The following is a 57,553-nucleotide window of genomic DNA, read 5'->3' as shown; positions in this document are numbered from 1 at the left end:
ATCGGCCCTGCCGCTACGGCAGCCCCTGTGGTCACAGCCAAGATCGGGGGCAACATCAATACGATGACGGCCTATGTGGTCATCTCGGCCTTTGCCTCTGCATTGATGATCCCTGCTGTGTTTCCCCTGCTGGAGCGAGGAGCCAGCCTGGGATTCTGGCAGGTGTTCCTTATCATATTACAAAAGTTGTCGTTAGTACTTGTGCTACCGTTGGTGTTGGGGTGGGGCGTTCAGCACTATGCCAAGCGTCTCTGTGCCTGGATTGTTGGCATCCCCGACCTCTCGTTCTATCTCTGGGCCGTGCAGCTCAGCGTCACCTCGGGTGTCACCGTTCGTAATATCGTCCACAGCGACGCTGCTCTGCGCACGCTGCTGCTCATTGCTGTGCTCAGCCTCATCCTCTGTTTCGTGCTCTTCCTTGTGGGGCGCAGCATCGGGCGCCATCTTGGCGACGAGATCGATGGTGGTCAGGCCTCATTCCAAAAGAATACGGCTCTCTCCATCTGGGTGGCCTACACCTATCTTAATCCCGTAGCCTCCGTTGGTGCAGGCTGTTATGTGCTTTGGCAGAACATTGTCAACAGCGTTGAGCTCTGGGAGTACCGAAAGAAACATCCATAATCATACCCTTAACAGGCAGCAAACACAGAGTAGAATAATAAGCCCTTTCAAAAAAAAGTGTAGGAATTCTTTGGTGTTTTGGGAAAAAGATGTATCTTTGCGGTGAAATAATCTTTTTAACAATCAACAAGATGGAAACAACATTAGTATTATTGAAGCCCAGCTGTGTACAGCGTCAGCTGATTGGTGAGATTGTGAATCGTTTTGAGCGTCGTGGACTCCGTATTTCTGGCATGAAGATGATGCAGTTGAGCGACGAGATTCTGCGTGAGCACTATGCCCACCTCGTAGACAAGCCTTTCTTCCCTGGACTTTGTGCTTCAATGCAGGCTTCGCCAGTGGTGGCTATGGCTATCTCTGGTGTGGAGGCTGTACAGGTCGTCCGTACAATGGCAGGTGTGACCAACGGACGTCAGGCTGCCCCAGGTACCATTCGTGGCGACTACTCTGTGAGCAATCAGCAGAACATTGTCCATGCCTCCGATTCGGTGGAAAATGCTGCCATAGAGGTAGCCCGTTTCTTCCGTCCAGAGGAGGTGTTCGACTATGAAAGCGGTGCCTTTGCCTATATCTATGGTGCAGGCGAATGTAAGTGACATGTACAGGAATTAGCCTATCTTGAGGCAAAGGATGGTCAGGTCGTCGCTCTGATCAGCACTACCCACATGGTCGGCAACATCATCGAGTATCATGTTGACGGTGGATTCAGCATTGACAAACTTGTCATTGCGCATTAACTCCAACAGGCGCTCCTCGCCGTGCTGCTCCTGTTCTTCGTTTTCTGCCTCCGTCAGGCCGTCGGAATAGATGACCAGCGTATAGCCCTTGATGTTGTCGATATGCTCGCCTACATACTCCAGCTCTGGCCAGAGTCCGACGGGGGCATTCGGCTCCATGTCGATGTAGTAGGCGCGATCGGGATCTTGTGGCTGCAGCTGGTTGTTGACGAAGACGGGCGAGTTATGCCCTGCATTACAGAATTCCATCCGACCTGTCTCGATGTCTATCTCGGCGATGAACATGGTGACAAAGATGCACTTCTCGTTATCGGCAGAGAGTGCATCGTTGATGTGTGTGGCAATCTGAGCAGGCGTAAAGCCCTCCTTGGCTGTGCTGCGGAACAGATTGACGGCAACGGCCATCGTCATCGAGGCTGGCACGCCCTTGCCTGAGACGTCACCCACGCAGATGTAGAGATTCTTGTCTTTCAGGAAGAAGTCGTAGAGGTCACCGCCCACTTCTTTGGCAGGAGTCATCGAGGCATAGAGGTCGATGCCCGACTCCTCTGGGAAGGCATTGAAGACGTGCGGCACCATGCCCATCTGTATTTCGCGGGCAATGCGGAGCTCGCTTTCAATGCGCTCCTTGGCGGTGGTCGTTGCTTCCAGCTGGTTGTAGGCATCCTCCAGTTTGCCGTAGGCTGCCTCGATTTCCTTCGAGTGCTTGTTGCGGCGATGCAGGATAAAGGCCAGCGAGGCAATGACGAGGAGGGCGATAAGGGTGAGCATGATGATAAACACGCGATGGGCGTGCTCCGTCTGCTTCTGGGCTTCCATCTTAGATGCCCACTCGCTTAATTGCAGGTCTTTGTTATGACGGTCAAGGCTATCGTTTTCCAGTTTTACGGCGATGTTCTGTAGTTCTATCCCCCGGTTCAGGAGTTCTATGCTCTGGTTTTCCAGAGAGAGGTTCAGCGCTTTTTCCTCCAGGCGTCGTTGCTCCAGTTCGTCGGTGATGTGTTCCAACTCCAGCTGTTGGTTCTTCAGCTTCAGGTCTTTGGCTTCGTTCTCAGCTCGTGCTGCGTCGAGGGCCAGCGACTGACTGAGCGCAAGATTCCTTGACTCTGCCGAATTGATGGAGTCGCAATATTTCTTGTAAGCTACCTGTATGTGATAGGCTTCTTCCCATCGCCCTAACAAGGTGTAAGCCCGTGCAGTCATCGTCATTCGGTCCATCTTGCTTTTCAAGCCCTGGGCCAACGCCAGCATTTTCTCGTAGTCCCCGTTTAGTTCTGCATGATAGACATCCAGTCTCTTGCTTAGGTTCATGGATATCCCAGTCTTTTGCCTTGCCTTATCAAGTTCTGCGTAATAGCGGTTAAACGCTTCCTTGTCATCACGGCCAAGTGTGGTAGCTATACACCTATACCCCAAAGCCTGTACAAGATGTTCTGGAAGAAGGTCTGGCTCATGGAGTGTCTTTTCTGCCATTTCAAGAACTTTACCCTTTTTCCCCTTGTTATAGTAGATTTTTGCCAGACCAAGGTAAATGGGGGCAATGTTGAGATGGGGTAGGTATTGCTCTTTGTAATTGATGCATCGAAGGTACAGCTCCTCCGCCTGATCCTCCATCCGAAGGCCGCTCGCTATATGGGCATTGGTCTGTGTGGATGTGAAAAGGCCGTATTTGCTGTCGTTGTTACGGGCATAATCCGACATGACCTTGATAATATCCAGTGCCTGTTGCCGTTTGCCAATCTGAGAGAGCATGATGGCTTGGTTTGCCCAAGCCTTATAAAGCAGTTCTTCATTGTTTTTTTGCTTTGATACCTCTATCAGCTGGTCGGTGACCTGCATGAACTTATCTAAGGAATCTGGCTTGTTAAACAAGCGGTACATGTCTTTTCTGAGCTGCTCGATGGCGGCAGTCTTCTCCTGGGCGGTAACTGACACAGATGCCGCCAGGAGGCAAAGACATGCTATCCACTTGTTATATTTAAGCCATACGGTCATATCGGTGTTACTTCACCTTGTAGATGCGGAAGGTCTTGGCAGGGATGTCGTCGAGGAGCAGTGAGCTCTTCTTGCCTGCATCTACCTGGCAGGTACCTTCAACGGGGATGATCTTCTCGGGATTGTCGAGCGTGTTCTCATCATCGTCGCCATCGTGGGTGAGGGTGATGATCTGGGCGCTGCGGGCACCCTTCATGCCCTGCAGCTGGATGCTCAAGGGCTGGGGCTGGGCACTGGTGTTGACCACCTTGATGATGACCTCACCAGTCTGCTTGTCGAATACGGCAGAGGCGAAGAGACCGTCCTGGCCTTCCTGACCTGCCACGGGCTTGCCCTGCATGGTGAGCGAGAGCACATTGGTGCCCTTGTTCATGGCATAGAGCTGCTGGACATAGTAGCTGACAGACTTGAACATGCGGAGGTTGTCGAACCAGATGGCATCGGGACGCCACTGCCAGCCCTCGACATGAGCGAAGAGAGGGGCGTAGGTGGCCATGTGGACGATGTCGGCATTACGCTCAATACCCGTCATGTGGGCAGCCTCTAATAAAGAGGTATAATAGTGGTTCCACTTGTGCTGTTTGCTGCCATGGCAGGCATATTCGCCAGCAAACACCTTCGGGCCCTTGCGGTCGTAAGAGTCGTAGCGCAGGCCGTGGCTGAGGAACCACTCCTCGTTACGATAGTAGTGCTCGTCATAGAGGTCGACCTTCAGCTCCTTCATGCGGGGCTGCAAAAGGTCGAAGTCCCAGCCTTCGGAGTTGGGACCAGTGGTGCCGATGAGCTTCAGGTTGGGATATTTCTTGCGCAAGGCATCGCTGAACTTCTTAAGTCGCTCGGTAAAGACGGGGCCATAGCCGCCATGGGCTTCATCATAGTCCCACTGCTCATTGCCCACGCCGAGGTACTTCAGGTTGAAGGGCTCAGGATGGCCCATCTCTGCGCGCACCTTACCCCACTTGGAATCGACGGGGCCGTTGGCAAACTCCACGAGGTCGAGGGCATCCTGGATATAGGGCTCGAGCTCATCAAGTGCAGCGTGTACGCCAGGCTTCGTAGGATCGGGGTTCTGGAACTGGCAAGAGAGACCGCACGAGATGACGGGCAGAGGCTCTGAACCGAAGTCCTCACAAAGCTGGAAGAACTCGAAGAAGCCGAGGCCGTAGCTCTGGAAATAGTCGGGATAGAAGCGGTGGGGGAAGGTGTAGTGCCAGCGGTTCTCGTTGAGCTTGCGGTTCTCAACGGGGCCTACGCTGTTTTTCCACTGGTAGCGGCTCTCCAGGTTGACACCCTCGACGATGCAGCCTCCGGGGAAGCGGAACACGCCGGGATGCATGTCGAAGAGGGCCTGAGCCAGATCCTTGCGCATGCCATTCTCACGACCCTTCCAGGTGTCTTTCGGGAAGAGGGAGATATGCTCCACGTCGGTAGTGGCGATGGGCTTCTTGTTGTCGGAGAGCAGGAAGATACGCAGGGCACCCTTGGCCTCTGTACGGGGCGAGGTGATCTCTGCGGTGTACTTCTTCCATTCCTTGCCGCTGACGGTGATATTGGTCTTAACGAAGCGCTGATCCTCGCCCATCGTGTCATTATCGACGAAGCTCACCTCGAGAACAGACGATCCGCCCTCTGGACAGCGTGCCCAGACAGAGAAGCGGTAGGCTGCTCCCTCCTTGACGGCAATGCCGAAGAAACCTTCATTCTCAAGACCTGTATACTTGTCGCTGTGACCGGAATAGCCGAGGCGGATGTAGTGGGGGTTCTGGTCAAAGGGACCATCGTTGCGCAGCTCAAAGTTGCCATAGACTCGCCAGCCCATCAGGTGCTGCGGAAACTCGAACGAACGGTTTTTCACCATCTCGGCATAGAGACCGCCGTCGGCAGCGTAGTTGATGTCTTCAAAGAAGATGCCGTACATCGTAGGCTGTACGGGAGCCCCCAGTTTCTTGGTGTTCACGTCGAGAACGTGGGTCTGCGCTGTCGCCATGAGGCTGAAGCTAAGCAAAGAGAGGGTAATCAGTTTTCTCATTTTTTTAGTAGTTTTAGTAATGATTTCGGGACAAAAGTACTCATTTTTTTCGATATAGAGAAATATTCTTGCCAAAATTAACTTAATAGTCGATAAAATGTTTGGTGATTCGGTTAAAAACCACTATCTTTGCAAAGAATTTTCTAAGAACCCAAATATATGGCTATCAACCATCGTGCAATAATGTTGTTTGTCTTGGCAGCGTTCTTGTCGGTATTGCGGATATCGGCACAGGGGGCGAAGTGCAAGGATACGGCAGAGCACAAGCGGTTGCAGGAGGCCATGTGGGTGGCTACGGGGCAGGACTCGGCGCGACTGGTTTACGATGCCTGTGTCGCTTTTCTGCACCATGCCCGTGAGGATAATGATATCAGGGCTGCTAATAACTCTTGGGTGTGCGGTATCATGTACAACCTGGGGCATATGAACATTCACGATGCCTACCACATCGTTCAGGTGATGAAGGAAGACATCATGAATAGCCAGGATCCGGATGCTGGACAATATTATATAGCGAACATGATGGGCCATGTGTATAATACGTGTGGCAATATCGCAGGAGCCGAAGCCGAGTTCCTGAAGGCAGTAGAGGTCGTCAAGGGAGGCCGTTTCGAGATGGATGGATTGCTATTCACCTATCTTGCGCTGGCACATGTACATCTTAATAATGACTTGAATCGTACGTTGTACTGGCTCGACGAAGCAGAGAAAGTGCTGGTCCAACAGAAAGACTCGCGTAACTACTATCGAGTAATGGCCGACGTATTGGCCGTCAAGGCCATCGTTAGGTTTAAGCAGAAGAACTACAGCGCCTTCCGCAAGTATCTGGCTCAGATGGATGAGGCCGACCGCAAGAACCAGGTGCCGTCGGGCGACATGTTCGTTCCTTATGCCCGTGTGTATGAGACGCTGCTCAACGGCGACACGGAGCGGGCTCTGGCCAGCGTGGACCAGCTACAGAACCTGAAGGAACAGTATCTGCTGAAATGCGATATCTATCGTTATATCGGCGATAACGATAAAGCCTTCCTGACCCAGCGCGAGCTGATGCACAAACGCGACTCGATCACTGGTGTGATGATAGCAGAGAACATCCAGCAGCAGGAGCATGAGATGGAACTGATGAGGAAAAGTCAGAAGATGGGACGCGTGATGAATTATATCCTGTTCGGAGGCGTTGCACTGGCCATCCTCGTCATCGTGCTGATGGCCCGTAACATCCGGATGCGCCGGAAGTTCTCGAAGCGTCTCATGTTGAAAAACGAAGAACTGAGGAATGCTTACAAGAAGGTGGCAGCTGCCGACGAGATGAAGACCGAGTTCATGAGAAATGTGAGTCACGAGATACGTACACCGCTGAATATCATCAACGGCTTTACGCAAGTGTTGACGGGTGATGAGGAATCATTTACTCCCGATGAGCAACAGAAGATTGCTACGACCATTGGTAACAGCACCCGACAGATCACTTCGCTGGTGAATAAGATGCTGGCCCTGGCCAATGAGAGCACGAAGGACTTGTTGGAAGAAGCGGAAAATACCGACGGGGTAGAGATCTGTCGCCGGGCCATTGCTGATATGCCGGATGTGAATCATGAGAAGATCAAGGTGGAGTTTGTTGATCAAACGGAAGGAAAAAGCATGCTCTATACCAACGGCGACAGCCTGTTGCAGATGTTGGGTAACATTCTGGAGAATGCGGTAAAGTTCACCGAACAGGGACATATTATATTAAAGGTACGCACGGAGAAGGTGAAAGGCACGAAGATGATGTTCTTCACCGTAGAAGATACGGGCTGTGGCATCCCCTCCGACAAAATCGCGACCATCTTCCAACGTTGGGTGAAGGTCGACGAGTTTAAGGAAGGTCTCGGTCTTGGTCTGGCGTACTGTTGGGAGACCACACAGAAATTGGGCGGAACGCTGAGGCTTGTGGATACCTCACCGCAGGGAACGACATTTGAACTGGGTCTGCCAATAGAGAAAAGATGAGATAATAAAATGATGATCAAACAATAATATTCAATAACAACAAAAACAGAACTTTTAAAGATGAATCAACCAACAGAGCAGGGTAGCAAAGCCTACCTGATTTCAATCGTGATGGTCGCTGTATTGGGCGGCTTGTTGTTCGGTTATGATACCGCAGTCATCTCCGGCGCAGAGAAGGGATTACAGGCATTCTTCATGGAAGCCAAGGATTTCGCCTATACCGACGGATGGCATGGCTTCACATCAGCCTCGGCACTCATCGGCTGTATTATCGGCTCCGCCCTTTCAGGCTATCTGGCTACGAACCTGGGCCGAAAGAAGTCGCTGATCATCGCCGGTTTGCTGTTCTTTATCTCAGCCCTCGGCTCAATGGATCCTGAGTTCATGTTCTTTGAGTATGGTACACCTACCTACTCACTGCTGATCATGTTCAACATCTACCGTGTGATAGGTGGTGTCGGCGTGGGTCTTGCCTCCGCTATCTGCCCGATGTACATCGGTGAGGTGGCTCCCTCAAACATCCGAGGCATGCTCGTCAGCTGGAACCAGTTTGCTATTATCTTCGGTCAGCTGGTGGTGTACTTCGTGAACTTCTTCATCCTGGGCGACCATATCCAGCCGCTCGTGGAGGAGATGGGTAAGGGCTTGGCAGCCATCAACCCCGCCGCACAGTGGACCGTGACCACAGGATGGCGCTATATGTTTGGTAGTGAGGCTGTGCCCGCAGGACTCTTTGCCCTGCTCATCTGCTTCGTGCCTGAGACACCGCGTTACCTCGTGAGCATCGGACAGGACAAGAAAGCGGAGAGTATTCTCGCCAAGATCAACGGCCAGTTGAAGGCTTCACAGATCCTGCAGGATATCAAGGACACGATGGTGGTGAAGACCGAGAAGCTGATGACCTACGGTGCGCTCTGCATCTTCGTGGGAATCATGCTTTCAGTGTTCCAGCAGGCAGTGGGTATCAATGCCGTGCTCTATTATGCCCCGCGAATCTTCGGTGACATGGGTATGGACGATCCGATGATGTTGACAGTCTTCATGGGTATCATCAATATCTCGTTCACGCTCGTCGCTGTGTTCACAGTGGAGAAACTGGGACGTAAGCCTCTGCTCATCAGTGGCTCACTGGGTATGGCACTGGGTGCCTTCGGTGTAGCCGTGACTTTCGGTAACGAGAGTCTCGCATTGGTGACAGCTGCTTCGCTGCTCGTCTACTCGGCCTCGTTTATGTTCTCATGGGGTCCCATCACCTGGGTGCTCATTGCCGAGATTTTCCCCAACACTATCCGTGGCGGTGCCGTTGCTATCGCTGTGGCCTTCCAGTGGATATCGAACTTCATCGTCAGTTCGTCGTTTGTGCCTATGTTCAACATGCATCTCACAGAGGGTGATGACTTCGGCCACTGGTTCACTTATGGCCTTTATGGTATTATCTGTGTGATCGCAGCCCTGTTCGTTTGGCGCCTTGTCCCTGAGACCAAGGGTAAGACACTGGAGGATATGAGTAAGCTTTGGAAAAAGAACTAATAAATATGTAAGTTATGAAAAAAATATTGATTGCAGAAGACAATGACAGCAACTACATCCTGATGTCATACATCTTGAAGAAGTATTTTGAGTATGAACGTGCCAAGAATGGCCAGGAAGCGGTCGAGAAGGCGAAAGCCAACCAGTTTGATGCCATTCTGATGGATATCAAGATGCCAATCATGGATGGTCTGGAAGCTACGAAGGCTATCCGTGAGTTTAATTCCGAAGTACCCATTGTGGCTTTGACGGCGAATGCGTTCGATAGCGACCGTCAGGCAGCGATGGAAGCAGGTTGCAACGACTTCCTTGCCAAACCTGTCAGCAGTGACGTCTGTCTGGCAACCCTTGAAAAGATTTTTGGAAAGTTAGGATAGGGGTGTAAGGCCTCAAGCCAGTTCTAAATCGAAAGCCTGCCGTAGAGATTCTATGGCAGGATTTTCTTTTATCATCAATTCAAACTGCTCACGACGGGTGAGGACTTTTGCTCGTTCCTGCTGCTCTGCTACACGGATATCTAGCGTGATGGCATTATTGTGGAGGCCATTCTTCAGGGTGGTGATGATACGTCCCTTGAAGTCTTCCATCTCCTGCTTGACGAGGGCATTGTCGACGACAACTTCCAAATGAGGGAAGTCAAGGATGGTGGGATTCATGTTCTTCATGCGGGTGGCGATGCCACTCAACTCTTGGGGCATGCGGTTACACATCGACATCCATTGGAGATCGAGGTCTTCTTGCTTGAAAACGGTCTCCGTCTCTTTTTTGTTAAGGGCAGAACCGCTGTCTGGGAGATTGATTTTTGAGGGCTTGCCTTGATTGCGAAGCTTGTTCCAGGAGAAGCCGATGCCACCGAGTTTGACACCTGGCTTGGGTGTCGTGGCGGTGGCTGTATTAGGCATCGCGGCTGGAACTGGTTTCTCGGGAGCTACTATGGCAGCTGTGGATACGACAGGCTTAGCCGCGGCTACCTGCGGGGCCGCTGTCTGGGGCTGAGACTGGCGTATCAGTTTCTTAAACAGGGATTTTAATCTCTTGGGGCGGCGCCCCGCGCTGGCATCGTCGTCAGGTTGCGTAATCTGCGCAATCTCAATCAGTGTGAGTTCCACGAGCAGACGCTTGTTCGACGACTGCCGGTAGTTGATATCGCACTGGTTCATGAGACGTAGAGCCTGATAGAGGAAGCGGGTTTCACAGGTCTTGGCCTGCTCTGCATAGCGCTGGCGTTGCTGGTCGCTGACCTCAAGGAGAGGCAGCGTCTGCGGATCCTTGGCCATCAGCACGTTGCGTACGTGCTTGGCAAGACCTTGGATGAGCAATCCGCCATCGAAACCTTTGTTGATGATATTGTTGAGCAGCACCATGATGTCGCTCACTTTATTCTGATTGGATAAGTTGATGATCTGGAAATAGTTTTCAGAGTCGAGCACGTTCAGATCCTCAATGACTTTATCATAGGTGATGTTACCTTGGCAGAACGAGGCGGCCTGGTCAAAGATGGAGAGTGCGTCGCGCATACCGCCGTCGGCCTTCTCGGCAATCACGGCAAGTGCCTGTTCCTCGTAGGTGATACCCTCCTGCTCGGCCACATGCTTCAGGTGGTCTACAGTATTACGGATGGTCATCCGCTCGAAGTCGTAAATCTGACAACGGCTGAGGATGGTAGGCAGGATTTTGTGCTTCTCCGTTGTGGCGAGGATGAAGATGACGTGTGCGGGCGGCTCCTCAAGGGTCTTGAGGAAAGCGTTGAAGGCAGCGGTGGAGAGCATGTGCACCTCGTCGATGATAAATACTTTATAACGTCCGAGCTGCGGTGGAATGCGCGTCTGCTCCATGAGCGTCTTGATGTGCTCCACGGAGTTGTTGGAGGCGGCATCGAGCTCAAAAATGTTGAGAGAACGCTGTTCGTTGAACGACTGACAACTCTCACAGGCATTGCAAGCCTCACCATCTGCCGTCGGATTCTGGCAGTTGATGGCCTTGGCAAAGATGCGTGCGCAAGTGGTCTTTCCCACGCCTCTGGGACCGCAGAAGAGGTAGGCATGTGCCAGCTTTCCGCTCTTCACGGCATTCTTCAGCGTCGTGGTTAGGGCAGCCTGTCCCACGACGGTGTCGAAGGTCAATGGCCTGTATTTCCTGGCTGAAACAATGTATTCCATACTCAAAACTGAAATTTTTCTGCAAAGATACAAAAAAAAGAAGAATTAAGAATGAAGAATTAAGAGAAATTTGTATCTTTGCAACCAAATTAAATAAAAATGAAAGTATTAGGTACAATCAAGACTTATGTGCTTCGGGTGTGGCACTCCGTCATTTTCAAGTATGCGGTAGTGAGCATTGTTGGTGTGCTACTCGTAGGATTCCTCGATGACAACAGCATGTGGAGTCATATCAAGAACCTCCAGCGCATTGATGAACTGATGGCGGAGAAGGAAAGATATAATGCTGAGTTTCGTCGTGATCAGGCTCAGATAAAGGAGCTCGACAGAAATCCGAAAGCTATCGAGAAGATTGCCCGTGAACGTTATTTCATGAAGGCCGACAATGAGGATATTTTCATCCTCAGTGATGATGACCGTGCTCCCAAACCCATTGTGAGTCATGAGGCAGCTGAATAAGGTGCAGACCATCATCTATCTCCTGGGCGCAGTCTGTATGACCATCGGTGCCGGAACCTCGCTGCTTGCATGGGTAGGTGCTCCCTATGTCTACTGTGTAGGAGCGCTGGGCTTTGCCTCCATGCAGATGCTGCAGCGCTATGAGGGCGACAATTTCACCATTCGCCGTCTGCGAAGGATGATGCTCCTCAGTGATGTGCTCTTCCTCGTGGCAGGTGTCTTGATGTTTGCCAATGGTGGCAATTTCCTTGGACTCAACCACCTTATATATATAGAATATGTATACAACAAGTGGGTCATTGTATTGCTCGTGGCAGCTATCTTACAGCTCTATTCTATGCATAGAATCAGTCATGAGCTTGAGAAAGAGGCAAAAAAACTATAAAAGTTTGCGCAATTGTTTTAAAATGCGCAAATTTTTTTTTCTACTTCGATGAATCGTTGTACATTTGCCGTACGAAATGAATGATATATGAACAAGATTCTTTACGCATTTGTAATTATTGCTACGCTTACATCCTGCGCTGAGTCCTATTCGATTCAGGGCTCTTCGTCTGTATCGTCGCTCGATGGAAGCAAACTCTACCTCAAGACCATCAAGGACCAGGAGTTGAAAAACATGGATTCCTGTGATGTGGTTCACGGCAAATTCCGCTTTGCCGGACTCCTTGATACCGTCAAATTGGCAAACCTCTATATGGACGATGAGCCCTTGATGATGCCCGTGGTCGTCGAGAAGGGTGAGATAGAGATACGTATCGACAATACCAGTCGTACTGTCAGTGGTTCGCCCCTGAACGAAAAGTTATATGAATTCATCCACCGTCACGACCAGATCGGTAATGAGATGAATGAGTTGAGTCACCGTCAGAGTCAGATGCTGCTTGAAGGCATCGACGAGGAGACCATCAACCGCCAACTCTCTGTTGAGGCTGCGCGTCTGACACAACAGGAAGACTCTTTGGTAACGAACTTTATCGTGGAAAACTTTGATAATATCCTGGGGCCTGGTGTCTTCATGATGATGACGGGTGGTTACCAGTATCCTGTGCTGACCCCGCAGATTGAGGACATCATGAGTAAGGCCACGAAGAAGTTCAAGGAAGATCCTTATGTGAAGCAGTACTATCAGACGGCACAAGAGATACAAGCCCGTCAGAATGGACTGGTAGATGATAATGTGAAGTATGAGAACACTGATTCAGTCGGGAACGCTCGTTAACGAAGGTCAGACCTTCGAGGGCTCCATCGTCATTGAAGACGGCAAGATTTCTCAGATTATACAACGAAATACCACTCCCGAAGCATCCTATGATGAAGTCATAGACGCTTCGGGATGTTTTGTAATACCTGGTGTCATCGACGACCATGTCCATTTCCGTGAACCAGGCCTCACGGAGAAGGCAGATATGGATAGTGAGAGTCGTGCAGCTGCCGCAGGTGGTGTCACCACCTATTTCGACATGCCCAACACCATACCTCAGACCACCACTCTCGAGGCGTTGGAGGAGAAGTTTGCGCTGGCAGCGAAGAAGAGTCACGTGAACTACTCGTTCTTCTTTGGTGCTACCAATGATAACACAGGTCTTTTCCCACAACTCGACGTCCATCGTATCCCCGGTATAAAGCTCTTCATGGGGAGTAGTACGGGTAATATGCTTGTGGACCGTCGGGAGGCACTGGAGAAGATATTCTCTTCTTCACCACTGCCACTGATGACACATTGTGAGGATACGGATATCATCAATAGAAACATGGCTGAGGCCAAGGAAAAGTATGGTGAGGATCCGAAGGTGACCCATCATCCGGAGATCCGGAGTGAGGAGGCTTGTTATGAGAGTACTAAGTTGGCTGTGGAGTTGGCAACGAAACATCACGCTCGTCTCCACGTTGCCCACCTCACCACCGCCAAAGAACTGGGACTTCTGGGCAAAGAAAAAAATATCACTGCCGAAGCCACCGTGAGTCATCTTTACTTCTGCGACAGAGACTATGCCGCCCTCGGCACTCGTATCAAGTGTAACCCCGCCATCAAGACAGAGTGCGATCGGGAAATGCTCCGCGAGGCGCTCAACGATGGTCGTATCACTGTGATAGGCACCGACCATGCACCTCACCTGCTGACACAGAAGGAAGGTGGCTGTGCCAAAGCCGCCAGTGGTATGCCGATGATTCAGTTCTCTTTGGTCACGATGCTGGAACTCGTGGATCAGGGTGTGCTCTCGCTGGAGCGACTAGTAGAGTTGATGTGTCATAACCCAGCCCGACTCTTTGACGTGCGTCAGCGTGGTTTCCTGCGTGAGGGTTATCAGGCAGATATCGTGTTGGTGCGACCCAATACAGGGTGGACGGTGACGAAGGATATAATCCTGAGCAAATGTGGTTGGAGTCCTATGGAAGGACATATGTTCCTCTGGCGTGTGGAACGGACGCTCTGCAACGGCCATACAGTCTATGGACAGGGAAAAGTAGACACCAACTATATCGGACAGTCTGTGGAATTCAGATGAAGCTAACCTATGAAATCTCCGAACTGGTTCCTTACGTGAACTGGGTGTATTTCTTCTTTGCCTGGCAGGTCAAGGAGGATTCCGAGAAGGTGCGTCTGCGTTCAGAGGCAGAGACCTTGCTGACGCAACTCAATGACCATTATCATGTGTATGGTCTCTTTGGTCTCTTCGATGCCAATGCCGATGGTGATGATATCATTCTAAACGGTAAAAGACTTCCTTTGCTGCGACAGCAGCAAGGAAAACCGCCATATCTATGTCTTTCAGACTTTATCTTGCCGCTTTCGCGTGGTGAAAGCGACAAAATCGGGCTTTTCGCCACCTCCGTGGACATGGGGTTGGAAACCGATTTCGATGCCGATCCTTATCAGAAGATGATGGTACAGCTCTTGGCCGACCGTCTGGCTGAGGCTGCTGCCGAGCGGATGCATGAGCAGGTGAGAAAGGTGTATTGGGGCTATGCCAAGGATGAGGCGCTCTCGATTCCCGAGTTGTTGGTGGAGAAATTTCAGGGCATCCGTCCTGCGGTTGGTTATCCTTCGTTGCCAGATACCAGTCTGAACTTTGTGTTGGATGATTTGCTGGATATGAAACAGATTGGTATCCGTTTGACGGAGAGTGGGGCGATGAAGCCCCACGCCAGCGTGAGCGGCCTGATGTTCTCTCATCCTCAGGCCCGCTATTTCAATCTGGGAAAAATAGGGGAAGACCAGCTGCGAGACTATGCCCGCCGTCGCGGTCTTCCCATAGAAGTGGTTCGTAAGTTCCTCGCTTCGAACCTCTAAATACCTTTGATTATTTCTCCAGGGGCTTGCCTGACATCAGGAGCTCTACCAGCGGACGATCCTTATAGGTGTGACGCTGCTGGTCCCAGAAACCGAAGTCGGCATCGTAACACCAGGTGGTCCAAGCGATGTTGAACTCGTCGAAGACGGTCAGCATATCACGAGTCCAGTTATAGGCCAGCTCACGGTCTACGGGTTCATAGACACCCCACTCGCCGCAGAACAGCTGCAAACCGTATTTCTTCGCTGCCTCGATGGCATCCTTGAACTGCTCACGGATCTTGTTGATGTCCCAATATTGTTCTGTGTAGGGCTTCAGCTGATCCTTGATCTCGTCAGGAGCTGCATCGAAATCTTCCTTAGACACCAGCACGCCAGGATAGTGTACCTTACCTTTATATTTGCCCAGTGGTGTCCACCAAGCACCATAGTGTGTGAGGATCATCGGGTTGTAGTAGTGGAAGGAGAGTACGATGTTCTTGTCGCCCTCGGGCACCTTCAGATACTTCATCGTCTCGTGTCCCTGCCACATGTTTGAGCCAACCACGAGTGTACGCTGAGGCTCCAACTTGCGAAGGGCCTTGTGTACCTTGGCCACCAGCTGGTTCCACTGTTCGTGCTCTGGGGCCACAGGCTCGTTCATAAACTCATAGGCCACCCAGTCGCAGCTGCGGTCCTTCAGAAATGCTGAGAGCTGGCGCCAGAGGTTCAGCAGATCCTCCTGAGACTTCTCAGAGGTGAACAGGGTGTTAGCGGCCTGATCAGCTTCGTTGACAGCATTGAAATAGTGTGAACGGATGATGTGAAGGTCTACAATGGCACGCAGGTTGTGCTTACGGCTCCAGTCGAGGGCGTTCTTCAACAGGTCCCATGCCTCAGGTAACTTGTTGCCCTTTTCGTCCCAGAACTGCACCTCGTCGATGGGGATACGCACGAAGTCAAAGCCCAGGTCCTCCAGACGGTCGAAGTCGTCCTCCTGGATGTGAAGCCTGCGGGCCTCACCACGCTGCTCAGACTGTGAGAGCCAGTGGCTGATGTTTGTACCGCGCTTGATGCGGAAGTTGTTAACCTTTCCTGTCTGAGCGAAGCAGGATAATGAAATGAACAAGGCTGCGATGACTGCAGCAAGCGTAAATACGTTTTTTCTCATATCTCTATAGTTTTAAGTGGTTAGTGAGAGCGGAGGGTGAGCACCACGATTTCGCCCGTGGCACCGAAACGGAAGGGGATGAGACCACCAAGACCGGCTGTGACGAAGAGCTGTTGGCTGCCTTCCTGATACCAACCATTAAACTCCTTGCCTGTCAGAGATAACGGGCACCAGTCGAAGAGCGAGAATTGCATCTTGTGGGTATGCCCGCTGAGTGTCAGTTGACTGCGCCCGTCCTTGACAATCTTGCGCCGCCAGGCTGAAGGATCGTGCTCCAACATCAGGATAAAGTCATGCTCTGCGACATTCTCTAAAGTCTTGTTGATATCACCCTTCTGTGGGAACCTCTTACCATCGCCGTCGTTCTCCATGCCAGCGAGGATGACGTGGTCTTTGTCGCGTTCGATGGTACAGTGCTCATTCAGCAGCACGTTCCATCCCATCTGTCGCTCCAGACTGACGGTCTCTTTGCAGTTGGCAGCCTTGATGGCCTCGTCGCCACCGATATATTCCGCATAGTCGTGGTTACCAAGCACAGAATAGATGCCATCCTTTGCTTTCAACGTGCCTAACACGTCGATATGGGGGTAAAGCTCTTGTGGCTGGATATTCTGCAGGTCGCCGGCAAAGATGATCATATCGGGCTTCTGGGCGTTGATGCTGTCGACGGCGCGTTGCAACAACCAGCTGTTATGCTTCTGGTAACTGCCTACATGGGCATCAGAGAAGAGCACGATGCGATAACCGTCGAATGCCTTGGGCAGGTCTTTGGATATGTAGTCTGTATGATTGACTTCCAACTTGTTGAATCCCACGAACGTACCCCAGAAGAGGATAAACCATACGACAGGAACAGATAATACGCCTAAGAGATTGCCATAGTTCCTTGGTTTGCGCCTGGGTGATTTTTTGCATTTGCGTATTATCCAGGAACATCCTTTCCCAAGGGAAGAGCAGATGAGAAACGTCCACATGGGGATGATGATCAGTCCTAAGAGGAAAAGAAAACCGTAAAGAATAAATATCCGGTCGTTGCCAGGGATAAAGTCGCGCTCCATGGCCAGATATCCGCAGTAGGCCGTCATCGCCACGCAGGGCATCCACCACAACAGCCGCTTCCACCATGCTTTCTTTCCCTTGAACCATCTGAGGTCGATACATAAGAAAGGTAGGATGATCAGCAGCAGGAACAACAGGATATCTCTTGCGATCATTGGTCGGGGTTTTCTACAAATCCTTGGTACTGGGGCTCCATAGCTGACATTACGGAGTCGTAGGCCTGACGCATGGTGGCATCCACATTCTCTGGTCCCTTTCCAATGGGATAGATGGGCTCGTGGATAGTGAGACGGAGGGGATGCCAGTTGACGATGTTTACGAATCCTCGGGTACGTGGCAGGATATCAAACGAGCCGTTGATGGTCAGTGGTACTACTGGCAGCTGCAACTCGTCGGCCAGAGCGAATGCCCCCTTTCTGAACTTGCCCATGTGGCCCGTAAATGAACGGGCTCCCTCAGGGAAGACTGTCACGGAGTAGCCTTCCTGCAGGATCTCACGGGCTGCGTCGTAGGTCCTCTTGACGGCCTTGGGACCGCTCTTGTCTACGAATATCTGATGCGACTTCTTGCAGGCATAGCCTAAGAAAGGAATATGACCTAACTGCTTCTTCATCATCCACTTGAAGTTGCGGCCCAGATGACCGTAGATGAGGAAAATGTCGAAGATGCCCTGATGGTTGGCCACAAACACGTAACTCTGGTTCTTCTCCAGATTCTGACAACCCTCCACCGTAACGGGAATCAGAAACGCCCTGAGGATAACCTTTCCCCACCAACGTCCTGGTACATAACCCCAGTAATGCCCGTTGCCAAGTGTGGTTCCTAAGCCTACCTCCAAAGCAGTAAAAATGGTCCAGATCACCAGCACGGGAAATGCGATGATTATCTGGTAAATCTTATACAATATATTGACTAAGAGTTTCACAGTTTCTCGTTTTGTTTTTCATTCTCACTTCTCACTAATCTTCGGGTATTGTCTCGTCCAACCATCCCATCTGAGCTTCATCACACCGAAGAACGCCTCTCCGAAGATGCCACCCGACATTTTACTGGTACCTTCACGACGGTTGACGAAAATCACGCTCACCTCTTTAATCTTAAAGCCGATCTTGTAGGCTGTATATTTCATCTCTATCTGGAAGGCATAGCCCTTGAAACGAATTTTGTCGAGCTCGATGGTCTGCAGCACGCGACGCTTGTAGCATACGAACCCTGCCGTGGTGTCGTGAACCAGGAATCCCGTGACACAGCGTACATATTTAGAAGCGAAATAACTCATCAGTACACGCCCAACGGGCCAATTGACAACATTAACCCCACTCACGTAACGACTGCCTATGGATAAGTCATATCCATTGTCGTGGCACTCGTGGTAGAGGCGCGGCAAGTCGTTGGGGTCGTGGCTAAAGTCGGCATCCATCTCGAAGATGTACTCGTAGGTGCGCTCCAAGGCCCATTTGAAACCTGCGATGTAGGCGGTACCCAGACCTAACTTGCCACTGCGCTCAAGAATAAACAACCGATCGCAGAACTCCGTCATCATTAGGCCGTGCACGATAGCCGCCGTTCCGTCAGGGGAACCGTCGTCGATGACTAAGATGTGGAAACACTTAGGGAGGGCGAATATCGCACGGATAATCTTCTCGATATTCTCCTTCTCGTTATACGTTGGTATGATGACTATACTGTCACTTTCATGCATAGCTATACGCTTTGATGGTGCAAAGTTAATAAAAAATTGCGATACATGCACGCTATTTGTATATTTTTTAGTAATTTTGCACAAAAATTCTTGGACAAGCCAAGCGGCCAAGCCGAGTGCGTGATGAATATACAGGATTTAGAGAATTTATATGCGCAGTTGCCACAGGTGTCGGCACTGGCTAAAGAGCTGGGAAAAACTTCGTCTACGATGATTTTCCTCGATGGGTTGGTGGGCTCCAGTGCCCCGATGCTGTTTGCGAGCCTCATTAAGAAATGTCGTCCTCAAGTGCTTTTTATCCTTCAGGATGCCGAGGAAGCGGGCTATTTCTATCACGACCTGACACAGTTATTGGGTGATAATGATGTGCTTTTCTTCCCCTCCAGTTATCGCAGGGCCATCAAGTATGCCCAGCGTGATGCCGCTTCGGAGATTCTCCGCACAGAGGTTTTGGCCCGTCTCACGAGTGGGGCAGCGGGCTATATCGTGACTTACCCTGAGGCTCTCGCCGAGATGGTGGTCTCGAAGAAGAGCTTTGATGCCCGCCAGTTGGTGCTTGAGAAAGGTCAGGTCATTGCTGTGGGCGAGATAGAGAAGACGCTCCATGAGTTTGGCTTCCGCGAGGTGGATTATGTCTACGAACCTGGACAGTTTGCCTTGCGTGGTTCCATCCTCGACGTCTATTCCTATAGTTGTGAGTTCCCGTACCGCATCGATTTCTTTGGCGATGAGATTGATTCCATCCGCACCTTCGAGGTGGAGGATCAGCTCTCCAAGGATCAGCGTGATCGGATAGAGGTGGTGCCCCAGCTCTCTATGACAGATGAGAAGGTACCGTTCCTCTCGTTTGTGCCTGACGAGATGTTTCTGGCTACCAAGGATTATCTCTATGTGCGTGATGCCATCGACCGTGCCTATCAGGAAGGTTTTTCTACTCAGGCACGTACAGAACTGATGGAGGGTGCCACCGAGATGCAGCAGCGTGAGATAGAACAACAGCTGCAGCGTGAGTCACAACTCATCAATGGTGTCCAGTTTATGGCCGATGCCAACAGACTTCGCCGTATCGAGTTCGGCCACCGTCCCTCCACTCAAAACTCCAAATTCTCAACACTCCACTTCGATATCTCCGTGCAGCCCCTCTTCCATAAGAACTTCGATCTGTTGGCACAGACCTTTGAGGACTATCTCCTTCAAGGGTATCAGATATATATCCTCGCCGACAGTCAGAAGCAGATTCAGCGTTTGGAGGATATCTTTGCCGAAAAGGCAAAGGTACCGTTCACCGGCGTTGATAAAACGCTCCATGAGGGCTTTGCTGATAACGAACTGCGCATCTGTGTTTTTACCGACCACCAGATCTTCGACCGCTTCCATAAATACAATCTCAAGAGCGACAAGGCCCGTAGTGGTAAGATGGCACTCACGCTTAAGGAGATACAACAGTTTGAGATTGGCGACTTCGTGGTTCATGTAGACCATGGTGTCGGCAAGTTCGGAGGTCTGATTCGTATGCCCCAGGGCGATGGCTATCAGGAGATGATCAAGATCCTCTACCAGCATGGCGACAGCATCTACGTCTCCATACATTCTTTATATAAGGTGTCGAAGTATAAGTCGCAGGATGGGGGAGAGCCGCCTCGTCTGTCTACGCTCGGCACAGGGCAGTGGGAGAGACTCAAGGAGCGCACTAAGAACCATATCAAAGACATCGCCCGCGACCTCATCAAACTCTACGCCAAGCGTCGACGCGAGAAAGGCTTTGCCTTCAGTCACGACACCTATTTGCAGCATGAGCTTGAGGCCAGCTTCCTCTATGAGGATACGCCAGATCAGTTGAAGGCCACGCAGGACGTGAAGGCCGATATGGAACAAGCTAAGCCTATGGACCGTCTCGTATGTGGTGATGTGGGCTTTGGAAAGACAGAGGTGGCTGTGCGTGCTGCCTTCAAGGCGGCTACTGATGGGAAACAGGTGGCGGTACTTGTGCCTACAACGGTCTTGGCCTATCAGCACTTCCGTACCTTCTCCTCCCGTCTGAAGGAGATGCCCGTCCGTGTGGACTATCTCACCCGAGCCCGTACCACGAAGCAGACCACTGCTCTGCTGAAGGACCTGGCTAACGGAAAGATTGATATCATCATCGGCACCCATAAGCTCATTGGCAAGTCGGTGAAGTTCAAGGATCTCGGTCTGCTCATCATCGACGAGGAACAGAAATTTGGTGTGTCCACGAAGGAAAAGCTGCGCCAGCTGAAGTCGAATGTCGATACCTTGACAATGTCGGCAACGCCCATCCCCCGTACGCTGCAGTTTTCATTGGTGGGCGCCCGTGACCTCAGCGTCATCCAGACGCCGCCTCCGAATCGCTATCCCATCCAGACGGAGATCCACACCTTCGGCTCAGAGATTATCGTCGATGCCGTTAACTTCGAGATGTCGCGCAACGGACAGGTCTATTTTGTCAACAACCGCATCAGTCAGTTGCAGGAGATTGCCGATATGATTCATAAGTATATCCCTGATGCCCGTATCGCCATTGGTCATGGACAAATGAAACCGGAGGAACTGGAACAGATTATCCTCGACTTCTCCAACTATGACTACGATGTGTTGCTCTCTACCACCATCGTCGAGAATGGTATTGATATCCCCAATGCCAACACCATCATTATCAATGGCGCCCATAACTTCGGCCTCTCCGACCTCCACCAGATGCGTGGTCGTGTGGGACGTGGCAATCGCAAGGCCTTCTGTTATCTCCTGGCACCGCCTTTGGCAGCCCTTCCTGCTGATGCCCGCCGTCGCCTCGAAGCCCTCGAAAACTTCTCCGACCTCGGCTCTGGCATCAACATCGCCATGCAGGACCTCGACATCCGTGGTGCCGGCAACCTTCTCGGCTCAGAACAGAGTGGCTTCATCTCCGACCTGGGCTATGAGACCTATCAGAAGATTCTCAACCAGGCCATGACGGAACTGCGGAGTGAGGATCCGGAATTTATTAAGGCCGAGAAATCTGATGCTAAAAATGCTCAATCTTCAATCTTCAATCTTCAATGGGTTGACGACTGTGCCATTGAGTCCGATATCGAGATGTACTTCCCTGATCTCTATGTGCCCAGCGACTCCGAACGCATGCTGCTCTATCGTGAGCTCGACAACCTCGCCAACAGTCGCCGTCTGGAGGCAGACCTCGAAGCCTACCGTAAACGACTAAAGGATCGTTTTGGGGCTATTCCACCTGTGGCCGAGGAACTGATCAGCGTGGTGCCTCTCCGCGTACAGGGCAAACAACTTGGCATCGAGAAAATCATGCTCAAGCAGCAGAATATGTACCTCTACTTCGTGAGCAACAACGAGAGTCCCTATTATCAGGGCGAGACTTTCGGCAGGATTCTCGACTACGTGTCGCGCCATCCCCGTCGTTGCAACTTCCGCGAGGCCAAAGGCAAACGTTCCGTCATCATCACTCAAGTCACCTCCGTAGAGGATGCTCTGACAATTTGTCGTGAGATTGCGACAAATTGACAGCAGGAAATCCTCTGGCATTTAACTTGCATGTTAGTGTGTGAAAGCCGAAAGGCAATCACTAAAATAGTTAACATGTATAACAATTAAAAATATAATTAGGAGGTAAAGATTATGATGCCAGTAATGAGAAGTAACAGTTGGATTCCTAGTGTGTTCAATGATTTGTTTGATACGGACTTTATGCCGAAGGCAAATTGCACGGCTCCCGCTATCAATGTGAAAGAAAGCGACAAGGCCTATACCGTAGAGTTGGCCGCACCGGGCATGAAAAAGGAGGATTTCAATGTTCACATCAACGATGAGGGCAACCTGATCATCAAGATGGAGAGCAAGAACGAGAAGAAGGAGGAAGACAAGAACACGCGCTATCTGCGTCGTGAGTTCTCTTACTCAAAGTTCGAGCAGACCCTGATTCTGCCGGACGATGTGAAGAAGGAGGATATCTCTGCCAAGGTTGAGCACGGCGTACTCACCGTCGAACTCCCGAAGGTCATCGAAGAGAAGGTGAAGGTATCACGCCAAATTGATATTGCATAACAAACTAAAGCCCCGCCAATCGGCGGGGCTTTTTGATGCTATTCTCCAAAGATCTTCTGTAGTTTGTTGTGTAGCGCCTTGCCACGAAGGGCGCGGTCGATGACCTTTCCCTTCGGATCGATGAGGATGTTGTCGGGGATGCCATCAATATTATAGATGGGGGCAGCGGCGCACTTCCAGCCCTTCAGGTCGGAAATCTGCAGCCACGGCATCTTGAGCTGGCCGATGGCCTTGATCCATGCCTCCTTCTTCTGGTCGAACGAAACGCCAATCACCTCAAAGCCCTTGGCGTGATACTTGTTGTAGGCCTCCAGCACGTTCGGCATCTCTGCACGGCAGGGACCGCACCATGAGGCCCAGAAATCAACGAGCACATACTTGCCCTCGCCAACGAGTTCACTCAACTTATGCAGATTGCCGTCAGGGTCGGCCATCTCCAGGTCGATGAACTGCTGGCCGATGATGGCTGTCTTCGGACTATCCTTCGGCTTCGTTGCAGCCTCCACATAGTCTCTGGTCTTCTTCAGAAAAGGATGGTTGGCAAACACCACATTCTCCTTCACCAGCTCGTCGTACGCCTCTACGCCGTTGTCTATGAAGTAATAGCTGGAAAATGCCACAGGTATCAGTGAATTACGTTCTTCCTTGAATACCTTGTTGGCAAAGGCTATCATACTGTCAATCATCTTGTTCATGTCACCCATGAGTTCATCCTGATGCGCCCTTATTTCTGCCTCGGTCATGTTGGCGGTCTTCTTGCTCAGCATCTTTTGGGGCAGATCCATTTCAATGTCGAGCTTTGTCAGACGCTCGTTCAGCGGAGAGCCTTTCAACGTACTGTCATTGACGTTGATGATGATAGGCGTGCCGTCGTTGAAGAATGGTGTCGTCCACTGTGCCTGCTCTGCTTTGACGCCCATCAGGGCATCCTTATCGGCTGTGCCGGTGAAAGCAAACTTACCGTCGGCAACAACCACGCTGTCGATAGCTTTTTCTGTCAACTGGTCTATCAGGTAGACCTTCTTGCCGTCTTCTGTATATGTTCCGCTAACGGCATACTTCACTTGTGCCATTGAAGGCACTGCTACCATTCCACTGATGGTGACGATGGCGAGGGCCATCAAAAGTTTTTTCTTCATTGTCTTTATAGTTTAATTTTTATTTGCGGATGAGTGTTGATCCTAATTTCCCAAGTTGGATGGCGTAGACACCCTGTTGGAGACCTGCCAGATTGATGGCGCCATCCTGTACCTTTGTCTGTCTGACGGCCACCCCCTGGAGGTTATAGACCGTTGCGTCGATGCCGTCCTCGGCTCCGTCGGCATACACGATGTCACCATTCACGCGGAAGCTGACGTTCTTAGGCTGTTCCTTGCTGAGGGTGGGGATGCTTGTGTTGATGTCCAGCACGTAGAGCAGTCCCTTATAGGCGTTCATCTTACCAGAGCCGAATCGTTGGGGAGCCCCCTCGGTAAACTTGTCGGTGTCGCTCGTGTTCCTGATGATCTCCTTGATGTCGTCGTTACTCAGTGTCTTGCCCTTGTCGGCAGCCGCCTGTAGCCACAGAGCCACGATGCCGGCTGCTGCGGGTGTAGACATCGAGGTGCCGCTCATGCAGAGATATGGATAGCTGCGTGGAGTATCCTGTCCCTTAAACTGGTTGCTGTATTCCTTCTGCTCTATTATATACCTGTCTGGCACTGTCGTGTCGAAGCTGTTTCCGGCTGCCACCACGTAGTGGCCAGGTGTACAGACGTCGGGGTGTTGATGGCCAGCCAGGTCTGTGCCATAGCTGCTGAAGTAAGCATAATCGCCTACGACGTCATCCGCTATTGTGTATTTGCCGCTATGGCCCTTGTGTTTGTTGTTGGCGCACCAGGCCCCGATGCTCACCGTCTCGCCCGAGGTGTTCCAGTCGCCCACGGAGAGGCTACTGTTGCCAGCTACCCACGGCTCGCTATTCTTCTGTCCATAGAGGAAATATTCGCACCCATTGTCACCCCACGCATGAAGCTCTATGTCCTCCGTAGGAATCATGCTGACCTTAAATACCAGTTGGTCTTCTCCTCTCCCAGTTTCTCCGTTGTAAGGTATTTTCTTGAATTCCAGACCGTTCATTTGCATATTGAGCTCCGTATAGGTGTACTGCTTGCCGTCTTGGTCCAAACCTATGTTCTGGTAACACCACAATTGCACCTGATCGCCCTTCTCAATATATTTCAGCATCTCATTTGCTGCCTTTAGCTCCTCGCCTTTCAGATGACTGTTGTCGGCATTTTCTCCAATATAGAAATAGGTGCCTTGGCCGACGGTTCCTACCTTGGGGTCGGAGTTGTAGGTGAGTGGCGCTTTGTAGTAGACGTGTCCGTCTATTGCGCTGGCGATACTGATTTCGAACTTCACATTCTTCGTTGTCTTCATGCCTCCCCAGACATAGCCGCCATTGCCATTGCCTGCATATACGTTCAGTGTGTCATTGGCTTGGCTCTTCATGTTGAGGTAGCAGGTGCCGTCGTCTGAACCCGAGTTGGAGGCGCAGAGCATGATGGGGATTTTCGCATTTTTTGCACAGATCTCCAAGATTCTGGCCATGTTGCTGGTGCCGTCGTGCCAGCCGTCCATCGAGTTATAGCTGATGCTCGCTACAAGTGGCTTCTTGGCGTTGGTGGCTTCATATAGCATGTAGTACAAAGCCTGATAAAACTCTATGGCAACCCCGTCCAGATTTTTGTCTTTACAGTATTGCCGGAATTCCTTATCTTCCTGTAGCGAACAGATCAGGATATCGGCCTCTGGAGCCATGCCGCCGATGGGCTGTTCTCCTATGCCTTTCACGTCGTTCATCGTGCTACCCGCAGCGATGGTGACACAGTGGGTGCCGTGTGAGCCGCCTAGTTCCTTCACCTTCAGCGTGTCGAGCATGTCTTCTGCCTTGTTGAAGGCCGAGCCCGCCAGCGTATCTGGGCCGATGATGACTAGATCTCCCATGTTTTTCCGGCCTGTTACATAGTATCCCTTTACACGCAGGTTGCCGTCCTTATCTTTCAGCATCGGGTGTGTAAGGTCGAATCCGGCATCGATGACTCCCACCATGACGCCCTTGCCTGTATAGGCCTGAGGCAGTTTCTCACCCGTGCCGTTGATCACGTCACCGGCCTGGGTCACGTTTCGGGTGATGTCCGTCTGTCTGCGGATCCTTGGTCCGAGGTCGATTTTCAGTACGCCCTCCACGGCTGCCATAGCCTCGAGCTTCGAGTAGGGTGCCTCCATCAGTACAATGTCGCCCACGACTCCTCTGATCTTTGCACCGAGCGCCCTGAGTTCTTCAGCCACTTGTCGTGCATTCGTGTTCTCTTTGCAGTTCACGAAGAAACGTCCAAAATACTCGGCATCGCCTCTCGTGCCAGCTTTCTTGGCACTGATGGCCGCCTGTTGCTTGGCCGCCTTGGTCATTGGTGTTACAAGACCCTGCGCTCCAGCTGTGAGCACACCCATGAATAGTGTTACAAGTAATAGTCTTCTCATATATGAATAGTTTTACATTATATTATAGTGAGTCCAGACGGTCGGAATAGAGTTCCGTCGCCTCAGGTCCTCGCTCGTCGTCTGTCATGTCTACCATCGGGTGCCAGTTAGGCTCTGGCTCGAGATTGATGCCAAAACGGTTCAGGTTCTGGTTCGTGTAGGTGAGCTGGGCACCAAACAGACAGATGGTCCACGATATCTGCACCCAGAGCATGAACAGCGGCAGGGCGGCAAACGAACCGTAGATGGCGTTATAGCCCGTCACCCAGATCTGCGAATGGATGTAAACCAACTGCAATAGTTGCATGGAAACGCCTGCTAGGATACTGGGTATGATGGCGCATGAGGGGCGCACCTTCGTGTTCGGCATATAGACATAGAGCGCAAAGAACATCAGGGATATCAGAATATACGATGACAGGTCGAGCAGCATGCGCATCGCCGACCCCAATAACAGCAAGTTGGGAATGGAATTTGCGATGGTCTCCATAAAGACGGAGACACCCGTCAGCACAATCAGCAGAAGAGGGAACAGCAGGAACATGGCCAGATAGTTGGTGAACGACCTGAATATGGGCCTCGAGTTGTTCACCTGCCAGATTTGGTTGAAGGTCTCCTCCACATTGTTCATTAGCATCAGCACGGTGTAGAGCATGAATATCAGGCCCACGCCGAGGAAGACGCCGCTCTTCGTATGTACCAGATAGCCGTTTACGAAGCCGATGATCGCCTCAGCAGCCTGGGGCTGTGACGACAACGCCTCCCGGAACCATATCTCTATGAATTTATTGTATCCGAATCCTCTGGCGATGGCGAACACCACGGCGAGTATCGGCACGATGGCTAACAGCGTAGAATAAGTCAGCGCCGAAGCCTCTGCCATCACCCGCTTCGCCGTAAAGAACCGGACGGAGAGGTACATTATACGGAAAACCTGTTTCAGATACTTCTTCATTATCGGTTGCAAAGGTAAGGATATTTTTTTCTTCTTACAAGATTTTTATCGAAAATATGATAATCATAAATATGATAATCTAAAATGTGATAATTGAGCATGTGCAGCTCTGTCCGTTAGAAGAGTTTTGCGTTATTTGCTGCCACTCTGCCACCACTTGTCGTAAGTTCTTGAATGACAGGTGATGGTAGGTGGCGGCAGTAGGGTGGCAGGTGGCAGTAAAATGGCAGATCAGAGCTTTAGACGACGTACAAGGTACTCTGTATGATGCTTTGTCTCACGCTTTTTCAGTCCGGAGATACCGGAAAGCATGCGTCCGAAAGAAGCAACGTTGACTGGCTTCAGCAGACTGACGCCTACCTTGGCCTTCAGAAACTCGAAGATGGCTGAAGCACTTATCCATTCACCATCCGTCTCGTTGACTGCTGGCTCGAAATAGTCGAAGAAGAAATGATCGGCTGCACTTTTCACCCTGAACTTTCGGTTCCACTCCATAATCTGCAGGGTTTCCTCAGGGCCGAAGTAGTAATGATCGTGCTGATGAAGGGCCTGCATGGCCTGTGCATAGAGCTGCTCATAGTTGGGAGGTGTACTGATGTCGATGGGACCAGTGAGTTCCACGCTCAGGAATCGGCGACTGCCGGAAGGATCGGCCAATACATCGGCCTGATTGGTGGTGGCGATGAACGAGGCCCTGCGAGGAAAGTCTTCCACATGGCGCCCATACGGTCGCTTGATCTTGACTGACGAAAGGGTGATGATGTTCTTCAAAAATCCCTGCTGAGTGTGAGACGGGATCTGGTTGAACTCATCGAGGTTGATGAGCAGCATCTGAGCCATCTGCTGTAGCACCTGCCGCTTATCACCCATCTGCAGGTTGCCCGTATAGCCCCAGCTCAGTTCCGGCGGCAACAGCTGCTCGCAGAAGGTGGTCTTGTTCCAACCCTGTGTGGAGATAAGCAGGGGCACGGCCTGATTGCCGTACTTGGCATGACAGGACACCTGCCACTGGCGCACCATCCCCAGAAACCACGTGTAGAACCAGTCTTCCCAATGCGGATTCTTCGTAGGCACCGTCCTGGCGAGCCTACGGATATGGTCCTTGCCGTCCCACTTGTCATACTGTTCCCAGAGGTAGTCGCCAATGGGATCGTAGGGCCGTATCATGTCTGAATGTACATAGCGACGCACATCATTGTCGCGGGCATCGATGCCACCAAGTCGCACTTTCATGGTCAGCCCCTTCAATACACGGTCGTCTACGGGCTGCCAGTCCATATAGTTGTAACTGTTGTCCTTGTACTCCGTGTAGCCCATTGTGGTATTATAGCGAAACTGGTAACGGGTGTTCAGGAAATCTATTAGCTTTCTGGTTTCGAGGCTGATATCAGCCCCCGTTGCTTCTTCGTTGTCGGGAGGCGTTTCTATCACCACCTGAGGCTGAGGCTCCATGACAGGCAGGGGCTTCTCGCTGACAGGCAGGGCGAGGGCCTTGGCGTTATAGTAGGGGTGAGCATCGAGGGGCATGTGGAAGCAGCTGCGTACAGAAGCAGTTTCCTTGGTGATGGGCTTGGGCAGAATGGCCTGATAAAGGGCCGATGCCAGATGGTAGCCTGCCCGACAGTATGCATCCGCCTCTTCCTCAGTGAGTGATTCGCTATCTGGCGCTGCTACCCTGACGAGGATGATGACTTCGCTACCAGTAGGTCCGACGAAAGCGGCAAGGGTATAGTGCAGTATCTGCGCAGCCTGCTTCACGGCATCTGTTTCTGCCGGACTTCCCAAACCGTCTACTGTAAGAGTCACCACACCGTTGAAGCTCTTCATGCAGAGGTTTTCGTTGCCGTCTTTTACATACTCGGCCGAAGGGTAAATGAGGTGTGAAGGATTCTGACGGTCATAGCTTTCCAGATTGTCGGTCATGCAGAACTGCCTACGCCGACGGGCCACCGTGCCGTCTTTGGTATCGGTCTTAATGCGCTCTATGAAACTCTCGATAGTCTTGTTCGAGAGTCGCAGCGCGTTTTTCTTGTCTCTTAGTACGAGTGTAATTTTCATTTGAATAGTCTTTTAAAGTGTTATACGTATTAGAAGCCAACCTTTTTTCAGTGAGAAAGCGCAGTTTTCCCAATGAGAAAATATCGTTTTCTTAGTAAGAAAATGATAGAAAACACTATCCTTTATTGGTCTGTGGGAGGATTGCCGAAGGAGTATGCTTCATAGTAACGGTCGAAAGGTACGTCCCAGTCGTAGCCGAAACCCCTGACAATCCGTCGGATCATCTCTTGCTGTCCAGGGTTGAGGCCCCGCTCTCCACGCTTAAACTGGTAATACTGCTTGGGTCCAATCAGTAAGGCAGTGAGGCTTTTGCGCATTGGGGTGTAGTCCTTCTTCAGCACGTTGTCGTAAAGATGGGTGAAGCCAGCTGCCATGGTCATCACCTCAATCTTGTCAAACCAACGGCAATGACCGTCCTTCTGAGTGTGAGGCAGTACGCAACGACAGGTTTCCAAAGTTTCTGGAGCATGACTGCCAGCCAAGAATCTCATGCAGTTCCCATGGAGCGGACAGTCTGCATTGAAGCAGAGTGTGTACCAGCCGGGCACTGCAGAATAGTCGAAATCGTCGTTGAGTGAATTGATGTCTGTTGTTTTTTTCATATTATTATTTTTTACCTATTATTTTATGGTTGTTTCTCGGCCTACAAAGGTACAACATGTCATTGCTGCCACCTGCCACCCTTCTGCTACCACCCGCAATCTTCTATTAATCAATAGCTTACAGCGGCTGGTGGCAGAGTGGCAGCAAAGAGGGAGGATTTACTTGTCGAGTTCTGCGAGGTTGGCGGCGATCATCTCGTCGGTGACGGTGTAGTTCTGGAGGTCGCCCTTGATGTAGGACTCGTATGACGGCATGTCGATCAGACCATGACCGGAGAGGTTGAAGAGTATGACCTTCTCCTCGCCAGTCTCCTTGCATTTCTTGGCCTCGCGAATGGTGGCTGCAATGGCGTGGGTGCTCTCAGGAGCAGGGATGATACCCTCTGTGCGGGCGAAGAGCATACCAGCCTCGAAGGTCTCGAGCTGTGGAATGTCGACACCATGCATCAGACCGTCCTTGATGAGCTGGGAGATAATCATGCCAGCACCGTGGTAGCGCAGACCGCCAGCGTGGATGTTGCTGGGCTTGAAGTTGTGGCCCAGGGTGTACATCGGCAGCAGTGGGGTGTAGCCAGCCTCGTCGCCGAAGTCATAACGGAATTGGCCGCGAGTGAGCTTCGGACAACTGTCGGGCTCAGCAGCGATGAACTCTGTGGTCTTACCGTCAAGCAGGTTGTGGCGCATGAAGGGGAACGAGATACCACCGAAGTTACTGCCACCGCCGAAGCAGCCAATCACGATGTCGGGATATTCGCCTGCCATCGCCATCTGCTTCTCTGCCTCCAAACCGATGATGGTCTGGTGCAGACCTACGTGGTTGAGCACGGAGCCCAGCGTATATTTACAATTAGGTGTGGTCGTGGCGAGCTCTACAGCCTCAGAGATGGCCGTTCCCAGAGAACCAGAGTGGGTAGGATCCTTGGTCAGGATGTCCTTACCGGCACGGGTAGACATCGAGGGGGAACCTGTGACCACGGCACCGAAGGTGCGCATGATGCTGGAACGGTAGGGCTTCTGCTGCATGGTGATCTTCACCTGATAGACGGCACAGTCGAGGCCGTAGATCTTGGCAGCATAGCTCAGAGCGGCACCCCACTGGCCAGCACCCGTCTCAGTGGTGACGTTGGTGGTGCCTTCCTGCTTGGCATAGTAGCACTGGGGCAGGGCAGAGTTGATCTTATGTGAACCCAGCGGGTTGGTACTCTCGTTCTTGAAATAGATGTGGGCAGGGGTACCCAAGGCCTCTTCGAGGGCATAGGCACGTACCAATGGGGTAGAACGATAGTATTTATACTTCTCGAGTACATCCTCAGGGATGTCTATCCAGCGATGCTCAGTGTCCAACTCCTGTACACAGCACTCACGGGGAAAGATGTGTGCGAGGTCGTCGACTCCCAGAGGCTGCTTCGTAGCAGGATGGATGGGAGGCATGGGCTTGTTGGGCATGTCAGCCTGAATGTTGTACCACTGTGTTGGAATCTCACTCTCTTGGAGGATGAATTTTTTCTGTTTAGACATAATAATTAAGTTTAGAATTTAGGAATTCCGCGTGCAAAGATACACATTATTATTTATAAATAAGAATGTAGAATTAGGAAAATCACAAAAATGATGTTATTTTTATGATTTTGACAGCAAACTGTCAAGGAATTCCTTGGGTTGTATGCCAAACTGCTTCCTGAAACAGGTGGCAAAATAGCGCGGATCGTGGAAGCCAACGCTATAGGCGAGGTCGCTGACACGGATCTTGGGATTCTGCACTGCCATTTTGTAGGCCTCCTTCAGCCGGACATCTCGTATATAGGTCGAGACGTTCATGCCAGTGATGGTGCGTAACTTGTTGTAGAGGGTCGAGGCACTGGTGCCCAGGTCGGCAGCAAGTTGATTGCGGTCGTACAAATCGTCATCCAGATGGCTCATCACAAGTGCCTGCACACGTTCGAGGAAAATCTCCTCTGGTGAGGCGCTCTTGGCTGCATCAACGCCTTCCTCGTCGGACCTCTGAATGGTTTCTGCCAGCAGGCGCTTGCGGTTTTCGATGATATTGTCGATGCGCAATTTAAGGTCCTTCAGACGGAAGGGTTTTGTGAGGAACTCGTCGGCACCGGCTTCAAGGGCTTCCTGCTCGTCTTCCTCCTGTGTCTTGGCGGTCAGCAGGATGATGGGCAGGTGGTCGTAGTTGGGGTCGCCCTTTAAGGTCCGCGTCAGCTCGTAGCCGTCCATCTCGGGCATCATCACGTCAGAGATAATCAGGTCGATGGCTTTCTTTTTGATAATCTTCATGGCTTCTACGCCATTTTGGGCAATATAGACACGGTAATACGACTTCAACAGCTGCTGCATGAGCATGAGCAACTCCAGGTTGTCCTCAACAATCAGTATCTTACTGGTGCTATCATCGTCGACTTGGTCGTACTCTCCCTCAGCATTGACGTCGGGGGTAATGGCGTGGATGTCCTGAATGACGTGCTTGGGGAGCGTGAACTCAGTAGATGGCCGCTCGAAGATCTCATCAGGGCTAAAGGCTTCCTTGTTGATGGGCAGGGTAACGCTGAAAGTGGTACCGACGCCGACTTCGCTCTTGCACTTGATGTTACCATGGTGTAAATAAACAAGGTCGCGCGTGAGCGACAACCCCAATCCGGTGCCAATAGTGTGGTGCTGACGATACTTACCGTCTTGGAAACGCTTGAAGAGCTGCTTCATCGTCTCTGGTGAGATGCCTTCGCCTGTATCGCTAATCTCTATCAGGATTTTGTCGTAGGTGGCATTCGTCTTGGCCCTGAGGGCGACTTCTCCACCTTCTTTGGCGTATTTGGCTGCATTCGAAAGGAGGTTGTAGATGATTTTGTCGAGTTTATCGGTATCAATCCATCCCATCATACTCTCAGGCTGACAACTGACGGTGAATTTCATTTGTTTTCTGGTGAGTAGGGGCTCTATGCAGATAGCTGTCTCGTGTACATATTTCATAACGTCGCCCTGGGCTACGAGCAACTTCAGTTCTCCAGCCTCCGACTTGCTGGTCTCCAGAATCTGTTGCAACAGCCGTACCATACGTTGGATGTTGAGTTGCATCATGTCGTAGTCGTGTCCGTATTCCGGTTCTTCCTCGCGCAGTTTGTCGACGGAGGCAGAGATCACGGTGAGGGGAGTCAGCAACTCATGGGTGATGTTGGTGAAGATGGCACTCATCTGCAGACTACGTCGCACACGCATATTTCGTAGGTACAAATGTCTTCCTACGAGTACTGAAATGACCACTACGGTCGCTATCAGAAGGCTAAATAGTATGCTATTGTCCATCTTTACGGTTGATGATTCATGTGCAAAAATAGATAATTTTTGTGAAATGGCCATCTTTTTTCGGAAAAAATTGCCTTTTTCGCATTAAAAATGTTGATTTTGCGTGAATTTTAGTCGAAAATGCGTTAATTCACGCATTTTAAACATAATAAAACGCAGATTAAACATCAATTCCAAATTCTTATTGTATCTTTGCACCAGAAAAAGATTTTAATGGTTAAGGTTTATGGTTGATTAATTTAGTTTTTTAAGTATGGAAAAGGCTCGTTGTGATAACGAGCCTTTTCTCATTTTATATAAAACCTTAGCGATTGAGCAGATATCTTTCAGCCTCAATGGCCGCCTGACAGCCAGAGCCTGCAGCAGAGATTGCCTGACGATAGACGGGGTCGGCACAGTCGCCTGCCACAAACACGCCGGGAATCTTGGTCTTGGGTGTACCGTCGATTTTCTTCAGGTAGCCCACCTCATCCATATCGAGCCACTCTTTGAAGATGTCTGTGTTGGGCTTATGGCCAATGGCAAGGAAGAAGCCGTCGATGGCGATATCCACAAGTTCCTCGTCAGGTTCACCCTTACGTTTGACCAGATGGGCGCCTTCTACGCCATTCTCGCCATAGAGACCGATGGTGTTGTGCTCGAAGAGGATCTCGATGTTCTCTGCGGCCTTCACACGCTGCTGCATCACCTGAGAGGCACGGAGGAAGGGCTTGCGCACAATGAGATACACCTTTTTGGCGAGGCCGCTCAGATAGAGGGCATCCTCACAGGCCGTATCTCCACCTCCTACGACGGCTACCGTCTTCTTACGATAGAAGAAGCCATCGCAGGTGGCACAGGCCGAGACACCCTGACCGTTGTACTTGCGTTCGTCGTCGAGTCCCAGGTACTTGGCAGAGGCTCCTGTGGCGATTATCACGGTGTCGGCCTCAATCTCCGTCCCGTCGTCGGCAGTGCAGACGTAGGGGGCCTTTGAGAAGTCTACCTTGACGATAGTGCCCATGCGGATATCGGTTCCAAAGCGCTGGGCCTGTTCGTAAAGGTCCATCATCATCTGGTTGCCGTCCACACCCTGCGGATAACCGGGGAAGTTCTCTACCTCCGTGGTCTGCGTCAGCTGACCGCCGGGTTGCATGCCGCTATACTCAATAGGACTGAGGTTGGCGCGTGAAGCGTAAATGGCAGCGGTATACCCTGCGGGTCCGCTGCCTATAATCAAACATTTAGTTTTTTCCATGATAGAAATCTTCAATTTTCAATGCTCAATCTTCAATTAAAGAAGTTCTTCAATCTGTGTTGCGATATTGTCGATGTTCTCCGTAGGCTCGAAGCGGGCCACCACCTGACCCTTCTTGTTGATAAGGAACTTGGTGAAGTTCCACTTGATGTCGGGTTTCTGCTTGTAGTCGGGATCTGCCTTAGAGAGCATATCGTCGAGGATGGGGGCAATCTTATGGCTCATATCCCAACCAGCAAAACCTTTCTGCTCCTGCAGGAACTTGTAGAGGGGATCGGCGTCATCACCGTTTACCTTGATCTTCTTGAAACGGGGGAACTCTGTGCCGAAGTTCAACTTACAGAACTCATGGATGCTCTCGTCAGTGCCGGGAGCCTGCTGTCCGAACTGGTTGCAGGGGAAGTCGAGAATCTCGAAGCCCTGGCTGTGATACTTCTCATAGAGTTTCTCCAGCTCGTCGTATTGTGGGGTGAATCCACACTTGGTTGCTGTATTGACAATCAGCAACACCTCGTTGGCGTATTCCTTCAGGGATACGTCCTTGCCTTTTCTGTCCTTGACAGTGAAGTCATAAACTGTTTTCATTTCTATTAATTATAGATAAGTAAAGTTCTCGGCTACAAAGATACAAAAAAGAAGTGAAAAGTAAGTCATCGCGATTCACTTTTCACTTCTTTTCACTATTCAACGAAAAAAGACACGTTCCGGGCATATGCAACTACCAAGAACGTGCCTTTATGATTTTGCGGTTTTATCTTACTTCTTCGCAGCCTTACCGTAGCGGCTCATGAACTTATCGACACGACCTGCGGTGTCAACGAGCTTGCTCTTACCAGTGTAGAACGGGTGAGAGGTGCTGGAGATTTCGACTTTTACCACCGGGTAAGTTTCGCCTTCGAATTCTACAGTGTCATTTGTCTTTGCAGTAGACTTCGTAAGGAACATATCGCCGTTGGACATGTCCTTGAACACGACGGGGCGATAGTTTTCTGGATGAATACCTTTTTTCATTTTGAATTTAATATTAATGTTATAAATACTGTTTGCGCATAAAGCGGGCGCAAAGGTACGAACTTTTTTTTGAATTTGCAAACTTTCTGCCCTTATTTTTCTTTTAAGTGACGATTTTTGTGCTTTTTTCTTGGTCGACTCAGATTTTTATGCTATTTTTGCAAGCATAAATATGACTGCTATGCGTAAAATCAGATTAGGAATGTTGTTCCTGCTGTTCCTTCCCGTCTTTGCCATCGCGAAGACACCGAAAAAGCAGGTGGCCTATGCGATAGGCTTCTACAATCTTGAGAACCTGTTTGATACCTGTCACGATGCGGGGAAGAACGACTATGAGTTCCTGCCCGAGGGTTCTTACCATTGGACTGCCGACAAATATGCCCATAAGCTCGTCAACCTGGCGCGTGTGCTCTCTGAGATGGGTACCGATGAACTGCCCGATGTGGGTTGTGCAGCCATCGGTGTGGCTGAGGTGGAGAACGCGAAGTGTCTTACCGACCTCTGTAACGAGCCTCCTCTGAAGGCTCGTGGCATCCAGTTCGTGCATATCGAGGGCCCTGATCAGCGTGGCATTGACTGCGGCCTGCTCTATAACCCCTCACTTTTCAGTGTCAGAAATGTCAAACTCGTACCTTATATATATACAAGGCCAGAAGACGCAGGCCGCGCTACCCGTGGTTTCCTGATTGTCAGTGGTACGCTGGCTGACGAGCATGTGACTATCGTCGTCAACCATCTGCCCTCCCGTGGGGCGCCCTCTATCGCCCGTGAGGATGGCGGACAACAATTGCGGGTTGTCAAAGACTCCCTGTTGAAAGATGATCCGGCCGTGAAACTGTTTATTATGGGTGACATGAACGACGATCCCCAAGATGCCTCGATGGCCGTCTGCTTAGGTGCCAAGCGTGAGGTGAGTGAAGTGGGGAAGGACGACCTCTGGAATCCCTGGTGGAACGAGCTGGCAACAGGTAATGGTACACTGATGTATGAAGGTGCCAGGAACCTCTTTGACCAGATTATCCTCTCGGCCTCTTTGCTTGGTGAGAAAGGATTGAAGTATGCGGGGCATCAGGTGTTCCGCCGTGACTATATGATCCAGGGGCCTGGTCCTTATTGGGGTAGTCCGTTGCGCACCACGGCCGGTGGTCAGTGGCTCAATGGCTTCAGCGACCACCTGCCAACAGTAGTGTACTTGAGATAAAGGTAAAAAAGTAAAAAGGTAAGAAAGTAAAAAGGTAAGAAAGGATATGATCATTATTGGAATCGCGGGCGGATCGGGTTCTGGCAAGACCACCGTCGTCAAACGAATTGCCAAGGCGTTGCCACCTCATTGTGTGGCTGTTGTTCCCCTCGACTCGTATTATAATGATACGACCGAGCTCACTGATGAGGAGCGTAAGCAGATCAACTTCGACCATCCTGACGCATTTGACTGGAAACTGCTTACCGAGCAGATCAAGAAGTTGAAGAATGGTGAAGCCATCGAACAGCCCACATATTCGTATGTCATCTCCAACCGTCTGCCTGAGACCGTTCACGTAGAGCCCAAGCCCGTGATTATCCTTGAAGGCATCATGACGCTACACTATAAGAAGCTGCGCGACATGATGGACCTGAAGATTTTTGTGGATACCGACAGTGACGTGCGACTCATCCGTAACATTCGTCGTGACGTGGTGGAGCGTGGTCGTACGGTTGATATGGTGCTCGATCACTACGAGAACGATGTGAAACCCATGCACGAGCAGTTTATCGAACCCACCAAGAAATTTGCAGACCTCATTATTCCTTGGGGTCGTGAAAACAAACGAGGTATTGACATCCTCAGAACCTATATCCAGGGATTTTCTGAAGAAGTCAAACAGGGCATGAAGGGGTAGACTGCTATTCCTCGACTTTCGGAAGGTTTTCTGTAGAGGTGGTCTCTTCTGTCACCTCTTCTATTGGAACGGCTTCAATCGTCTCTTCCACAACTTCCTCGGCTACAGGAATTTCTTGGGCCTGACGCAGTTTACGTCTGTTGGAGTGGAACTTAATGGAGTTCACCAATTCGGTCACCCCATAGAGCAGCGAGCACCAGCCTAAGATCAGCATCGCCACATTGACAGGTGTCATCGGTTTGATGATGACATATAGGCCCGTGAGCAAGATAAGCGATGGGAACACCCAGTAGCCGAAGCCTATCTTGCCATATCTCCGCCCGTTTACCAGATTCATATACTGATTGATGGCACCTAAGATCAGGATGCCACCGATGATATACATCAGCGCCGTGATAAATACGTTGGGCGTCAGTGCCAACAGGGCACCGAGGATAAGGCTGCCCACGCCCACGATAGGAAAGGTAGGCTGCTCACCAGCCACCACTCGCCCCTCGGCATCGGTAATCTTATACTCCGACACATGCTTACGGGCATTCACATAGACAATCAGGGAAATCAAACCCGACAAAAGGAACAGAATTCCGATAGCCACCGTAATCCATGTTACCGTATTATCCGGATACTTAATCAACAAAATACCTATGGCAATGGCACAGATGGCGCGGAAAATCGAACTCTGGAATAACTTCATAATTTATCAATTTCTAAGTTTTACGCTGCAAAGATACGAATAAGTGAGTACAATACAAAACAAAAAAACATTTTTTTGTTTTTATTGTCGAGCGTGAGTATCTTCAACCGAAGGTTAAATATAAAAAATATAGATGGAATCAGCAAATATTTATGTAATTTTGCAGCAAATTTTAAAAGATAATGACAACTCTTTATTTAGTGCGGCATGGAGAGACGGTGGACAATGCCCGTCAGATTATGCAGGGACAGACGCAGGGAGAACTTAACGAGAACGGTATCCGTCAGGCGGAGGAAGTGAGCCGTGAGTGGGCTTCCAAACCGTTGGATGCCATCATTGCCAGCGACCTTAAACGCTCCATCGATACTGCTAAGATAATTGCCGAACCCCACCAGTTGGAAGTGCTTACTACGCCTCTGTTGCGTGAGCGCGACTGGGGCAGTTTTACCGGACGTTATATACCGGAACTGAAGGGTGAGGTATGGCCCGATGACATCGAAACATTGGAAAACCTTCTTTCCAGGGCTGGCGAATTCATCGCTTATGTCAAGGAGACATTCCCGGGAAAGAAGGTGCTGGCCGTAGGCCATGGCATCATCAACAAAGCCGTTCAGGCTGTATATTATGGTAAATCAATGAGCGAAATTCAGAGGATGACCAATGCCGAAGTGCGCATCCTTGAGTTGTAACTCTCAACTATCTGCGGCCTCCGAAGTGACTTCCGCCAGAGTGACCGCCACCAGAGTGACTTCCGCCAGAGTGACCGCCACCAGAGTGACTTCCGCCAGAGTGACCGCCACCGGAGCGTGTTCCCATGCTGGATGATCCTCCGCCATGGAATCCGCCACCGGAACGTGTTCCGTGTGAGCTGCCTCCGAAGTTAGAGCCTCCAATGCTGCGTGAGGGTGTAGAGCTGCTGCGTGAGGGTGCAGAGTTCCCGCGATATCCTCCAAAATTTCCACTATTCGAACGGCTCTCCGGACGACGCTCTATGCCGCGGTTGTTGTCTTGACGGCGCTCTATGCTGCGGTTGTTGTCATAACGGCGCTCTGTGTCGCGGTAGCTGTCATGACGGCGCTCCATCTGACGGTTGTTAAAGCCAGTGCGGTTGTTAGGACGATGGTCAGAACGGCCGGTTATGCGAGTAGAGCTATGGTGCGACGGTGAGCGGAATTCTCCGCGGTTCCATCGGTCGTGCATGCCGTAGTGAGCCCTGTTGCTAGGACGATAGTGGTCGCGATGCCCGTAATAGTAACCATGTCTGCCATGAGTGTGCCAGGCATGTCCACCGCGGTAGGTGGCGTAGAAATGCGGACGCCCGAAGTAGAAATAGTCACGGTGTGGGTAACGGCGATAGATGCCGAAGTGCCAGTAACCAGCCTCCCAGTAAAGCGGGCGGTAGAAATAGGTGGCTGCCACAAAGGCGTTCCACTGCCAGTCGAAGAGTATATAGCTGAGATCTAGATTACGACGCTCCCAATAGGTGCCGAATACGTCGCTGCGTCCTGTCACGCCCATCAGGTAGTCAAGGTTGATCTCGTAGGCTGCCTCATACTGTGCATCCGTCAAGTTCAGCTCGTAAGCCATCTTGTCGGTGAGGAACAGGGCCTCGTTGCGGGCCTGCTCGTAGCTCATGGCACTTGCTCCCATCGTGGTGGTCAGCATCATTGTCAGTGCGAAAAACAACTTCTTCATAATCGTATCTTATTAAAAGGTGAGACATATAAAATTCTGATTCACGCTGCAAAATTGCGATTTTTTTCGCATCAATGCAAAGGAAATCCCCTAAACGCCGAGGGGAAAAACCCTATAAAGGTATTTTATTAGTGTTTTGTTTTGTCTTTTGCCCGATTATGCTTACCTTTGCCACCAAATATGAGACATTTATTATTCCTTTTATTATGGATTAGCGGGGTGACTGTTGCTTTAGGACAGGAACGGTCGCTCTTTGACAGTCTGCAGTATCGGGCAGAGGTGCAGGCTACAGCTGGTGGTGGGGATCACTCACCTTTGTGGCTGAATGCCAACAGGTATGGACTGAGTTCGCTGAAGACTGCCAATGGCTATGTGCGTGGAGCGGTGGAACGTCAGCTACGTGTTGACGATGGTCGGCGCTGGGGCATTGGTTATGGTGTCGATGTGGCTGTGGCAGCAGGCTTCACGAGAACCTTCGTCGTGCAGCAGGCTTTTATGGAGGCTCGTTGGTTGAAGGGTGTACTTACCGTAGGTGCCAAGGAGCAGCCTATGGAGTTGAAAAACCAAGAGTTGAGTACTGGTTCCCAGACTTTAGGCATTAATGCCCGTCCTGTGCCACAGGTGAGGCTCTCATTGCCTGACTATTGGGCAATTCCCGGGCTTCACAACTGGCTCGCCCTGAAGGGCCATGTCGCCTATGGCCGGACGACCGATGGCCACTGGCAGGATGACTTCGTGGCTCCCCAGTCGCGTTATACGGGTAACTCCTATTATCACAGCAAAGCGGGTTATCTGAAGATTGGCCCTAAGAACATCACCTTCGAGGTAGGTCTGGAGATGGCCAGTCAGTTTGGTGGTGAGTCGCATGTCTGGGAGAATGGTGTGGAGAAGGTGTATAAGAACAGTCAGAACGCCAAGGCATTCTTCAATGCCCTTGTTCCTGGTGGCTCTGATGCCACCGACGGCGATTTCGAGAATACCGAAGGCAATCAATTGGGCTCATGGGTGGCACGACTGAATATCGATCAGCCAGCCTGGCAGCTTGGTATCTATGCCGATCAGTTCTTTGAGGACCATTCTATGCTGTTCCATTTTAATAAGAGTGGTGACAAGAAGTTCCGTTACGACTTCAAGGACTGGATGTTAGGAGCCGAGTTGAAACTGAAAAATAATCCCTGGCTAGAGAATATCGTGGTGGAGTATCTTTACACGAAGTATCAGGCGGGCCCTGTGTATCACGACGAGACTAACAACATTCGCCTGCAGATAAGCGGTCGCGATAATTACTACAACCACCACCTCTATTCCGGTTGGCAGCATTGGGGACAGGTGATGGGCAATCCTCTTTACGTCTCGCCGCTTTATAACGAAGACAACACCATCGAGGTGAAGCACAACCGCTTCGTGGCCTGGCATCTGGGACTGAGCGGCACACCGCTTCCCCGTCTGCATTATCGAGTACTTGCCACTTGGCAGAAGAGCTACGGCTCGTATTACTATCTTCCCACTAACCCCATGGAGGGTGTGAGCTTGTTGGCTGAGGCTGGTTATGGCCTCTCTAGCAGCTGGAGCCTGAAGGGGGCTTTTGCTATGGACGCAGGCAAACTGCGTGGCGATAACTATGGTTTTCAACTCTCAGTCATAAAAACTGGATTATTTAAGAATTGAAGATTGAAAATTGAAGATTGAAAATAGGAATTGACAAATGAAGCGATTCTTTATATATATAATAGGTATAGGGCTGCTGCTGACAGCCTGCGATATGGAGAGTTCGGATAATGGCCATCTTGACGGCTTTTGGCAGATGACGAGCAAAACGGATCAATATGCCAAATGCGGTGCTGTCGACATGCGCGATTCGGGTATCACATGGGCATTTCAGGGAAAACTGCTTGAACTACGTGATGTGAAGAAGGTGCATCAGGACATTCTCGGTAACTTTGAACATCAGGGTGGTACGCTAAGCGTCAGCCATTTTTATCTGGTGGATCGTGACAAGGGCGATATACTAATTGATGATGCCATCTCCTATCTCGTGCCCTATGGTGTAGGACAGTCACAGGAGAAGTTCAAGGTTGTGGAGCTGACCAGCAGTGAGATGATTCTCGAGAGTGAGCGTTTCCTGCTGAAGTTCCGCAAATATTAAATTTTTTTGCCGAACACGATCTTCAGGAATGTCAGACCCAGAATCTTGGCATCGAGCCACCATGAGCGGTGCTCTAGATAGTCAAGGTCCATCTCCAAGCGTTTCAGCATCTTGTCCATCGTGTCGGTATAGCCGTTATAGAGTGTGGCCATGGAAGTGATACCTGGACGTATCTGGTAGAGATAGGTGTAGCGGGGATCATGCTTCATGATCTGATCGATGTAGAACTTCCGTTCAGGGCGTGGCCCAATGAATGCCATGTCGCCCACGAAGATGTTCCAAAGCTGGGGCAGTTCATCGAGATGGTGTGCCCTAAGGAACTGTCCGGCTTTGGTCAGCCGTTTGTCTCCCTTCTGACTATTACTCAGCTGGGGCCCGTTGGCCTCTGCATCGATGGTCATGCTTCGGAACTTGTAGATATAAAACGGTCGGCCGAAGCGTCCGATACGCTCCTGCTTGAAGATGACAGGCCCGTCTTTGCCGCGTTTCACGGTGAAATAACAGATTACGAAAAGAGGGGAGAAGATGATAAGACACACTGTGGCCAAGAGGAAATCGAGCCATCGCTTGACCTCCTTCTCAAAAGCGTTCATACCATCATAAATATACGCGTAGTTTTGCTCCATTCAGTACCTTTTAGTTCTACTTCATTTATTATATAACGCAGTTTCCTGCGAATTATTATCTTCTGAGGAAAAATAAATAACCATATCGCCGGCAGCCCTTTGGCAATAGCCTGAGCAGCGTGCGCAACACAACGTTGAGGCTCATCTGCCAATAGCTGATATGACCCAAAGCCCGCAAGTGGCGCTGGAACCTGATCTCCTGACGGATATAGTGACTGCCACCACGACGACTGAAGAGTTGTGACGTCAGCCGGAAGCTGAGCAACGACTCCTGCAGGTTATGGAACCTCGCTCCCCGGCGCAACATCCGTACCCAGAGGTCATAGTCCTCGAAGAGCGGACAGTGCTGATAGTTGCCAGCCCTTAGAACGGCCTCTTTGCGCATCATCACCGTGGGATGGTTCATAGGGTTGCGGTAACGGCTGAACCTGAGAATCTCCTCATGCGTCTCAGGCAGCCTTCGGGTGGAGATCACCTGTGAGGGATCGCCAGAAAACTCATCCACCCACGAGCCTACAATGTCTGTCTCAGGATGGGCCTCCAGCCACGCCATCTCCTTACTGAAACGCTGAGGATGGGCGATGTCATCGGAGTCCATCCTGGCTACAATGTCGTATCGGCAGTGTTGCAGACCTTCCTGCAAGGCCAGACCTAAGCCTATGTTCTCCGGTAGTCTGACGATGTGTAGTTCCTGATGCTTGTCGGCTGTTTCTGTTACTACCTGCTCCAATGCAGCCGTCAAAGGACCGTCCTCAACGAGCACCACCTCATTGGGCATCAGTTCCTGACGGAAGATGCTCTCAAGGCTTTGCTGCAAGTTCTGGGGCAGCTCCTTGGCATAGACGGCTATGAGGACAGAGAACATGTCTTTTATTTCTATTTTATTTTTACCCACTTCTGGGGGACGGGTGAGCACACGTTGTCGCGATTCATCCAAACCGCAGGGGCCACGACTGTCTTGTTGTTGAGCTGACTGAGCCATGCGCCCCACCACGAGAACGATGAGTTGGCGATGATGTGGTTCTGGCAGAGCGACATCAGGTGCATGTCATGGATGCTGCGCTCACCTTGGTTCCAATTCACGTAGTAGGTCTGACTCTCAGGCAATACGGCCTTCAGACATTCGCGGGTAAGGGGAATATCATCGGAGAACACGAACCAGCAGTCAGGCTTCCGTTCCTCTTTCATCCAGCGGATGGCCTTCAGGGGATACTCGAGTGTGGTGGTGCCCTTACGTAGGGGATCCTTGAGGTAGTCGCCTCTTCGGATATGGATGGCACAGCTGTTGCTATTTATGGCCAACTGAGCTGCCTCCTGACTTTGTACATCATCGAAGTCGGGGAATCGGTAGAGGGCCAGGATGTCCTTTCTGATATCACAGAAATACTCCTCATGTTGCCAATAGCCATCATAGTAGACATCACCCTCACGGGTCAGGGCATCGGGCTCTAGCGTGAAGTCGGGCTTCTCCTGAAGCATGGTCTTCCTCGGAGGTAGCACCCGGCTCAGCCATCGCCACGTCTGATAGTTAGGGTAGGGGTAGGCTATGCTGGCCACCTCGCTCAGGGTTGCTGCCTCATAGCCCACACGGAACACCTTTGGCAGTTCGAACCCCCGATGTTTCCTGTAACCTCTGAATCCATGCAGGTCGATGCGTAGCGGTTCTTCTGGGAATCGCTTGCGCAGGGCAGTATAGAGTGCAAACTGGAACATCTGGTTTCCCAGTCCTCCGGAGAGTCTTACAATCTTCATCGTATCTTTCTTAAATTAGTTAGATAATAAAGTGGCGTTCCTGCCACGATGCTGAGTTGCCGGCCCAGACCACAGCCGATAAGCCGACCTGCTAGCCAACTTACGGCCAAGCCGTTGAGTATGTTGTAGGCCACGAGCAACCAGAGTAGCGTCTCGATGCTGAACTGGACGCCGATGACCAATAATATGACGAGGATGGTGCGCCGGATGATATCGAGGCGCAGTAATAGGTCCGTACGACCTTTCACCAAAAGAATGTCTTGATTGATATCTGAGAAGCAGTAAACGAAGCCGATGACGCAGAAGAAACGCAGATAAACGGCGGCGGGTGCCCACTCTTCAGGGAAGAGCCACGCGATGAAAGGCTCAGCCAGAACGAACATCAGTATCATGATGGGGGCCAGTATCCAGAAGGCTGTACCCACCACCCGTTGGCTGTAGATGGCCAATTGCTCGTTGTCGTTCTGGAAGGTGGACATGATGGAGTAGCTTACACGCTTGATGCTGTAGCTGACGGTGCCCGAGGTGAGGTAGGGTATCTTGTTGGCCATCGTGTAGTGTCCCAAGATGGTGGCATTGTAGGCCTTACCCACAAAGAGGTTGGCCAAGTTGTCGGTGATAGCTGCCAGCATGTTGCTGCCTAATAGATTCATTGAGAACCGCAGGTATTTCCTGACGCATTTGGTAGAGAACATCAGTGTTGGACGCCAACGGCTGTAGATCCAGAAGAATATTGTCTGCAGGATGGCAAATGAGAGATTCTGTACAATCAGTCCCCACACATCACGTCTCACGTAGCTTACGGCGATACCAGCCACTCCTGAGAGCAGTACTGCCCAGAATGAAATCTTAGACACCGCCTTGAAGTTGACACTCTTGAACAACAGCCCCTGCTGGACTACGATGAGCGACTGGAAGATGAGGGCAAGGAATGCCACACGTATCAGCACCGTCAGCTGGGATTCGTTATAGAAATCGGCTATCAGCGGGGCTGCCAGCCAGAAACAGCCATAGATGAGCAGTCCCAGCACAATGTTAAACCAGAAGATGGAACTCTCGTCCTGGCGGGTTACGTTCTGCTCGTGGATGAGGGCTTGCGAGAAGCCGCTGTCGATGAGGATGGTAGAGAAAGCGAGGAAGATGCTCATCATACTCACCAGTCCGAACTCTGATGGTGCCACAAACTGGGCAATGATGAAAGTACAGAGTATCTGTATTCCCATCTTCGCTACACGTTCTGTCATGCTCCACAAGGTGGCACTTGCCACGATGCCGATGCCCTTTTTCATCCGTCCCCACAACGAGTGGTCGCGTCCTTTGTCGAAATAGGGGTCGAGCTTCGTCTTATCAATCAGTATAATTTTCGGCTCAAAGGGCATGTCCTCCCCTTCGATATAGGCATAGGCTGGTGACAACGCCTTGCAGGGATGCTGTCGCAGATAATGGTTCAGGTGGGACTCGTCGTGGTAACAAGCTACGATACCTTTCTCCCAGTCTTCATGTATATGCTGACTACAAGTCTCGGCCAGCGCCAGATAGTCTTCCGTTCTTCCGCCGTTCAGACTGCCCATATAGTAATGGTAGTCCGTCTCATGGGCAGGGATATAGGCCTTCGACTGCTGGTTGCGCTCATAGGGGTAGCGCCATTCGGGTTTGTCGTAATAGCCGGGGTGTAGCACCGCCGTCAGCGGCGCCTCCAACAGCTCTTCTCCCACCGGTGCCACAAAGCGCATATTGGCGTTGAAGAAGAAGGTGTAGTCGTAGTCTTTCAGCTGTTCTTTGATCTCTAAGAAACGGTCGAACCTAAACAACGAGTCCTCAGGGAATCCCTTACAGGGTCTGATCAGCAATTCCACGTTTGCAGCCTTTGTCAGCTGCTCCTGATCGGTAAACACGAAGTAGTGCTTCTCCACACCCTGCAACAGATACTGTTCAGCCGACTCATAGAAGCCGTTGAAGAACTGGGCATAGCGCCCTGTGCAGATATATAGGATGGCAATCTTCTTCATACGTTATTTTCCCAATACATATTAAACCCGTGAAACCTGTCGCTGAAATCATAAAAGGAGTAGGGCACCAAATGATACCACTCGTTTCTGAACATCAGGATCATCGCCATTCTCACTGCCAACAGCCCCATTACCATCATCATCATCTGTCGTCTCAGTGCCTGACATTGGTTCTGCGCCCCATAGTCCGTCATCTGGTCATCGGCATCCACAAACCTGAAAAAGGTTATGTAGATGATGGGCCATACAAAGATGTTCAGTCGGAAAAATGAAAGGAACGATGGGGTGATGATACACACGCAGAGGCCGCAGATACCTATCCAGAAGGTGGTCTTATCATAGCTGGTCATCCCCATTTTCCTGTAGAGCCACAGACAAGTCATCAGCAGGGTAAGCATCAATGTGCCGTCGAGCACGGCACCAATCGGAAACGTATTTCGCTTGATGTTCATCAGGAAATACTTTGTGTCGCCCAGCCCCAGCAGGTTGAAGAGCTCATACACCGTAATGGAAATCAGTACGGCTATGCCTAATACGATGGCCACATTACGTTTCGAGATAGGGATATGCTGCACAATAGGCAGGATGAGCAGCACCAGTGCCGATAGATGGAAGAATGCCGCACAGATGATTAATGCCACATAAGGCTTCCAGCGATCCTGCTTCAGATACGGATAGGCGGCATAGAAGAACATCAGTGCAAATGACTGACGGATGAGGCAGTACTGATCGAACAACACCCCCGACAGCAGTATCATCAGCAGGGCCAAGGCAATATGCCGTGTCTGGCGCGAGATGAACTTCACGTTACCCCAGGTGATCATCAGCGACGAGAAGATGATAATGGTAAATGGCTCCTTCGACACGTATTTGATGAGTGTATGCTGCAGCACCTGATAGCCGTACTCGAAACTCAACAAGATGCGATAGGTGAAGATTGATGACTCCACATAATTCTTCAGATGTGTCAGTTGGTAGTAGGCACCATAGTAGTGGGGCGTATCGTTCAGCACGGTGATGTTCCTGAAGCCGAAGAAACCGAATAGCAACAGGAAGCATGCCACAAGCTGAAACAATCGGGCTGCACCTCGCTTCACGAATTGTCTCGTCAGGAGATGCACCCCTAAGAACAGTGCGAAATATAGGAAAATAATCGCCATGCTTCGCCCCTTCTGTTGTTACTCCTCAGCCAAGATGGTCTTCACGTTCCGACGGGTATAGATCACCAGCATCGGGATGATCATGCCAAACAACAACGAGAGCAGAATGGTGATGCCCTTCTTGGGGAATACAGGCTTCAACTTGCCCAGTGGCGGCGATACCAGTCGGATGTTCTTTGAGTTGAACACCTGGGTGATATTATTCTCCTCGCGCTTCTCCAGCAGGTAGATGTAGAGGGCCTCTATGATTTTCTGCTTGCGCTCGGCAGGCAGAATCTTCGTGATCTTATCTGGTGTCATCGAAATCTCACCCTTCAGTTTCTGGTCTTCGATGTTCACACCCTTCTGCTGAGCCTTCAGCTGAGCCACACCCTGATCCAGTGAGTTGATGATGGCTTCACGCATGCCCTTCAGTCTCACATCGAGGTCTTTGACCAGAGGGTTCTCTTCGTTACTGTTCTCTGCCATCGCGTTGCGTTTGGTCTGCAATTTATTATACTCCGAAATCTCCAGCGCCACGTTGGGGTTGTCGGGCAATAAGTTGGCTGGCAGTACGATGTTCTTGCCATCAATCTTCTTCACCTCATCGCGCATCTGCTCGAGCATATAGAGGTGGTTGCTCACCTTTACCTGTGCCTCATAGGTCAGCGATACGTTCTTCATATACATCTTTGCCGCCTCTTCGTAGTCGGGCAACAAGTTCTTGCCTCTGAACTGGGCAATGTTCGTGTCGAGTCCGCTCAGTTCCTGTTCGATGCCCTGGATGCGCTCATTGATGAAATTCGTCGAGATGGCAGCATCGCTCACCTTGTCCTTCTGCCACTCTTCCTCATACACCGCAATCAGGGTATTCAGGATGGCTTCGGCTCTGTCGCTGTTTTGGTCTTCGTAGGTCAGGCTGATGATGCTTGTCTGGTCGTCGGCCAGGTCAATCACCAGTTGTTTCTGACAGCGCTCCACCTGATCGTATTTTCGCTCTTTGGTGATGCGGATGGTCTGCTCGTTGGCGTCATTAAAACAACGGTCGAAGTATTTGGTCTTGATCACCGACACTTTGCCGAGTGGTGTCTGACAAACCTCACCCACCTTACCGCTGACCTCACCGTCAAGCTTATCCTTGTTCTTGCGGAATTTATACAGTGTAAACGTGCCGTCTTTCCTGAGGTCCATCTTCATATAACCGCCGTCTTTCTCATTCAGCTGTGGGAAAGTGGCTTTTACAGGCAGTGTCTCCTCCCAAAGCTCGCGCTTCATCAGAAAGTCATACGTCTCATATCTCACATCTAGTGCCAGCCTGTCCACCACCCTCATCACCATGGCGGGAGAGCCGATAATTTCCATTTCGTTGCTCACGTTTGATGAGATGTTCAGCATACCCATGCCCAGTCCGGACAGCATGCCCATGTTGGCTGCAATCGATGAGAGCAGTCCGCTTCCACCTGTCTCGTCCTTGATCAGAATCGTGGCTGTGCGTTCATAGCGTGGGGCATATACCAACAAAAACAGGATGCCGATCACCAGTGTGGTGGCCACCGATGCCACAAACCAGCGCCAATGCTCTATGCAGGTTTTGATAAGACTCTTTTCCATCATATATCTTGTCTCCTTTTATTTAAAAATCAATACTCCAAGGGCGGTGAGTACTGATGCCAACGACAGCCAGAACGACAGCGTGCGACTTTCATTGCCAGGCACGTTCGACTGGCGTGCCCTCGTGCCGTTGGCCTTTACATAGATCACATCGTTCTGCTGAATATAGTAGGCCTCCGAGGCAAAGATGTCCTTGCCCGAGTTCATACAGAGGCTATAGACCTTTTTCTCAGGACCCTTCTGACGGATCACGATCACTGAGTCGCGCTTACCATAAACGTTGATGTCGCCAGCTCTGCCCAGGGCCTCGAAGAGCGTCATGGCGTCCTTGTCAATCTTGAAGTTTCCGGGATTGTTTACCTCACCCATCACGGTGTAGGTCAGGTTCATCGTCTCCACCGTCACGTTGGCATCCTTCAACAGTGATTCGCCCCTCAGCTTGTTCTGGATGGCCTCCTGAGCCTCGAAGCGCGTCAGCCCGGCCACCTTGATTTTTCCAGCTGCGGGCATGTCGATACAACCGTCAGGCCCCACGATGTACCCCATCGTGTAGAGACTCTGATCGGCCAGACCAGCCTTCACGTTGGTGATGATACCCTTGTTGAACAAGTTGCCCATCTCCGGGTCCTTGCTCCTGACGAGTATGGTCACCTGGTCGTTGGTCTGCAATCGGATGGTTCCATCTGTGGGTGTGGTAATCTGCTGACCATCGTGCAGGTCTTGCAGATAGTTATAGTTCTTGGGTGTGGCACACGATGCTAAGAGCATCGCCCCCATCGCTTCCAATACGATATGTTTATAGTTCATTTTCAATCTTCAATTATCAATCACAATAATAACGCTTCGCGCGCGTTTTTATTATAAAGCGGCTGCAAAAATACAAAATATTTATTAAAAACCTTGCATATTCAAAAAATATTCGTACTTTTGCACCCGAAAAACGCAGGCGAGCGTCATTTTGCTACTACTTTCGAGACTTGGGGTTGACAGGATTTGACAGCGGGTTGAGATGGTACGTAAGCACGCGGAGGCTTCTTGGTTCCCTCCATAATCTGAGTCAGGGAAAAATTAATTGGCGAAACACGTTACGCTCTCGCTGCCTAATCGAAGTACAGTAGATTACTGGCTTTATTCCGTCACCAGGTGATGGAACGAGACGTCGCTCCGAGGATGTTGTTCCGAATCCAAAGATCCAGCGGCGCAGGTTAAATCGGAAATAGTCCGTGTAGGCTCCGATGCATGGATGAAAATTTAGGAGCTAAGGTGTCAGTTGGTGGTCCAGGTCTTGCTGACGCTCGAAAACCGAAGTCTGGAATAAGCGTGTAGAAAGCGTATGGTTTCCCTGTTTGGACGAGGGTTCGACTCCCTCCAGCTCCACCACCTTTCAAAATGTAAGCCGCTGACTTTTAAATAGTTAGCGGCTTCTTTGTGCCCTGCGTCCCCAGTTTTTTCCGTTTTTGGGACGCTCTCGGGGACGCAAAACGGGTTCTCTTTAACCCAATTTGGTAACTGCTTTCTTATTTCTTGACACAACTTCAAATCATAATATTTAACGTCTACTAAACCTCTACCTTACCTCTACTAAACCTCTACCAAAAGGAAAGGTAATCTCTTATTCGTTAGTGATTCATAATCTCCAATAAGGTTAACATTTATTCCCACGTTGGGAACAAAGTGTTCCCAGCCTGGGAATTAAATGTTCCCACCTTGGGAATAAATGCTGCGCAGTTTATTAACTCGGTTAAATATTGACAGGTCAGAAGATGGATGCTATTAATGAATATAGGTAGCTGCCGAAACTGATGAGTGCCCATATCATCATTGCTATGAGCAGTAGTAGGATAATGAGGACGATGACTGACTGCCAGGCACGTTGGTTCACTTGCCTGATAACTGCTTCATCGCCGTCAACGAATCCCTGTATCATCTGCATATTCTGGATGTTTGCACGGTGGAAGATGTCGATAATGTCACCGACAAAGAAGGGTATCATGCCCAGCAGTATATCGCGTAGGGCATTGTTGATGACAGCCAGCGTCAAGGGAATGCTCTTGATAACCCTCGATGAGAAATAGACGAACGGCACGACGCAGATTAGGGCAATGGCATCACCCCAGCCGGGAATGACGCCGATGAGCGCATCCAAATAGTAGCGATCCATGTAGCGGGATAGTCCCTGCATCGTCTGATAGGCTTTGTTGTCCATCAGCCGCCGGCGCCGTTGCAGTCGTTTCTCATCGTTCATATAGGTTATACAACCTCCTTACCAAAAGGTGAAAGAGCCAGTTTTTCCAGTCGGAAGTGCATCTTTCCAAACGGGATGCCGATGATGGTTATCATCAGTATCAGTCCTGCGATGAAATACTCCAAGGCAATATGCAGGCCTCCGAATATGACCCAGATGATGTTTCCTAACGTCTTCATTAATATGATTTAGATGACAACAGCCGTTCCGCTGGTGGCTACCATGAGCATTGAGCCGTTGGCTCCGACGGTCTCATAGTCGATGTCGATGCCTACGATGGCGTTGGCTCCAAGAGCCTGAGCACGCTGTATCATCTCCTGCATGGAGGTGTCTTTTGCTTCGGAAAGCACCTTCTCGTAAGCGCCTGCACGACCGCCTACGATGTCGCGGATGCCTGCAAAGAGGTCTTTGAACATGTTGGCGCCAATAATGGTTTCACCTGTCACAATACCCTTGTATTCGCGGATGGTGTGACCTTCAATCTGTGGGGTTGTTGAGAGTATCATAATCGTTATCTTTTAAAAGTTTCTATTAATTAGACGTTAGATCGTGGCGAAAAGTTGCAACTTCGATATATTTTCAGTTCATTTCTTCGTATATTTGTCCTTTACTATCTCGTATGAGTTCCGTGTCAGTTTCTTCAGCAAGTCATCTGGCGCAGAATTTGGGTCGATGCCCACCGCATCATACGGTACTCCTGTGCCTGAATAGCACCCATGTAGTTGACCACCTCGACAGGGTCACTACACTGAGGCGCAACCAGCTGTTGGTTGAGAAATCGGATGGCAGCGGGATTCATATCGTTTTAATGGTTCAATGTCATAATTTTTGTAGGGCAAGCCATAGTACACTTGCCACATTTCAGACAGTCTGGATCGAGATAGCCTATTTCCTGTCCGCGGCTGTCGTAGGGTGTGAGTTGCATCGGACAGACGCGGGCACAGCTCTTGCACTTCATCTGACAGGCACTCGATACGTGGATGTTCGTAAATGCCTTGGGCAGCGGTGCCTTCTTAGGAGCCACCCAGCGGGAGATGGTACCCATCGGACAGAACGAGCACCATGTGCGTGGCGCATAGATGAATGAGAGCGTAATACCGACAATGGTTGTCACCACGATAATGGTCCAGAACACACGCCCGATACCACCCCACATTGCCAATCCGCCCTCGTTCCAAGGAACGGTGAATGTAAGCTGGATGCCGAACATGCTGAAGATAAAGAACACCATGAACAGGCGGAAGCCGAACGTACGAACGAATGCCGGTATTGGCTTGTGGGGTGAGTATTTCGACAGCAGACGGTCGTACATGTTACCGCGAGGACATACATGTCCGCACCACCAGCGCCCTTTCCAGATGCTGGTCATCACGGGACCAATCATACAAATGAGTGCCATGAGTCCTACAACGGGGTAGAACCATCCGACGATGATATACGCGATGATGATCCAATAGAGGTTTAATCCTGGTGTTGCAAAGTGATGATGGAAGTTCTTTTTCTGTTGCATAATTCTTATTTTCTTATGTTGTATAAAATACCTTCTATTCCATTTATGCTATAATAGTTCCACATCTAAAAGACTGTAATTGCTCGCCCATCACGTCTTTCATTACCTCAAACACTTTGTCACCTGTGCAATGGCTGGTGTAGAACTGTGTTTCAGAATACTTCGCTTTCAGCCTTTGAGCCAAAGCTTTTATTTCATCATCCGTCTCTTGTCCGTCGAGTAAGTGGAAACCACCTACAACTGAATGAACTGGCCAAGGGCATGCGGACAGAATATTCTCCAGTCCGCTATGAGCACAGCCCGTGAATAGCAGGCCATCAACATATAGGGCCAGTTCGTGGCGGAAGTCATCGTGGATATAATTGCCATCAGCATCCTGAACATAGAGATTCCTGTTTCCCTTGGGCATAGGATTTATCTGTGGGATATGAGCAATTGCATGAAGATCTTCCAAAATCTCGCAGGTCTGGTCTATCAAGACGAGTCTGTCTTCGTCTATCTCAGGCCATTCCGTGGTAATACTATGCAGATTCCCTCGCTTAGAAAAGAACTTTCCGCTCATGGCATCTGGCGAGACGATAACCTGAGCCTTCTGATTATGTTCTAAGAAGTACCGTAAGCCGCCCGCATGGTCGCTGTGTCCGTGAGAAATGAAGACATAGTCCACATCGCTGAGATCTATGCTCAACTGCTCTGCGTTTCTGATAAACACATCGCTTGCTCCAGTATCAAGCAGGATCTTGTGCCGCACTGTTTGACTACGTCGAACTCCTCCTCGCTCGGCAATGTTGATGCAAGCATCATATTGCTCTCGCTCGTTCGTCGTTTGCAGAAAGATTGACAGACCATGCTCTGTAGAGAGACGGCTGTCATCGCTTCGATTATCTGATAATACAGTCCACTTGAGCCAATGGTTTATTATCTTCCTCATTGGATTTCTTCTAAGGCTCCTGTCTCTGAATCAATGATAAACCCACGAACCACGATGTCCTTGGGAACAAGTGGATGGGTCTTGATGGTCTCAACAGTCTTACGGACAGAGGTCGGTGTGTCCCTAAAACCCTCTAACCACTGGTCGAGGTCGATGCCACACTTGCGGATGGTATCGAGTGTCTCATCCGTCACGCCACGGGCAATCATCTCATGATGGAAATGGTCGTAACTCATGTGGCAGGCTCCGCAATGCGAGTGTGCCACCACCATGATTTCCTCCACACCTAATTCATAGATAGCTACGATAAGGCTACGCATGGCAGAGTCGAAAGCAGAAATCACTAAGCCTCCAGCATTCTTGATAATCTTGGCATCACCGTTCTTCAGCCCGAGGGCTGAAGGGAGTAGTTCGGTCAGTCGGGTGTCCATACATGAAAGGACTGCCAGTTTCTTGTCTGGGTACTTGTCAGTGAGATACTTCTCGTAGCCTTTCTGTGCCACAAAACTCTTGTTGAAGTCGATAATCTGATCTATCATATCACAAAACATATTAAAACTAAGGGCAAAGTTACTTAATTTGCCACAAATATGCTATTTTTGCAGCAATTATTAAAATAGTTTAGGAAATTTGACCACAAAGTCGTACCTCATTTTCGGGTTATTTCTTATAAAAACACTTAAATCTGACTACAAATATAATTGTAATCCACTGATTATACCTATCTTTGTAGCAGCATGGTATGATTCAGTATGCAGTACCACCACTGATGGTATTGCCAGATATTCTGTCAGCCGTTAGTAGCAGTGTACCGGTATTCGTGGATTGTGGCATCGAGAGTGGCATGGATGCTTACAAGTGTCTGGCCCTCGGTGCCAAGGCTGTATCGGTGAGCTGTCATCTGAAGGACATTCTGCTGAAGCCCGAATACACCTTCCAACTACAGGAGTGCGCCTGTGGCGAGGGTACTCTGGATATCAATCTCTATGCCCAGTTGGCCACTGCCGAGGATCCCTGCATGCCGATGATCATCGAGCACCTGACCACCGACGAGGCGTATGTGGTGAGTGTGCAGTATGTAAAGGACAGATTGTCCAATCAGTAATTAAAAACAATAAACATTTATGAACATGAAAGCTAACATGATTATTGCAGCCATGCTATTTTGCCTGATGCCGTATGCGGTTGGGGCTCAGAGTACAGAGATTAACAGTCGTGACCTTCGCGGCAAAGTGGTTTATCAGGATGATCATGTGGTATTCCGCCAGATTGACGAGCATACATGGATAGGCAACGGACATCTGGTTTATAATGAATCGCTCTACCTCGTTGAGGGTAATGACCGAGCACTCCTGATTGACGCAGGGACATACATACCTGATTTGGACAAGATCGTGGCAAAGATTACCTCCAAGCCTGTCACGATGATGTTGACCCATGCCCATGGTGACCATGTGGGTGGAGTAGGGGCTTTCCCCGAGGTTTATCTGAATGCAGGTGACATGACTATCGTTCCGAATAATATGCGCAACTATCAGGGACGGATCAAGTATCTCAACGACGGGGAAGTGATCGACCTGGGTGGTCGTGAGATAGAGGTCATCTTTACACCTGGTCATACTGCTGGAAGCACTACGTTCTTCGACAAGGCCGGTCATTACGGATTTAGCGGTGATGCTTTCGGCTCAACCAACCTGCTGGTGTTCATCAACCTATCAACCGAGATGTACACCGCCGAGCGGATTGAGCGGTATATGAAGATGAACGACATCCATTTCCTCTTTCCTGGTCATTACAGTGGTGACAATCTGGAGACGCTTCAGCGTGTTACCGATATCAAGGACATGTGCCGCGAGATACTGGATGGTGAGCGCCAGTCGACTGTCAGCAATGGCAACAACGGAGGCATGGACATGATGGTCGATGACAATGGTGTCCGTATCAACTTCAGTAGCCGATCTGGCATGAAATAATCATCAAAACAAAGGAGCAGCACCCTATGAAAGATGCTGCTCTCTCCTGTTTTATACAAAATGGAGTGCTCTGAGTTCACTTCATCGAAGCCAGAAGTATCTCCGTGATATCCTCGGGCTTCAAATCCATATATCCGGCAGGATAGCAGATGGTACCCTCGGTGATGCCAGGGATCATATCCTCTGTGGCACCAAGCTCGCTGATGGTCAGAGGCAGACCAATCTCCAGCATCCAGTTTTTCAGAGCCTCGAGTCCTGCTTCTGCTATCTGCTCGTCGGTCATTCCCTCGCCCTTGATATCCCAGACGTTCTTGGCAAAGCGCACGAACTTGGCCAGACCGGGCTTCATGGCACGATGATAATAGGCCATAGAGACGGAAGCCAGACAGAAGCCGTGAGGCGCATGTGTCCAGGCACCGATGGAGTGGCCAATCATGTGAACCATCCAGTCCTCATGCTTGCCAAGCCCGATGAGCGTGTTGAGTGCCCAAGTGGCCGTCCACATGATATTCGAGCGGGCTTCGTAGTCCTGTGGATTCTTGACGGCGATACGAGAAGCGGTGATCAGACTGCGCATGAGACCTTCTGAGAGGTAGTCGCTGGTGTTGTCATCGAAGTCGCTGAAATACTGCTCCATGATATGGTTCATGATGTCGTAGATGCCAGCCTTCATCTGATCTTCGGGCACGGTCATCGTGAACTTCGGATTCAGAATAGAGAACTTCGGCATCAGTCGGTTGTCGAACACATGGCCAACCTTGAATGTGTGCTCTGCGTCGGTTATCACCGTGCCGGCATTCATCTCCGAGCCAGTACCTGCCATCGTCAGGATGCAGGCTACAGGCAGCAGACACTGATCGGCTGCGGGCTGTTGCTGCTTCAGCCAGAACTGATCCCAGTAGTCGCCCTCATAATAGACGGATGCTGCCACAGCCTTTGAATAGTCGCAGACACTACCGCCACCGAGAGCCAGAATCAGGTCGATGCTGTTCTCACGGGCTATCTTGACACCCTCGTTCAGCTTCTCCAGCGTGGGATTACTCATTACGCCAGGATTCTCAACGACGGTCTTGCCAGCCTCGCGTAGGATGGCTACCACCTGATCGTAGATGCCGTTATGTTTCACACTTCCGCCGCCGTAGTTCAGCATCACGACGGGGCCATAGTTCTTCAGTTCGTCCTTGAGGAAGTTCAAAGACTCATCACCAAAATACAGCTTGGTGGGATTATAGTATGAAAAGTTGCCTAACATAGTTGTTGATTATTTAACTTCACGTTCCTGAATGGTCTTGCCTGAACCCCAAGCCGTGCCGACCTTCTCACCGACTACGCGGTATTCGTTCTTGGCAGAGTCGAAGATGACGGGCTGAAGCTTGCCGAGGTCAATGTTACCCTCCTCATCGAGGATGCTCTCGTCAGCACTCATGTTGACAATCTCGCCGACGACACGGGCACCACCGTTCTCGTCTTCATCGAAGGTCACGACCTTGCACTCCAGCGTCAGCTTGTACTCGTTGATGATAGGTGCATCGACATTGGGACTTGGTGTGATGGTGAATCCAGCCTTGGCAACCTTATCAGGCACGTCGTTGCCTGACACGATGCCGAAGTAGTCGCTCTGAACGATGTCATTCTTCGTGGCAAAACTGATGGTGAAAGCCTGCTTCAGGCGGATATTGTCCGTGGTCTTGTGCTTCGAGAGTTCGAAGGTGATGTGTTTGGGTCCGCATTGGCCTCCCCAAGCTGCCATCATCACGTCGGGATTCTTGTTTTCGTCCCATGTGGCGATCATGATGGCGGGCAACGGTGTGATAACGGCCTTGTCGCTGAAATTCTTGCGGCCCTCAACGGC

General features: G+C 50.6%; 54 protein-coding genes and 1 other RNA gene (2 of these 55 cut by a window edge). 20 read left to right on the top strand and 35 right to left on the bottom strand.

Translation table 11 applies throughout. The features are described 5' to 3' along the window. Together BMY16_RS10720 and ndk are read left to right on the top strand one after the other, a co-directional pair. Positions 1-621, top strand: partial view of a bile acid:sodium symporter gene (locus tag BMY16_RS10720; protein ID WP_091842335.1) — the 3' portion only. 333 nt of this gene lie to the left of the window's left edge; only the last 621 of its 954 coding nucleotides appear in the window; its start codon lies off the left edge, out of view; it ends in the stop codon at positions 619-621. Positions 622-752: 131 nt separating this feature from the next. Next, a complete protein-coding gene (ndk, locus tag BMY16_RS10715) occupies positions 753-1,217 on the top strand; it encodes a nucleoside-diphosphate kinase (protein WP_091842333.1) in 465 nt (154 codons plus the stop codon). Between the two features lie 12 nt (positions 1,218-1,229). Here the strand turns inward: ndk and BMY16_RS10710 are convergent, their stop codons facing one another. Together BMY16_RS10710 and BMY16_RS10705 are read right to left on the bottom strand one after the other, a co-directional pair. Then, positions 1,230-3,353, bottom strand: a complete 2,124-nt coding sequence (locus BMY16_RS10710) for a PP2C family protein-serine/threonine phosphatase (protein WP_091842332.1) — start codon at positions 3,351-3,353, stop codon at positions 1,230-1,232. A gap of 7 nt (positions 3,354-3,360) precedes the next feature. Further along, positions 3,361-5,382 (bottom strand): alpha-L-arabinofuranosidase C-terminal domain-containing protein, encoded by a 2,022-nt coding sequence (locus BMY16_RS10705; protein WP_091842330.1) that lies wholly within the window; start codon positions 5,380-5,382, stop codon positions 3,361-3,363. Positions 5,383-5,541: 159 nt separating this feature from the next. On the opposite strand from BMY16_RS10705, the gene BMY16_RS10700 reads away from it, so the two are divergent. The 3 genes from BMY16_RS10700 to BMY16_RS10690 are packed head-to-tail and all read left to right on the top strand — an operon-like array spanning position 5,542 to position 9,281. Then, on the top strand, positions 5,542-7,374 hold the full coding sequence (locus BMY16_RS10700) for a sensor histidine kinase (protein ID WP_091842328.1): 1,833 nt from the start codon (positions 5,542-5,544) through the stop codon (positions 7,372-7,374). A gap of 60 nt (positions 7,375-7,434) precedes the next feature. Beyond that, on the top strand, positions 7,435-8,904 hold the full coding sequence (gene xylE / locus BMY16_RS10695; RefSeq protein WP_091842327.1) for a D-xylose transporter XylE: 1,470 nt from the start codon (positions 7,435-7,437) through the stop codon (positions 8,902-8,904). A gap of 14 nt (positions 8,905-8,918) precedes the next feature. Continuing rightward, positions 8,919-9,281: a response regulator gene (locus BMY16_RS10690; protein ID WP_091842325.1), complete on the top strand. Its 363-nt coding sequence runs from the start codon at positions 8,919-8,921 to the stop codon at positions 9,279-9,281. A gap of 12 nt (positions 9,282-9,293) precedes the next feature. Here the strand turns inward: BMY16_RS10690 and BMY16_RS10685 are convergent, their stop codons facing one another. Further along, entirely contained in the window at positions 9,294-11,063 is a 1,770-nt protein-coding gene (locus tag BMY16_RS10685) for a DNA polymerase III subunit gamma/tau (RefSeq protein ID WP_091842324.1), read from the bottom strand. 99 nt (positions 11,064-11,162) lie between these two features. Here BMY16_RS10685 and BMY16_RS10680 point away from each other — a divergent pair, with 99 nt between their 5' ends. From BMY16_RS10680 to BMY16_RS10660, 5 genes are all read left to right on the top strand, one after another. Beyond that, positions 11,163-11,522: an FtsB family cell division protein gene (locus BMY16_RS10680; RefSeq protein WP_091842322.1), complete on the top strand. Its 360-nt coding sequence runs from the start codon at positions 11,163-11,165 to the stop codon at positions 11,520-11,522. Continuing rightward, positions 11,506-11,907 (top strand): hypothetical protein, encoded by a 402-nt coding sequence (locus BMY16_RS10675; RefSeq protein WP_091842321.1) that lies wholly within the window; start codon positions 11,506-11,508, stop codon positions 11,905-11,907. The genes BMY16_RS10680 and BMY16_RS10675 overlap by 17 nt, the downstream gene beginning before the upstream one ends. Positions 11,908-11,994: 87 nt before the next feature. After that, positions 11,995-12,744, top strand: coding sequence for a DUF4369 domain-containing protein (locus BMY16_RS10670; RefSeq protein WP_091842319.1), 750 nt, complete (start codon positions 11,995-11,997; stop codon positions 12,742-12,744). After that, positions 12,710-14,032 (top strand): dihydroorotase, encoded by a 1,323-nt coding sequence (locus BMY16_RS10665; RefSeq protein ID WP_091842317.1) that lies wholly within the window; start codon positions 12,710-12,712, stop codon positions 14,030-14,032. The genes BMY16_RS10670 and BMY16_RS10665 overlap by 35 nt, the downstream gene beginning before the upstream one ends. Then, a complete protein-coding gene (locus BMY16_RS10660) occupies positions 14,029-14,817 on the top strand; it encodes a vitamin B12 dependent-methionine synthase activation domain-containing protein (protein WP_091842315.1) in 789 nt (262 codons plus the stop codon). The genes BMY16_RS10665 and BMY16_RS10660 overlap by 4 nt, the downstream gene beginning before the upstream one ends. A 10-nt stretch (positions 14,818-14,827) precedes the next feature. On the opposite strand, the gene BMY16_RS10655 is transcribed toward BMY16_RS10660, so the two are convergent. Genes BMY16_RS10655 through BMY16_RS10640 form a run of 4 tightly spaced genes read right to left on the bottom strand, consistent with a single transcriptional unit; the run spans position 14,828 to position 18,728 of the window. Next, positions 14,828-15,967, bottom strand: coding sequence for a glycoside hydrolase family 5 protein (locus BMY16_RS10655; RefSeq protein ID WP_091842314.1), 1,140 nt, complete (start codon positions 15,965-15,967; stop codon positions 14,828-14,830). Between the two features lie 20 nt (positions 15,968-15,987). Continuing rightward, positions 15,988-17,181 (bottom strand): metallophosphoesterase, encoded by a 1,194-nt coding sequence (locus BMY16_RS10650; RefSeq protein ID WP_091842312.1) that lies wholly within the window; start codon positions 17,179-17,181, stop codon positions 15,988-15,990. Continuing rightward, positions 17,178-17,951, bottom strand: coding sequence for a lysophospholipid acyltransferase family protein (locus tag BMY16_RS10645; protein ID WP_091842311.1), 774 nt, complete (start codon positions 17,949-17,951; stop codon positions 17,178-17,180). Before BMY16_RS10645 ends, BMY16_RS10650 begins: the two co-directional genes overlap by 4 nt. A 24-nt stretch (positions 17,952-17,975) precedes the next feature. Continuing rightward, positions 17,976-18,728, bottom strand: coding sequence for a polyprenol monophosphomannose synthase (locus BMY16_RS10640; RefSeq protein ID WP_091842309.1), 753 nt, complete (start codon positions 18,726-18,728; stop codon positions 17,976-17,978). A 123-nt stretch (positions 18,729-18,851) separates the two neighbouring features. Here BMY16_RS10640 and mfd point away from each other — a divergent pair, with 123 nt between their 5' ends. Together mfd and BMY16_RS10630 are read left to right on the top strand one after the other, a co-directional pair. After that, entirely contained in the window at positions 18,852-22,256 is a 3,405-nt protein-coding gene (mfd, locus tag BMY16_RS10635) for a transcription-repair coupling factor (RefSeq protein ID WP_091842473.1), read from the top strand. A 114-nt stretch (positions 22,257-22,370) separates the two neighbouring features. Next, a complete protein-coding gene (locus tag BMY16_RS10630; RefSeq protein WP_170836088.1) occupies positions 22,371-22,796 on the top strand; it encodes an Hsp20/alpha crystallin family protein in 426 nt (141 codons plus the stop codon). Between the two features lie 38 nt (positions 22,797-22,834). Here the strand turns inward: BMY16_RS10630 and BMY16_RS10625 are convergent, their stop codons facing one another. From BMY16_RS10625 to BMY16_RS10580, 10 genes are all read right to left on the bottom strand, one after another. After that, entirely contained in the window at positions 22,835-23,935 is a 1,101-nt protein-coding gene (locus BMY16_RS10625) for a TlpA disulfide reductase family protein (RefSeq protein ID WP_091842307.1), read from the bottom strand. A 19-nt stretch (positions 23,936-23,954) separates the two neighbouring features. After that, complete coding sequence (locus BMY16_RS10620) at positions 23,955-26,321, bottom strand: S8 family peptidase (protein WP_091842306.1); 2,367 nt, start codon at positions 26,319-26,321, stop codon at positions 23,955-23,957. 22 nt (positions 26,322-26,343) lie between these two features. Further along, positions 26,344-27,276, bottom strand: a complete 933-nt coding sequence (locus tag BMY16_RS10615) for a YihY/virulence factor BrkB family protein (RefSeq protein WP_091842305.1) — start codon at positions 27,274-27,276, stop codon at positions 26,344-26,346. A gap of 231 nt (positions 27,277-27,507) precedes the next feature. Then, positions 27,508-29,334 (bottom strand): VapE domain-containing protein, encoded by a 1,827-nt coding sequence (locus BMY16_RS10610; protein ID WP_091842303.1) that lies wholly within the window; start codon positions 29,332-29,334, stop codon positions 27,508-27,510. Between the two features lie 122 nt (positions 29,335-29,456). Next, positions 29,457-29,936 carry a DUF6078 family protein gene (locus BMY16_RS10605; protein ID WP_091842302.1) on the bottom strand — a complete coding sequence of 160 codons (480 nt, stop codon included), beginning with the start codon at positions 29,934-29,936 and terminating at the stop codon, positions 29,457-29,459. 159 nt (positions 29,937-30,095) lie between these two features. Further along, positions 30,096-31,454 (bottom strand): TrpB-like pyridoxal phosphate-dependent enzyme, encoded by a 1,359-nt coding sequence (locus BMY16_RS10600; RefSeq protein ID WP_091842300.1) that lies wholly within the window; start codon positions 31,452-31,454, stop codon positions 30,096-30,098. A gap of 102 nt (positions 31,455-31,556) precedes the next feature. Beyond that, the gene (locus BMY16_RS10595; protein WP_170836087.1) at positions 31,557-33,155 is read right to left on the bottom strand and encodes a response regulator; all 1,599 of its coding nucleotides are present in this window, start codon (positions 33,153-33,155) and stop codon (positions 31,557-31,559) included. A 391-nt stretch (positions 33,156-33,546) separates the two neighbouring features. Next, positions 33,547-34,479, bottom strand: a complete 933-nt coding sequence (trxB, locus tag BMY16_RS10590) for a thioredoxin-disulfide reductase (RefSeq protein ID WP_170836086.1) — start codon at positions 34,477-34,479, stop codon at positions 33,547-33,549. Positions 34,480-34,515: 36 nt separating this feature from the next. Then, entirely contained in the window at positions 34,516-35,064 is a 549-nt protein-coding gene (locus BMY16_RS10585; protein WP_091842297.1) for a glutathione peroxidase, read from the bottom strand. A gap of 171 nt (positions 35,065-35,235) precedes the next feature. Beyond that, positions 35,236-35,490: a type B 50S ribosomal protein L31 gene (locus BMY16_RS10580; RefSeq protein WP_013064062.1), complete on the bottom strand. Its 255-nt coding sequence runs from the start codon at positions 35,488-35,490 to the stop codon at positions 35,236-35,238. Positions 35,491-35,671: 181 nt separating this feature from the next. Between BMY16_RS10580 and BMY16_RS10575 the strand changes: the two genes are divergently transcribed. Continuing rightward, positions 35,672-36,691, top strand: a complete 1,020-nt coding sequence (locus BMY16_RS10575; RefSeq protein WP_091842295.1) for an endonuclease/exonuclease/phosphatase family protein — start codon at positions 35,672-35,674, stop codon at positions 36,689-36,691. A 46-nt stretch (positions 36,692-36,737) separates the two neighbouring features. Next, on the top strand, positions 36,738-37,370 hold the full coding sequence (udk, locus tag BMY16_RS10570; protein WP_091842294.1) for a uridine kinase: 633 nt from the start codon (positions 36,738-36,740) through the stop codon (positions 37,368-37,370). A gap of 4 nt (positions 37,371-37,374) precedes the next feature. Here the strand turns inward: udk and BMY16_RS10565 are convergent, their stop codons facing one another. Next, the gene (locus BMY16_RS10565; protein ID WP_091842292.1) at positions 37,375-38,064 is read right to left on the bottom strand and encodes an HdeD family acid-resistance protein; all 690 of its coding nucleotides are present in this window, start codon (positions 38,062-38,064) and stop codon (positions 37,375-37,377) included. A 182-nt stretch (positions 38,065-38,246) separates the two neighbouring features. Between BMY16_RS10565 and BMY16_RS10560 the strand changes: the two genes are divergently transcribed. Continuing rightward, on the top strand, positions 38,247-38,753 hold the full coding sequence (locus BMY16_RS10560; RefSeq protein WP_091842290.1) for a histidine phosphatase family protein: 507 nt from the start codon (positions 38,247-38,249) through the stop codon (positions 38,751-38,753). 7 nt (positions 38,754-38,760) lie between these two features. Here BMY16_RS10560 and BMY16_RS10555 read toward each other — a convergent pair whose 3' ends face one another. Next, entirely contained in the window at positions 38,761-39,759 is a 999-nt protein-coding gene (locus BMY16_RS10555; protein WP_091842289.1) for a hypothetical protein, read from the bottom strand. 180 nt (positions 39,760-39,939) lie between these two features. On the opposite strand from BMY16_RS10555, the gene BMY16_RS10550 reads away from it, so the two are divergent. Together BMY16_RS10550 and BMY16_RS10545 are read left to right on the top strand one after the other, a co-directional pair. Next, the gene (locus tag BMY16_RS10550) at positions 39,940-41,427 is read left to right on the top strand and encodes a capsule assembly Wzi family protein (RefSeq protein WP_091842287.1); all 1,488 of its coding nucleotides are present in this window, start codon (positions 39,940-39,942) and stop codon (positions 41,425-41,427) included. Between the two features lie 37 nt (positions 41,428-41,464). Next, positions 41,465-41,905 carry a lipocalin-like domain-containing protein gene (locus BMY16_RS10545; protein WP_091842285.1) on the top strand — a complete coding sequence of 147 codons (441 nt, stop codon included), beginning with the start codon at positions 41,465-41,467 and terminating at the stop codon, positions 41,903-41,905. On the opposite strand, the gene BMY16_RS10540 is transcribed toward BMY16_RS10545, so the two are convergent. From BMY16_RS10540 to BMY16_RS10510, 7 genes are read right to left on the bottom strand one after another with little or no spacing between them, the layout of a single operon-like run. Further along, the gene (locus BMY16_RS10540; RefSeq protein ID WP_091842284.1) at positions 41,902-42,531 is read right to left on the bottom strand and encodes a sugar transferase; all 630 of its coding nucleotides are present in this window, start codon (positions 42,529-42,531) and stop codon (positions 41,902-41,904) included. The two genes, BMY16_RS10545 and BMY16_RS10540, sit on opposite strands and share 4 nt — an antisense overlap. 55 nt (positions 42,532-42,586) lie before the next feature. Then, complete coding sequence (locus BMY16_RS10535) at positions 42,587-43,396, bottom strand: glycosyltransferase family 2 protein (protein WP_091842282.1); 810 nt, start codon at positions 43,394-43,396, stop codon at positions 42,587-42,589. 11 nt (positions 43,397-43,407) lie between these two features. Further along, positions 43,408-44,283 carry an alpha-1,2-fucosyltransferase gene (locus BMY16_RS10530; protein ID WP_091842280.1) on the bottom strand — a complete coding sequence of 292 codons (876 nt, stop codon included), beginning with the start codon at positions 44,281-44,283 and terminating at the stop codon, positions 43,408-43,410. Next, positions 44,280-46,292, bottom strand: a complete 2,013-nt coding sequence (locus BMY16_RS15865; RefSeq protein ID WP_244513032.1) for a family 6 glucosyltransferase — start codon at positions 46,290-46,292, stop codon at positions 44,280-44,282. Before BMY16_RS15865 ends, BMY16_RS10530 begins: the two co-directional genes overlap by 4 nt. After that, positions 46,289-47,452, bottom strand: a complete 1,164-nt coding sequence (locus tag BMY16_RS10520; protein ID WP_091842278.1) for an EpsG family protein — start codon at positions 47,450-47,452, stop codon at positions 46,289-46,291. Before BMY16_RS10520 ends, BMY16_RS15865 begins: the two co-directional genes overlap by 4 nt. An 18-nt stretch (positions 47,453-47,470) precedes the next feature. Next, positions 47,471-49,045 carry a GumC family protein gene (locus BMY16_RS10515; RefSeq protein WP_091842276.1) on the bottom strand — a complete coding sequence of 525 codons (1,575 nt, stop codon included), beginning with the start codon at positions 49,043-49,045 and terminating at the stop codon, positions 47,471-47,473. 15 nt (positions 49,046-49,060) lie between these two features. After that, positions 49,061-49,849 (bottom strand): polysaccharide biosynthesis/export family protein, encoded by a 789-nt coding sequence (locus BMY16_RS10510; protein WP_244513031.1) that lies wholly within the window; start codon positions 49,847-49,849, stop codon positions 49,061-49,063. 172 nt (positions 49,850-50,021) lie between these two features. Between BMY16_RS10510 and ssrA the strand changes: the two genes are divergently transcribed. Further along, positions 50,022-50,422, top strand: a transfer-messenger RNA (tmRNA) gene (gene ssrA / locus BMY16_RS10505). Positions 50,423-50,798: 376 nt separating this feature from the next. Here ssrA and BMY16_RS10500 read toward each other — a convergent pair. The 7 genes from BMY16_RS10500 to BMY16_RS10475 form a co-directional block, all read right to left on the bottom strand. Continuing rightward, entirely contained in the window at positions 50,799-51,287 is a 489-nt protein-coding gene (locus tag BMY16_RS10500; RefSeq protein WP_091842275.1) for a DUF4112 domain-containing protein, read from the bottom strand. 5 nt (positions 51,288-51,292) lie between these two features. Next, entirely contained in the window at positions 51,293-51,466 is a 174-nt protein-coding gene (locus BMY16_RS10495; RefSeq protein WP_091842273.1) for a YccF domain-containing protein, read from the bottom strand. 9 nt (positions 51,467-51,475) lie between these two features. Next, positions 51,476-51,793 (bottom strand): heavy metal-binding domain-containing protein, encoded by a 318-nt coding sequence (locus tag BMY16_RS10490; protein WP_091842272.1) that lies wholly within the window; start codon positions 51,791-51,793, stop codon positions 51,476-51,478. 134 nt (positions 51,794-51,927) lie between these two features. After that, positions 51,928-52,086 (bottom strand): hypothetical protein, encoded by a 159-nt coding sequence (locus BMY16_RS15345; RefSeq protein ID WP_244513030.1) that lies wholly within the window; start codon positions 52,084-52,086, stop codon positions 51,928-51,930. Positions 52,087-52,092: 6 nt separating this feature from the next. Then, on the bottom strand, positions 52,093-52,797 hold the full coding sequence (locus BMY16_RS10485; protein WP_091842270.1) for a 4Fe-4S binding protein: 705 nt from the start codon (positions 52,795-52,797) through the stop codon (positions 52,093-52,095). A 43-nt stretch (positions 52,798-52,840) separates the two neighbouring features. Then, the gene (locus BMY16_RS10480; protein ID WP_244513029.1) at positions 52,841-53,509 is read right to left on the bottom strand and encodes an MBL fold metallo-hydrolase; all 669 of its coding nucleotides are present in this window, start codon (positions 53,507-53,509) and stop codon (positions 52,841-52,843) included. A gap of 215 nt (positions 53,510-53,724) precedes the next feature. Further along, entirely contained in the window at positions 53,725-54,267 is a 543-nt protein-coding gene (locus BMY16_RS10475) for a beta-class carbonic anhydrase (protein ID WP_091842267.1), read from the bottom strand. Between the two features lie 203 nt (positions 54,268-54,470). Here BMY16_RS10475 and BMY16_RS10470 point away from each other — a divergent pair, with 203 nt between their 5' ends. Together BMY16_RS10470 and BMY16_RS10465 are read left to right on the top strand one after the other, a co-directional pair. After that, on the top strand, positions 54,471-54,833 hold the full coding sequence (locus BMY16_RS10470; protein WP_091842266.1) for an alpha-hydroxy-acid oxidizing protein: 363 nt from the start codon (positions 54,471-54,473) through the stop codon (positions 54,831-54,833). 19 nt (positions 54,834-54,852) lie between these two features. Further along, positions 54,853-55,701 carry an MBL fold metallo-hydrolase gene (locus tag BMY16_RS10465; protein WP_091842264.1) on the top strand — a complete coding sequence of 283 codons (849 nt, stop codon included), beginning with the start codon at positions 54,853-54,855 and terminating at the stop codon, positions 55,699-55,701. 76 nt (positions 55,702-55,777) lie between these two features. Here BMY16_RS10465 and BMY16_RS10460 read toward each other — a convergent pair whose 3' ends face one another. Further along, positions 55,778-56,953: an iron-containing alcohol dehydrogenase gene (locus tag BMY16_RS10460; RefSeq protein ID WP_091842263.1), complete on the bottom strand. Its 1,176-nt coding sequence runs from the start codon at positions 56,951-56,953 to the stop codon at positions 55,778-55,780. Positions 56,954-56,962: 9 nt separating this feature from the next. Continuing rightward, positions 56,963-57,553, bottom strand: partial view of a flavin reductase family protein gene (locus BMY16_RS10455; RefSeq protein ID WP_244513028.1) — the 3' portion only. Its footprint extends 132 nt past the window's final position; 591 of the gene's 723 nt are visible here — the last part of the coding sequence; its start codon lies off the right edge, out of view — the gene reads right to left on this strand; the stop codon is at positions 56,963-56,965.

It is taken from the genome of Prevotella sp. ne3005 (genome assembly GCF_900110085.1).
Taxonomy (GTDB): Bacteria; Bacteroidota; Bacteroidia; order Bacteroidales; family Bacteroidaceae; genus Prevotella.
The sequence above is the reverse complement of the archived record's forward strand: the minus strand, read 5'-3'. Positions and strand labels throughout refer to the sequence as shown.

Coding starts and splice junctions, on each gene's coding strand:
- BMY16_RS10560 (WP_091842290.1), top strand. CDS start 38,247: ATGACAACTCTTTATTTAGTGCGGCATGGAGAGACGGTGGACAATGCC.
- BMY16_RS10600 (WP_091842300.1), bottom strand. CDS start 31,454: ATGTCTAAACAGAAAAAATTCATCCTCCAAGAGAGTGAGATTCCAACA.
- BMY16_RS10565 (WP_091842292.1), bottom strand. CDS start 38,064: ATGAAGTTATTCCAGAGTTCGATTTTCCGCGCCATCTGTGCCATTGCC.
- BMY16_RS10660 (WP_091842315.1), top strand. CDS start 14,029: ATGAAGCTAACCTATGAAATCTCCGAACTGGTTCCTTACGTGAACTGG.
- BMY16_RS10575 (WP_091842295.1), top strand. CDS start 35,672: ATGCGTAAAATCAGATTAGGAATGTTGTTCCTGCTGTTCCTTCCCGTC.
- BMY16_RS10640 (WP_091842309.1), bottom strand. CDS start 18,728: ATGCATGAAAGTGACAGTATAGTCATCATACCAACGTATAACGAGAAG.
- BMY16_RS10680 (WP_091842322.1), top strand. CDS start 11,163: ATGAAAGTATTAGGTACAATCAAGACTTATGTGCTTCGGGTGTGGCAC.
- xylE (WP_091842327.1), top strand. CDS start 7,435: ATGAATCAACCAACAGAGCAGGGTAGCAAAGCCTACCTGATTTCAATC.
- BMY16_RS10475 (WP_091842267.1), bottom strand. CDS start 54,267: ATGATAGATCAGATTATCGACTTCAACAAGAGTTTTGTGGCACAGAAA.
- BMY16_RS10485 (WP_091842270.1), bottom strand. CDS start 52,797: ATGCAACAGAAAAAGAACTTCCATCATCACTTTGCAACACCAGGATTA.
- BMY16_RS10700 (WP_091842328.1), top strand. CDS start 5,542: ATGGCTATCAACCATCGTGCAATAATGTTGTTTGTCTTGGCAGCGTTC.
- BMY16_RS10515 (WP_091842276.1), bottom strand. CDS start 49,045: ATGATGGAAAAGAGTCTTATCAAAACCTGCATAGAGCATTGGCGCTGG.
- trxB (WP_170836086.1), bottom strand. CDS start 34,479: ATGGAAAAAACTAAATGTTTGATTATAGGCAGCGGACCCGCAGGGTAT.
- BMY16_RS10705 (WP_091842330.1), bottom strand. CDS start 5,382: ATGAGAAAACTGATTACCCTCTCTTTGCTTAGCTTCAGCCTCATGGCG.
- BMY16_RS10550 (WP_091842287.1), top strand. CDS start 39,940: ATGAGACATTTATTATTCCTTTTATTATGGATTAGCGGGGTGACTGTT.
- BMY16_RS10650 (WP_091842312.1), bottom strand. CDS start 17,181: ATGATCGCAAGAGATATCCTGTTGTTCCTGCTGCTGATCATCCTACCT.
- BMY16_RS10630 (WP_170836088.1), top strand. CDS start 22,371: ATGATGCCAGTAATGAGAAGTAACAGTTGGATTCCTAGTGTGTTCAAT.
- BMY16_RS10470 (WP_091842266.1), top strand. CDS start 54,471: ATGATTCAGTATGCAGTACCACCACTGATGGTATTGCCAGATATTCTG.
- BMY16_RS15345 (WP_244513030.1), bottom strand. CDS start 52,086: ATGAATCCCGCTGCCATCCGATTTCTCAACCAACAGCTGGTTGCGCCT.
- BMY16_RS10625 (WP_091842307.1), bottom strand. CDS start 23,935: ATGAAGAAAAAACTTTTGATGGCCCTCGCCATCGTCACCATCAGTGGA.
- BMY16_RS10555 (WP_091842289.1), bottom strand. CDS start 39,759: ATGAAGAAGTTGTTTTTCGCACTGACAATGATGCTGACCACCACGATG.
- mfd (WP_091842473.1), top strand. CDS start 18,852: ATGAATATACAGGATTTAGAGAATTTATATGCGCAGTTGCCACAGGTG.
- BMY16_RS10655 (WP_091842314.1), bottom strand. CDS start 15,967: ATGAGAAAAAACGTATTTACGCTTGCTGCAGTCATCGCAGCCTTGTTC.
- BMY16_RS10580 (WP_013064062.1), bottom strand. CDS start 35,490: ATGAAAAAAGGTATTCATCCAGAAAACTATCGCCCCGTCGTGTTCAAG.
- BMY16_RS10595 (WP_170836087.1), bottom strand. CDS start 33,155: ATGCGTGTGCGACGTAGTCTGCAGATGAGTGCCATCTTCACCAACATC.
- BMY16_RS10685 (WP_091842324.1), bottom strand. CDS start 11,063: ATGGAATACATTGTTTCAGCCAGGAAATACAGGCCATTGACCTTCGAC.
- BMY16_RS15865 (WP_244513032.1), bottom strand. CDS start 46,292: ATGAAGAAGATTGCCATCCTATATATCTGCACAGGGCGCTATGCCCAG.
- BMY16_RS10620 (WP_091842306.1), bottom strand. CDS start 26,321: ATGAGAAGACTATTACTTGTAACACTATTCATGGGTGTGCTCACAGCT.
- BMY16_RS10690 (WP_091842325.1), top strand. CDS start 8,919: ATGAAAAAAATATTGATTGCAGAAGACAATGACAGCAACTACATCCTG.
- BMY16_RS10545 (WP_091842285.1), top strand. CDS start 41,465: ATGAAGCGATTCTTTATATATATAATAGGTATAGGGCTGCTGCTGACA.
- ndk (WP_091842333.1), top strand. CDS start 753: ATGGAAACAACATTAGTATTATTGAAGCCCAGCTGTGTACAGCGTCAG.
- BMY16_RS10710 (WP_091842332.1), bottom strand. CDS start 3,353: ATGACCGTATGGCTTAAATATAACAAGTGGATAGCATGTCTTTGCCTC.
- BMY16_RS10605 (WP_091842302.1), bottom strand. CDS start 29,936: ATGAAAAAAACAACAGACATCAATTCACTCAACGACGATTTCGACTAT.
- BMY16_RS10585 (WP_091842297.1), bottom strand. CDS start 35,064: ATGAAAACAGTTTATGACTTCACTGTCAAGGACAGAAAAGGCAAGGAC.
- BMY16_RS10665 (WP_091842317.1), top strand. CDS start 12,710: ATGAGAACACTGATTCAGTCGGGAACGCTCGTTAACGAAGGTCAGACC.
- BMY16_RS10540 (WP_091842284.1), bottom strand. CDS start 42,531: ATGGAGCAAAACTACGCGTATATTTATGATGGTATGAACGCTTTTGAG.
- BMY16_RS10460 (WP_091842263.1), bottom strand. CDS start 56,953: ATGTTAGGCAACTTTTCATACTATAATCCCACCAAGCTGTATTTTGGT.
- udk (WP_091842294.1), top strand. CDS start 36,738: ATGATCATTATTGGAATCGCGGGCGGATCGGGTTCTGGCAAGACCACC.
- BMY16_RS10465 (WP_091842264.1), top strand. CDS start 54,853: ATGAACATGAAAGCTAACATGATTATTGCAGCCATGCTATTTTGCCTG.
- BMY16_RS10535 (WP_091842282.1), bottom strand. CDS start 43,396: ATGTTCTCTGTCCTCATAGCCGTCTATGCCAAGGAGCTGCCCCAGAAC.
- BMY16_RS10675 (WP_091842321.1), top strand. CDS start 11,506: ATGAGGCAGCTGAATAAGGTGCAGACCATCATCTATCTCCTGGGCGCA.
- BMY16_RS10510 (WP_244513031.1), bottom strand. CDS start 49,849: ATGAACTATAAACATATCGTATTGGAAGCGATGGGGGCGATGCTCTTA.
- BMY16_RS10670 (WP_091842319.1), top strand. CDS start 11,995: ATGAACAAGATTCTTTACGCATTTGTAATTATTGCTACGCTTACATCC.
- BMY16_RS10520 (WP_091842278.1), bottom strand. CDS start 47,452: ATGGCGATTATTTTCCTATATTTCGCACTGTTCTTAGGGGTGCATCTC.
- BMY16_RS10615 (WP_091842305.1), bottom strand. CDS start 27,276: ATGAAGAAGTATCTGAAACAGGTTTTCCGTATAATGTACCTCTCCGTC.
- BMY16_RS10495 (WP_091842273.1), bottom strand. CDS start 51,466: ATGAAGACGTTAGGAAACATCATCTGGGTCATATTCGGAGGCCTGCAT.
- BMY16_RS10500 (WP_091842275.1), bottom strand. CDS start 51,287: ATGAACGATGAGAAACGACTGCAACGGCGCCGGCGGCTGATGGACAAC.
- BMY16_RS10610 (WP_091842303.1), bottom strand. CDS start 29,334: ATGAAAATTACACTCGTACTAAGAGACAAGAAAAACGCGCTGCGACTC.
- BMY16_RS10490 (WP_091842272.1), bottom strand. CDS start 51,793: ATGATACTCTCAACAACCCCACAGATTGAAGGTCACACCATCCGCGAA.
- BMY16_RS10530 (WP_091842280.1), bottom strand. CDS start 44,283: ATGAAGATTGTAAGACTCTCCGGAGGACTGGGAAACCAGATGTTCCAG.